This is a genomic window from Planktotalea frisia (assembly GCF_001890925.1).
Classification (GTDB): Bacteria; Pseudomonadota; Alphaproteobacteria; order Rhodobacterales; family Rhodobacteraceae; genus Planktotalea; species Planktotalea frisia.
In genome coordinates, this window is the sequence record NZ_MLCB01000129.1 from 1 (window position 1) to 42949 (window position 42949).

Annotated in this window: 41 protein-coding genes; 20 read left to right on the forward strand and 21 right to left on the reverse strand. The window is 54.5% G+C overall.

What is annotated here, in order from left to right:
- Positions 1-115: 115 nt before the first annotated feature.
- The 17 genes from PFRI_RS09475 to PFRI_RS09555 form a co-directional block, all read right to left on the reverse strand.
- Positions 116-1183, reverse strand: a complete 1068-nt coding sequence (locus PFRI_RS09475; protein ID WP_072630464.1) for a 2Fe-2S iron-sulfur cluster-binding protein — start codon at positions 1181-1183, stop codon at positions 116-118.
- 13 nt (positions 1184-1196) lie between these two features.
- Positions 1197-1655 (reverse strand): 1,2-phenylacetyl-CoA epoxidase subunit PaaD, encoded by a 459-nt coding sequence (gene paaD, locus PFRI_RS09480; RefSeq protein ID WP_072630465.1) that lies wholly within the window; start codon positions 1653-1655, stop codon positions 1197-1199.
- A gap of 1 nt (position 1656) precedes the next feature.
- A complete protein-coding gene (gene paaC / locus PFRI_RS09485; RefSeq protein ID WP_072630466.1) occupies positions 1657-2409 on the reverse strand; it encodes a 1,2-phenylacetyl-CoA epoxidase subunit PaaC in 753 nt (250 codons plus the stop codon).
- Positions 2409-2693 (reverse strand): 1,2-phenylacetyl-CoA epoxidase subunit PaaB, encoded by a 285-nt coding sequence (paaB, locus tag PFRI_RS09490; RefSeq protein WP_072630467.1) that lies wholly within the window; start codon positions 2691-2693, stop codon positions 2409-2411. The genes paaC and paaB overlap by 1 nt, the downstream gene beginning before the upstream one ends.
- A 4-nt stretch (positions 2694-2697) precedes the next feature.
- Positions 2698-3162: a DUF3291 domain-containing protein gene (locus tag PFRI_RS09495; RefSeq protein WP_072630468.1), complete on the reverse strand. Its 465-nt coding sequence runs from the start codon at positions 3160-3162 to the stop codon at positions 2698-2700.
- The gene (paaA, locus tag PFRI_RS09500; protein WP_072630469.1) at positions 3163-4140 is read right to left on the reverse strand and encodes a 1,2-phenylacetyl-CoA epoxidase subunit PaaA; all 978 of its coding nucleotides are present in this window, start codon (positions 4138-4140) and stop codon (positions 3163-3165) included.
- Between the two features lie 3 nt (positions 4141-4143).
- Positions 4144-5346, reverse strand: a complete 1203-nt coding sequence (gene pcaF / locus PFRI_RS09505; RefSeq protein ID WP_072630470.1) for a 3-oxoadipyl-CoA thiolase — start codon at positions 5344-5346, stop codon at positions 4144-4146.
- 133 nt (positions 5347-5479) lie between these two features.
- On the reverse strand, positions 5480-6205 hold the full coding sequence (locus PFRI_RS09510; protein ID WP_072630471.1) for an SDR family NAD(P)-dependent oxidoreductase: 726 nt from the start codon (positions 6203-6205) through the stop codon (positions 5480-5482).
- Complete coding sequence (locus PFRI_RS09515) at positions 6202-6675, reverse strand: aromatic-ring-hydroxylating dioxygenase subunit beta (RefSeq protein ID WP_072630472.1); 474 nt, start codon at positions 6673-6675, stop codon at positions 6202-6204. Before PFRI_RS09515 ends, PFRI_RS09510 begins: the two co-directional genes overlap by 4 nt.
- A complete protein-coding gene (locus PFRI_RS09520) occupies positions 6672-8012 on the reverse strand; it encodes an aromatic ring-hydroxylating dioxygenase subunit alpha (RefSeq protein ID WP_111445495.1) in 1341 nt (446 codons plus the stop codon). Before PFRI_RS09520 ends, PFRI_RS09515 begins: the two co-directional genes overlap by 4 nt.
- 1 nt (position 8013) lies before the next feature.
- A complete protein-coding gene (locus PFRI_RS09525) occupies positions 8014-8955 on the reverse strand; it encodes a PDR/VanB family oxidoreductase (protein ID WP_072630474.1) in 942 nt (313 codons plus the stop codon).
- A gap of 8 nt (positions 8956-8963) precedes the next feature.
- Positions 8964-9737, reverse strand: a complete 774-nt coding sequence (locus PFRI_RS09530) for a cyclase family protein (protein ID WP_072630475.1) — start codon at positions 9735-9737, stop codon at positions 8964-8966.
- A complete protein-coding gene (locus PFRI_RS09535) occupies positions 9734-10990 on the reverse strand; it encodes an SDR family NAD(P)-dependent oxidoreductase (protein WP_072630476.1) in 1257 nt (418 codons plus the stop codon). Before PFRI_RS09535 ends, PFRI_RS09530 begins: the two co-directional genes overlap by 4 nt.
- Complete coding sequence (locus PFRI_RS09540; protein ID WP_072630477.1) at positions 10983-12167, reverse strand: thiolase family protein; 1185 nt, start codon at positions 12165-12167, stop codon at positions 10983-10985. The genes PFRI_RS09535 and PFRI_RS09540 overlap by 8 nt, the downstream gene beginning before the upstream one ends.
- Positions 12167-13765 carry an AMP-binding protein gene (locus tag PFRI_RS09545; protein ID WP_072630478.1) on the reverse strand — a complete coding sequence of 533 codons (1599 nt, stop codon included), beginning with the start codon at positions 13763-13765 and terminating at the stop codon, positions 12167-12169. Before PFRI_RS09545 ends, PFRI_RS09540 begins: the two co-directional genes overlap by 1 nt.
- A complete protein-coding gene (locus PFRI_RS09550) occupies positions 13762-15222 on the reverse strand; it encodes an indolepyruvate oxidoreductase subunit beta family protein (protein ID WP_072630479.1) in 1461 nt (486 codons plus the stop codon). Before PFRI_RS09550 ends, PFRI_RS09545 begins: the two co-directional genes overlap by 4 nt.
- Positions 15219-17375, reverse strand: a complete 2157-nt coding sequence (locus PFRI_RS09555) for a thiamine pyrophosphate-dependent enzyme (protein WP_072630480.1) — start codon at positions 17373-17375, stop codon at positions 15219-15221. The genes PFRI_RS09550 and PFRI_RS09555 overlap by 4 nt, the downstream gene beginning before the upstream one ends.
- Positions 17376-17574: 199 nt before the next feature.
- On the opposite strand from PFRI_RS09555, the gene PFRI_RS09560 reads away from it, so the two are divergent.
- Together PFRI_RS09560 and PFRI_RS09565 are read left to right on the forward strand one after the other, a co-directional pair.
- Positions 17575-18180, forward strand: coding sequence for a response regulator transcription factor (locus PFRI_RS09560; protein WP_072630503.1), 606 nt, complete (start codon positions 17575-17577; stop codon positions 18178-18180).
- Between the two features lie 374 nt (positions 18181-18554).
- Positions 18555-19400: a cobalamin B12-binding domain-containing protein gene (locus PFRI_RS09565; RefSeq protein WP_084649659.1), complete on the forward strand. Its 846-nt coding sequence runs from the start codon at positions 18555-18557 to the stop codon at positions 19398-19400.
- Here the strand turns inward: PFRI_RS09565 and ppsR are convergent.
- Together ppsR and PFRI_RS09575 are read right to left on the reverse strand one after the other, a co-directional pair.
- Positions 19397-20809 carry a transcriptional regulator PpsR gene (gene ppsR / locus PFRI_RS09570; protein WP_072630481.1) on the reverse strand — a complete coding sequence of 471 codons (1413 nt, stop codon included), beginning with the start codon at positions 20807-20809 and terminating at the stop codon, positions 19397-19399. The genes PFRI_RS09565 and ppsR overlap by 4 nt on opposite strands.
- A gap of 59 nt (positions 20810-20868) precedes the next feature.
- Complete coding sequence (locus tag PFRI_RS09575) at positions 20869-21675, reverse strand: cobalamin B12-binding domain-containing protein (protein ID WP_072630482.1); 807 nt, start codon at positions 21673-21675, stop codon at positions 20869-20871.
- A gap of 274 nt (positions 21676-21949) precedes the next feature.
- Between PFRI_RS09575 and bchF the strand changes: the two genes are divergently transcribed.
- From bchF to hemA, 14 genes are read left to right on the forward strand one after another with little or no spacing between them, the layout of a single operon-like run.
- Complete coding sequence (bchF, locus tag PFRI_RS09580) at positions 21950-22438, forward strand: 2-vinyl bacteriochlorophyllide hydratase (RefSeq protein WP_072630483.1); 489 nt, start codon at positions 21950-21952, stop codon at positions 22436-22438.
- Positions 22435-23718, forward strand: a complete 1284-nt coding sequence (locus PFRI_RS09585) for a ferredoxin:protochlorophyllide reductase (ATP-dependent) subunit N (protein ID WP_072630484.1) — start codon at positions 22435-22437, stop codon at positions 23716-23718. Before bchF ends, PFRI_RS09585 begins: the two co-directional genes overlap by 4 nt.
- Complete coding sequence (gene bchB / locus PFRI_RS09590; protein WP_072630485.1) at positions 23715-25238, forward strand: ferredoxin:protochlorophyllide reductase (ATP-dependent) subunit B; 1524 nt, start codon at positions 23715-23717, stop codon at positions 25236-25238. Before PFRI_RS09585 ends, bchB begins: the two co-directional genes overlap by 4 nt.
- 1 nt (position 25239) lies before the next feature.
- The gene (locus PFRI_RS09595; RefSeq protein WP_111445497.1) at positions 25240-28773 is read left to right on the forward strand and encodes a cobaltochelatase subunit CobN; all 3534 of its coding nucleotides are present in this window, start codon (positions 25240-25242) and stop codon (positions 28771-28773) included.
- A gap of 28 nt (positions 28774-28801) precedes the next feature.
- Complete coding sequence (bchL, locus tag PFRI_RS09600) at positions 28802-29698, forward strand: ferredoxin:protochlorophyllide reductase (ATP-dependent) iron-sulfur ATP-binding protein (protein WP_072630487.1); 897 nt, start codon at positions 28802-28804, stop codon at positions 29696-29698.
- On the forward strand, positions 29699-30364 hold the full coding sequence (bchM, locus tag PFRI_RS09605; RefSeq protein WP_072630488.1) for a magnesium protoporphyrin IX methyltransferase: 666 nt from the start codon (positions 29699-29701) through the stop codon (positions 30362-30364).
- Complete coding sequence (locus PFRI_RS09610) at positions 30361-31791, forward strand: PucC family protein (protein ID WP_072630489.1); 1431 nt, start codon at positions 30361-30363, stop codon at positions 31789-31791. The genes bchM and PFRI_RS09610 overlap by 4 nt, the downstream gene beginning before the upstream one ends.
- 17 nt (positions 31792-31808) lie before the next feature.
- Positions 31809-32582 (forward strand): photosynthetic reaction center subunit H, encoded by a 774-nt coding sequence (gene puhA / locus PFRI_RS09615; protein WP_072630490.1) that lies wholly within the window; start codon positions 31809-31811, stop codon positions 32580-32582.
- 57 nt (positions 32583-32639) lie between these two features.
- Positions 32640-33284, forward strand: a complete 645-nt coding sequence (puhB, locus tag PFRI_RS09620) for a photosynthetic complex putative assembly protein PuhB (RefSeq protein ID WP_072630491.1) — start codon at positions 32640-32642, stop codon at positions 33282-33284.
- A gap of 5 nt (positions 33285-33289) precedes the next feature.
- Positions 33290-33757, forward strand: a complete 468-nt coding sequence (gene puhC / locus PFRI_RS09625; RefSeq protein WP_072630492.1) for a photosynthetic complex assembly protein PuhC — start codon at positions 33290-33292, stop codon at positions 33755-33757.
- A gap of 26 nt (positions 33758-33783) precedes the next feature.
- A complete protein-coding gene (locus tag PFRI_RS09630; RefSeq protein WP_072630493.1) occupies positions 33784-34080 on the forward strand; it encodes an O2-dependent cyclase accessory protein in 297 nt (98 codons plus the stop codon).
- A complete protein-coding gene (acsF, locus tag PFRI_RS09635) occupies positions 34077-35201 on the forward strand; it encodes a magnesium-protoporphyrin IX monomethyl ester (oxidative) cyclase (RefSeq protein WP_072630494.1) in 1125 nt (374 codons plus the stop codon). The genes PFRI_RS09630 and acsF overlap by 4 nt, the downstream gene beginning before the upstream one ends.
- Positions 35201-36007, forward strand: coding sequence for a putative photosynthetic complex assembly protein PuhE (puhE, locus tag PFRI_RS09640; protein WP_072630495.1), 807 nt, complete (start codon positions 35201-35203; stop codon positions 36005-36007). Before acsF ends, puhE begins: the two co-directional genes overlap by 1 nt.
- Positions 35997-37214, forward strand: a complete 1218-nt coding sequence (gene hemA / locus PFRI_RS09645; protein WP_072630496.1) for a 5-aminolevulinate synthase — start codon at positions 35997-35999, stop codon at positions 37212-37214. The genes puhE and hemA overlap by 11 nt, the downstream gene beginning before the upstream one ends.
- Positions 37215-37226: 12 nt before the next feature.
- Here the strand turns inward: hemA and PFRI_RS09650 are convergent, their stop codons facing one another.
- Together PFRI_RS09650 and PFRI_RS09655 are read right to left on the reverse strand one after the other, a co-directional pair.
- Positions 37227-38195 carry an NAD(P)H-binding protein gene (locus PFRI_RS09650; protein WP_072630497.1) on the reverse strand — a complete coding sequence of 323 codons (969 nt, stop codon included), beginning with the start codon at positions 38193-38195 and terminating at the stop codon, positions 37227-37229.
- A gap of 85 nt (positions 38196-38280) precedes the next feature.
- Positions 38281-38715 (reverse strand): c-type cytochrome, encoded by a 435-nt coding sequence (locus PFRI_RS09655; RefSeq protein WP_072630498.1) that lies wholly within the window; start codon positions 38713-38715, stop codon positions 38281-38283.
- Positions 38716-38934: 219 nt separating this feature from the next.
- Here PFRI_RS09655 and chlG point away from each other — a divergent pair, with 219 nt between their 5' ends.
- The 4 genes from chlG to idi are packed head-to-tail and all read left to right on the forward strand — an operon-like array spanning position 38935 to position 42831.
- Entirely contained in the window at positions 38935-39831 is an 897-nt protein-coding gene (gene chlG / locus PFRI_RS09660; RefSeq protein ID WP_072630499.1) for a chlorophyll synthase ChlG, read from the forward strand.
- A 1-nt stretch (position 39832) separates the two neighbouring features.
- Positions 39833-41119 (forward strand): BCD family MFS transporter, encoded by a 1287-nt coding sequence (locus PFRI_RS09665; RefSeq protein ID WP_072630500.1) that lies wholly within the window; start codon positions 39833-39835, stop codon positions 41117-41119.
- A 3-nt stretch (positions 41120-41122) separates the two neighbouring features.
- Positions 41123-42301: a geranylgeranyl diphosphate reductase gene (locus tag PFRI_RS09670; protein ID WP_072630501.1), complete on the forward strand. Its 1179-nt coding sequence runs from the start codon at positions 41123-41125 to the stop codon at positions 42299-42301.
- A gap of 8 nt (positions 42302-42309) precedes the next feature.
- On the forward strand, positions 42310-42831 hold the full coding sequence (gene idi / locus PFRI_RS09675; protein ID WP_420541321.1) for an isopentenyl-diphosphate Delta-isomerase: 522 nt from the start codon (positions 42310-42312) through the stop codon (positions 42829-42831).
- Positions 42832-42949 lie beyond the last annotated feature (118 nt).

The window sequence follows — 42949 nt, forward strand, 5'->3', positions numbered from 1 at the left end:
CGGATCATGCGGTTAGCTGAATCGTTCTACGGTCAGACGTCAACCCGTCAAAAGTCGGGTGCTCGAGGACTCTGTGTATATATTAAAGATATTGTCGCAAAGTCAATCGAGGTGGCTAGTGCTGATCGTAATCCACAACAACCTTGTTTGTCAGCGCGAAGGATTGGCAGCTTAGGATAAAGCCTTGCTCGACCTCGTAATCTTCCAAAGCGTGGTTGGCGACCATTTCGACTTCGCCCTCTAGGACTTTGCATTTGCAGGTGGAGCAGACGCCGGCTTTGCACGCGAATGGTGCATCGAGACCACCAGCGAGGGCGGCTTCTAGGACGGTTTGGTCTTTCTCCATCACGACGGTGCGCCCTGTGCCATCGATGATCACGACGGCTTCGCCGGGTTTGGTTTGCGTGTCCGCAGCAGCAGTAGCTTTACGTTTCAAGCGGCCCGGTTGGGTGGAGGCGAAGAACTCGAATTTGATTTGCTTCTCTGCCAGCCCGTTCTCTTTGAGCGCTTTTGCGATGCCGAGCATCATAGGTTCGGGGCCGCAGATGAACGCGGTGTTGACCGAAGCGATGTCGATCCAATGCTCGAAAAGGGCTGCGCATTTTGCTTCGTCCACGCGGCCTGTGAAGAGGTCGATATCCTGGGCATCGGACTCGAGAATGTGGATGATGTTCAAGCGGCCCATATGTTCGTTTTTGAGGTCTTCGAGTTCCTCGCGAAACATAATCGTGTTCACGCCGCGGTTGGCATAGACCAGCGTGAAGCGGCTCTGGGGTTCGCGTATGAGCGTGGTTTTGATGATCGACAGAACAGGGGTGATGCCAGAGCCACCTGCGAAACCGAGGTAGGTTTTGGCCGTGTTCGGCTCGATTGCAGTGTGGAAATTGCCCATAGGCGGCATGGCTTGCAGCGTCATACCGGGGGCGAGGTTTTCGTTGGCCCAAGTCGAAAACGCGCCACCATTGACCTTTTTGATGCCTACCTGAAGAATGCCATCATCTTTACCTGCGCAGATCGAATAAGAGCGGCGAATTTCGGTGCCCTCAATATCTTGCTTGAAGGTCAGATATTGCCCTTGGATAAAGTCGAACTCGTGCGCGTGCGTAGGCATGAGCGAGACGACAACAGCGTCGCGAATGGTCTTGCGAACGTCTGTGACTTTGAGCGGATGAAAGCGTGCCATCATTTGGCTCCCTTCAGATACATTTGAAATAATCGAACGGCTCAAGGCAGTCCGTGCAACGCCATTGTGCCTTGCAGGGGGTTGAGCCGAATTGAGAGATGCGGCTGACGTTTTGCGATTTGCAACGCGGGCAACGCGCGGGGCCGCCAGCGGGGCGGGGGGGTGCGATGCCGTAATCCTCCAGCTTGGCTTTGCCTTTGTCAGACAGCCAATCGGTGGTCCAAGGCGGGGAAAGCTGCGTTTTGATGCGTGTTTTCGCGACGCCGCGATCGATCATCGCAGTTTCGATATCGAGCGAGATGATCGATGTCGCAGGGCAGCCGGAATACGTTGGGGTGACGGCAACTTCGAGCGTGTCACCGTTCCACTCAACACCGCGCACGATGCCTAGATCGACAACAGAGATCACAGGGATCTCAGGGTCTGGCACTTGATCGAGCCAGTCCCAAATTTGCGCGATGTCTGGTTGCATCCTACCAAGTCGCTCCGGGGTAGGCGCGTTGGAGCCATTGCATCTGCGTCAGAATGTGACCCAAGTGTTCGGAATGCTGAAAGCCGCTTTTGCCACCCTTATGCGCGAAACGGCTGTCTGGGATTGTGAGGGTCGCCTCTGCCATGACGCTCTCAATATGTGTGTCGTAGGCGGTGCGGATTGTGGTGAGATCGGGTGCGATGCCTTTGGCGTGCATGGCGTCGTCCACAGCGTCGGGCGTGCAAAGTTCACCAGCGAAGGGCCAGAGCAGATTGAGCGCGGCTTGCATTTTGTCGTGGCTCACTTCGGTGCCATCACCAAGGCCGATCACGGTCTCGCTAGAGCGTTCCACATGATATTGTACTTCTTTGACGGCTTTCGCAGCGATTTCAGCCACACGGGGTTCGCAGGATTGCGTCAATCCTTTGAGCATTTCCAAGTGCCACGCATCAAACAGGAACTGACGCATCAACGTTTGACCGAAATCGCCATTGGGTTGTTCAACGAGCAGGGCAGAGCGGAAATCCCAAGCATCTCGCAGCATGGCGAGGTCGTCAGCAGTGCGACCCTTGCCCTCGACCTCAGCAGCGAGGCCAAGCCACATTTGCGTCTGACCGATCAAATCAAGTGCTGTGTTGGCGAGTGCGATATCCTCTTCGATCACGGGGGCATGGCCGCACCATTCAGAGACGCGGTGGCCAAGGATCAGAGTGTTGTCGCCCATGCGGCAGAGGAATTCGAAATACGGGTCCATTACATCGCGCCTACGTCATCGGGAATGTCGAAGAAAGTTGGGTGGCGGTAGACTTTGCTTTCCGATGGCTCATACATTGGACCTTTTTCAGAGGGCGAGGAGGCTGTGATGTTGCGCGCCTCGACCACCCAGATGCTAACGCCTTCATTGCGGCGGGTGTAAACGTCGCGCGCGTTTTTGATTGCGCCTGCTTCATCAGCGGCATGGAGGCTGCCGACGTGACGATGGCTCATCCCGTGTTGCCCACGGATGAAGATTTCCCAGAGTGGCCATTCGTTGCTCATGTTCTTACTCCGCTGCAATTTCGCATTGACGGTAGGCTGTCATATCGACGGCGTCCCAGCCAAAGGCATGATCACTTGATCCATGTTCTTGTAGATGCGCGAGGCGCTGCATCGCTTCCTCGAGCGTTGGGATGTGATCATCCTCAATCCACCACATCACAAAATGATGGCGCGTCATGTTCTCGAACCACGCGGGGCGCTTTTCGTAGAATTTCGCGTGAATTGTGTTGAAGACGTAATCCCCAAGGCTTTCGACATCTTCCCAGACGGACATGTTCGAGATCAGCTCTTCATCGCCGGGCACAGCCAGATCCGTAGCGTTGCCGCTGTCGGATTTCATCCGCCAGATGTAGCCTTTGGACAGTTCCGCAAGCGCGTTCAGCTTGTCGAGGTTGTCCATGAAGCCTGCCATACGTGGATCATCGAGCGGGTAGCGCGCGTAACCTACGTTGAGTTCAGCGAGCCGCATCTATTCTGCCGCCATCTTGGCCGAGCGCTTTTTCGCGGCGTGCGCCATCAGACCTTCGCGCACCCATGCGCCATCGTCCCACGCTTTGTTGCGCGCAGCGAGGCGTTCGGTATTGCAAGGGCCGTTGCCTTTGAGCACCTCAAAGAACTCGTCCCAATCGGGGCCCGTGAAGTCATAACCACCCTTAGTTTCGTTCCATTTAAGGTCGGGGTCAGGCACAGTGAGGCCGAGATATTCGGCTTGCGGCACGGTCTGATCGACGAACTTTTGGCGTAGCTCGTCATTGCCATTCATCTTGATTTTCCACGACATGCTCTGTTCAGAATGCACAGATTCAGCATCAGACGGACCGAACATCATCAAGGACGGAAACCACATACGGTTCAGCGCATCTTGCGCCATGCGCTTTTGCGCCTCTGTGCCGTTGGCCATCTTCATCATGATGTCATAGCCTTGGCGTTGATGAAAGCTTTCTTCCTTGCAGATCCGCACCATCGCGCGGGCGTAAGGACCAAAGGAGGTCCGCTGAAGCGGTACCTGGTTCATGATCGCAGCGCCATCGACGAGCCAACCAACAGCGCCCATATCGGCCCAAGTCAGGGTTGGATAGTTGAAGATGGAGGAGTATTTCATCCGGCCATCGAGCAGCATTTCCGTCAGCTCATCGCGGGTCACACCCAGCGTTTCAGCGGCGCAATAGAGGTAGAGACCATGGCCTGCCTCATCCTGAACCTTGGCAAGCAGAATCGCTTTGCGCTCTAGGGTAGGCGCGCGGGTGATCCAGTTGCCTTCTGGCAGTTGGCCGACGATTTCAGAGTGCGCGTGCTGGCCGATCTGACGGATTAGCGTTTTGCGATAGCCCTCTGGCATCCAGTCTTTGGGCTCGATCTTGTCGCCCGCATCTATGCGCGCTTGAAACGTTGCCAGCTTTTCAGGATCGTCTTTCGTGGCTTCGGATTTGATCATCTGTGCGTACATAGCTTAAATCCTTTCGATAATGATTGCCGTGCCTTGGCCAACGCCAACACACATGGTGCAAAGCGCATAGCGCCCGCCTGTTCGTTTAAGTTGATGTGCCGCTGTCAGAACCAAACGTGCGCCGGACATGCCCAGCGGATGACCCATCGCGATCGCACCGCCTTGCGGGTTCACGCGACGATCGTCATCAGCCACACCAAGTTCGCGCAGGGTGGCGATGCCTTGACTGGCGAACGCTTCGTTGAGTTCGATGATGTCCATTTGATCAATGGTAAGGCCCGCACGTTTGAGGACCTTTTCAGACGCGGGGACAGGGCCGATACCCATCACGCGCGGTGCGACGCCGGCGGAGGACATGCCGACAATGCGTGCAATCGGGGTGAGCGATTGTTTGTAGAGCGCTTTGTCAGATGCGATGAGCAAAGCGGCGGCACCATCATTCACGCCAGATGCGTTGCCAGCGGTGACGGTTTTGTCTGGGCCGTTGATGCCTTTGAGAGTGCTGAGCTTTTCAGCGCTTGTGCCGGGGCGAGGGTGCTCGTCTGTGTCAAAGATGAGTGGCTCGCCCTTGCGCTGTGGGATCTCGACAGGGGTGATTTCATCCGCAAAGAGGCCCGCGTCATTCGCGGCGGCCCATTTGGCTTGGGAATTTGCGGCGAACGCGTCTTGATCCGCGCGGTTCACGTTATAAGCGTCGGCGACATTGTCAGCGGTTTCAGGCATGGAATCGACGCCATAAGCGTCCTTCATTTTGCGGTTAATGAAGCGCCAGCCGATGGTTGTATCAAAGACCTGATTGGCGCGGGAAAACGCGCTGGTCGCTTTGGGCATAACGAAGGGTGCGCGGCTCATGCTTTCTACACCACCAGCGATGCACAGGTCCTGATCGCCCGCTTTGATCGCGCGCGCAGCCATGCCGACAGCGTCCATACCAGAGGCGCAAAGACGGTTAACAGTTGCGCCCGGAACATCGGTGGGAAGGCCGGCTAAGAGCGCGGCCATGCGCGCGACATTGCGGTTGTCTTCACCTGCCTGATTGGCGCTGCCATAGATCACATCATCGACGGCTGACCAATCGACTTGCGGGTTGCGCTGCATCAGCGCTGCAATAGGCAAAGCGGCCAGATCATCAGTGCGCACGGAAGACAAACTGCCACCGTAGCGTCCAATCGGAGTGCGAACCCCATCGCAGATAAATGCGTCCATGTTTCGTGGTCTCCCAATGTCTTGAGGAATGATATGCGATATTTGTGGATTCTCGCAAGATAAAGTTACGAAAATTTACGATGGTTCATTTTTTGGTAACGTATTAAAGATTACATAATCCTCATTATCCCGCTTATAGAGCAAGATTCCCAACGCTCGCGCCACCGCAGACATAGAGCGTTTGACCTGTGACAAAGCTGTTCTCGGGATCGCAAAAGAACATGAACGCGTTTGAGATATCGCGCACAGTGCCGAGACGGCCAACGGGGATACGCTTGGCGAGTTCTGCTTCACGCGCGCTTCCTTTAGGGATGATGTCCCAGAAATTGTCAGTTTGCACAGGACCGGGCGCGACGACGTTAACTGTGATTCCATGAGGCGCGAGTTCCAAAGCCCATGTGCGCGCCATGCCGATGATGCCTGCTTTCGTGGCGGAATACGCGGTGCGCGTAGGCACGCCCAAAGCGGCGCGAGACCCGTTGAATAAGACGCGCCCGAAGTGGTTGGCTTTCATGTTTGGCAGGCATGCTTGCAACAGGGTTAATGGCGCGCCGAGGTGGATTTGGGTGAGCCCTGCGAGATCTTCGGGTGTCGCGTCTTCGAGCAAGTTGGGCCAAATGATGCCGGCGTTGTGGATGAGATGCGTAATTTTGTGCGCGGCGGCGATTTGTTTCGCGGCTTGTTTGGTTGCCTCTGTGTCGAGCAAGTCGACTTCGACGTGGTGTAATGCGGCGTTCGACCATTCGGGTTTGCCGCGTGAGAGGGAAACGACTTGGTAGCCTTTTTCGACTAAGCGCTGGCCGAGGTCCGCACCGATGCCTTTGCTGCCGCCTGTGATGAGTGCTGTGTATTGCGTCATGGCAGCAACTGAATATTACGGAACGCGGCGTCGCAATTAAGTATATCGATACGTTTGTTTGCAATACGAAGCTGGCCATCGACGAGTGTCAAATCGTGACGCGCGGTGAGCGCGAGGAGTTGTTGCTCATCCAGCCGCGTTTCGACGTAGTGCATGGACGTGTTGGTCACAAAAGTATCGCCGTTCATTTCATCGATAAATGGACGTTGGATAACGTGGTGACAGCGGCTTTTGGGTTTTTGGCTAAACGTGCGCGCGCCATTGAGGCGCTCGACACGCAGTTTGAGCATGAACATGTCTTCATAGAGCAAAGAGGTTTCGTTAATCGGATCGCTTTGCTTGTAATCCAGCGGCATCCAGTAGTGTCCATCTGTCAGCCAAAGCGCGAGCCACTCATCGTGGCGACCCTCATCCAACATGCGGGCTTCTTCGTAGATGAAGTCGATGATTTGATCTTTGGAAACGCTCATTTTGCCGCCTCCTGCTGATCCTGATCATAGGTCATAAACTTGCGCCACGCATCGAACTGATTGCGCATTTGCCGCTCGGTTGTGCCGTTTAGCACGGCTTCTCCTTCGTGGTTTTCATCGTCTTCCAAAAGGCGCGAAATATTAACCCATTCGAGGCCATTCACATGCAACCCCTCTTGCGCGCGTTCATACATTTCCAGATCGTCGTGCCCGACAATCGAGGTGGGTGCGTTAATCATGCGGTTGTACATCGCGGTGCGCGCGGTCAGCTCATCAGGCGCGCCGACAAGACGGTAAATGTAACTCTCGACAATGGTTTTGTCGGCGGCGAGCGGGATGAAAGTGCGCAGTTGTTGGATCGGTCCTTTGATCATGATGTTTGGGAAGTAGACGGTGTTATGGCGGTTTTCGTCCAAAATCGTTTTGGCCTTTTCCTCACCATAGGTTTCGACCATCGCCTCGAAATAACCGGGGATCGCGGAGTAATCGGAGTGGATCGAGTGATGCACGCCCGTGTGGCCATGTCCGTTTGGCCAAGTGCGGATACCCATGCCCTCGAAAAACTCATAAGGGCTCATGAAAGGCGCAATAATCTGCATCGCAGCGGGTTTTGGCGCGCCTTTTGGGAGATTGAGTTCTTCATAAAGCTTAACAGCGATGCCCGCGCTACTTTCATGCGCGACCATGGGATGACAGGTGTCTGTTTGGTTTTCTACCAGCATTTTCCAGTTGCAATAATGCATGTAGCGCAGCGGTGGGCCGACAACTTCGAGCCGCCCTTCGGGCGAGCGATCCACCATGTTATCGAGCGAACTGAGGCTGTCACCAAAGAACTCTTCAAAGCTGATGCCTTCGTCGGCGAGACGCGCGAAAATGAAGCCGCGATAGTTTTTCACAGCACCGACGGCTTTCATGCCTTTGCCGTTTTGAGTCTTTTCTAAGCCAGTTCCCTCGTACCCCTTTTTCAGCGGAATCGCGAGGAGGCAGCCGTCTGTTTTGAACGACCACGCATGATAGGGACAGCGGAAAAATTTGCCTGTGTTGCCTTGACGATCAATGACGATCTTGGTGCCTTTGTGCGGACAGCGATTGAGCAGGACATGGATGTCATCGGGTTTGTGACGGACCTGAATGACGGGTTGGTTGCCGATCTGGGTGGCAAAGTAATCGCCCTTTTTCGGGGTCTGACTTTCGTGGCCGACAAACACCCAAGCGTTGGCAAAAACATGTTTCATCTCAAGCGCATACACATCGGGTGAGATATAGACGTCGCGGTGCACTTGATGCGCTTGCACAAGGTCTGCTGCGCTCTTTGGATTGCCAACATGAAAGCCCATTTTATTCTCCATCTATATCCAGTACCAAACGCGCGGATTTCGCGCGGCTGACACAGATTTGCATGACATCCCCTGCGGCGCGCTCTGCCTCTGACAGGACAACATCACGGTGATCCGGGACGCCCTCGAGGACGTCACACTGGCAGATGCCGCAATCGCCACGCTGGCAGTCGTACATCACGTCGATGTCGTTTTCTTCGAGGACTTCGATGATGGTTTTACCAACAGGGATTTTGAAAACGGATCCATCGTTGATTTGCACCTCAAAGGGTGTGTCGCCTGTTTGTGGGCTGGCTGTTTCGAACAGCTCAAAATGGATGCGCTCTGGATTGACGCCTGCGGTTGCAGCAACTTTGCGTGTCGCGTCGAGCATGGGGCGTGGGCCACACACATAAAGATGCGCATTTGTATCGAGCGCATTAACGACTTCGTTAAGATCGAGGCGCCCATGTTTATCGTCAAAGTGCATGCGGAGTTGATCGCTCAAAGCCTGTTGTAGCTCTGAAATATAAGCCATTTCTTGCCGCGAACGCCCTGCATATATCATCGAGACGCTTCGATTTTCATCCTTCAAAGCAATTGCCATAGAAACCAAAGGTGTTACGCCAATACCGCCAGCCAGTAAAACAGCGGGAGCGTTTTTGTCTAAAGGGAAGTCGTTCTTTGGGGCGCTAAAGCTAATTCCATCACCAGTGGTAAGCGTGTGCATGTAGGTCGAACCGCCCTGCCCGTCGTGGTCGCGTTGCACGGCGATCTTGTAGTGCTCGAGAGTGTCGGAAGGGATTAAGGAATATGCGCGTTTTCCATTAGGTGTGTTGAATTCGACATGCGCGCCCGCGGTCCATTCGGGGAAAACTGCGCCATCAGTGCTTGCGATTGTTAACTGTGAAATGCGGTTTGTTAACTTTGTGACGTCTGTGATGATACCTTGGATTTCACCCATATCTTAACCTAATTCTCTATCATCGCGAGTACGCGGAGCGGACTGCCTGTGCCGTTTTTGATCTTCAAAGGAGCGGCGAGCAGGATTGCGCCAGTTGGCGGAAGTTGGTCGAGATTGGCAAGACATTGCAGGCCATATTTACCAGCGCCGTGTAGAAAATAATGCGCAGGATAGGGCGGCACATAGTGCGAGCCTTGGCCCGCATCGGTGCCAACGGTTTCCGTGCCAAAGCCGCGAATGTCACGTTGATCGATCAAAAACTTGATCCCATCAGGGGTTGGGCCGGGTGAGTGTGGTCCGTCCTCGCGCATGTTGAGATATTCAGCACCAGAGCGTTTGGACCAATCCGTGCGCATCAAAACCCAAGCGCCAGAGGGGATGATGCCGTGCTCTGCTTCCCATTTTTGGATCACTTCTGGCGTTAGTTCAAAATCGTCATTCTTCTCAGCACCCTCAGAACAGTCGATCACAACAACAGGTCCGACAAAAGCATCGAGTGGGATTTCATCAACTGAGCCATTGGGCACGTCGCGGCCAGAAATCCAGTGAGAGGGCGCGTCAAAATGAGTGCCTGTGTGCTCGGAGAGCGTTAGATTGTGCCACTTCCACGCAGGGCCACGATGATCGTAGGCGCTGATTTCTTCCATCCGAAAGCGCGCGCATTGGCCGAATTCAGGGGGTAGAATGATCACGGGAAAGTCGGGATCAAGCGTGTGGGTCAGATCGACGATCTTAACCTTTCCTAACGCAATGTCCGTCGCGAGGGATTGAAGAGTGCTCATGCGCTGTCGCTCCCGAATGTCATTTCGCGTTCTAGAACTTTTGCATTTTGTTGCCAGCGGTCGCGGATATCTTTGGCGATGTCACCGCAAAAGACGTCTTCTAGTCCATCGATTAAGCCTGCGACGACAGACCGGGCGAGGCCTTGAGGCAAGACTTTTGGTGGCGGCAGCGGTGCGTGCCAGTCGTCATCCGTTGGGCCGACGAAGACGTTCATCACACGTAAGCCAGAGCTGCGAAATTCGCCGCGCAAGGATTGGCTGAGCGAATATGCGGCGGCGTTGGAGGCGGAGAAGCAGCCGTAGTCAGGGGTGTTTGAGAGCGCGTAAGCAGAGAGGATATTGACCCAAGCGGCGGCGGAATTCACGCCATCAGCGGTGCGCGCGCACATGCCCGGACCGAAAGCTTGAGCGAGTCGCATAAGGCCAAGATAGTTAACTTCCATCTCGTCTCGGGCGAACCCAGTGTCGCCGCGAGAGAGCACACCGCCGGGCCGTAAGAAGCGCGCATTGTTGATGAGGATATCAGTTTTTCCACCAATCTCCCCCGCGAGTTTTTGGACGGAAGACGTGTCGGTCACATCAAGCGGGAGGACTTCGACATTTGCCATCTTTGCGAGGATGTCGCGGTTTGGATGGGGTCGCCAGCTCTCGGCTTCGCCGACGAAAACAGTCGCGGCACCTGCATCAAGAAGTGCTTGCGCTAGCGCGGGCGTGTTGGGGTTCCACGCGTCGGTGATCAGGATGCGGCGGTGTTTGGGATGTGCAGACAGCGCGCGCAGTTGCGGGTCGTCCTCCATATGGTCACTCCTCTCTAAGGGAGTGGCGATAAGCACCCCCTGCCCTGATTTATCCAACCGGTTCAATAGCTTCACAGCACCGCCGCGGACGCAATCGCCGTGGATATGGCAAAGAACTACCGGGCCGACGTCGAGTTTTACCGATCCCATGCGCCACGGAGCGCGCTCGCGAAAGAACAGTTTGGTCGAAGTTCGCACCGTCGTTTCAGCGAGTAAGTGACCCTTTGGTGAGACATCTGTCCAGCGTAAATCGGTCCCGATGCAAGAGACACATGCGTCACGCGGGGGGTATTGGACGGTTTGGCATTCGTCGCAAACCTGAAGCGCAAAGCGTCCTTCAGCAGCGGCAGCACTCAGTGCGAGTGAGGCGCGAGAGCGTGCTTCGGGGGGGCGCGTTGGCGTGGTGGAACGTTTTTGCGGGTCTTTCTTTGGTGGAAATGCGAGTGGCTCAGTCATGCACGCGCACCCCTGTTTTCAGGATCGACGCACTGGTGCAAACGCCACGATCATAGTTAATCATGCCAAAGCCCGAAACCATCGCGGTACTTGCATTTTTCACCTGTGTGCCGCCCGCTGTTCCTGTGACTTGGCGGATCGCTTCGACCATGCCTATGTAGCCACCAGCCGCACCTGCTTGTCCGGCAGAGAGTTGGCCGCCCGAGGTGTTGTGTGGGAAGTCGCCGTCGATTGTTAAGTCGTGATTGCGCACAAACTCAGGGCCATCCCCTTTGGCGCAAAATCCAAGATCTTCGATCTGCATCATCGAAATGACGGGGTAGTCGTCGTAGGTTTGGAGCAGGTCAATGTCGTTGGGGGTGCAGTCGGACATGGTGTAGAGTTCATCTATGTCCATGGTCCAACCGCCGCGCAATTGGATGTCGTCAGTGCTATGTGCGTTGTGTCGCTCGATCGCCCCGCCAAGGGTGGCGTAGGGCAGATTACGGTTAATCGCTTCGTCTTCAGACATTAACAAAAAACACTCTGATCCCGCGCAGGGCATCACGCAATCAAACAGCGCGATAGGGTCCGCGATAGGACGTGCGCTGATGTAGTGTTCAAGCGTTAAAGGTTTCTTCATAATAGCATTTGGGTAGCGCAAAGCATTCTCGCGTTGAGCGACGCAGATGCGCCCGAAATCTTCGCGTGCGGCACCGAATTCTTGCATGTAGCGATCTGTGAGTAGTGCGAAATTGGCGTTGGGGCCGCCGTAGCCATAGGGGTAGGATGCGTCCTGCGCGAAGCGGGAAAAGCTGGACAGCATGTTGCGAAAACTGTCGATGTGATTGGTATCGCCTGCCACACAAGCGACGATATTTGCGTCCCCTGCTTGTATCGCACGCGCGGCGCGGCGGATGGCGACCGAGGCGCTCGCCCCGCCCATTGGGATGTGGTCAAGCCAGCGCGGACAAAGGCCAAGATGCTGGGTGAGCCCCACGGCGGAGTCGGGAAAAAGCGTAAAACTTGCAACGGAAAAACCATCAAGGTCGTTGGGTTTGAGACCTGCCGCATCAAGTGATCCACGCAACGCTTTGGCGATCCACCAATGGGCTGTGTCGATGGAATAGCGCTGATAGGGCATCGAGAAGGGCGCGGTGATTGCGACGCCTTCGTAGCTTTGACGAGGTTTGGCCATTAGCTCGGGTGTCGCTTTTTAAGGTGTGCGGTTTTGATGGTGCTTGGGTCGCTCATTAACTCTTTCGCACGGGATTTTAAGGATGCTCTTTGGATTTTCTGTGTAGAGGTTAACGGCAGTTCTTCGACAAAGGCAATGTAGCCCGGTGCTTTGTAGTAGGCCATTTGATCTAGACACCATCGGATAATCTCATGGGCGCGCTCAACGCTGGGATCAGTGACTTTGAGACAAGCGAAAACCTCATCGCCGCGCACCGGGTCCGGTACAGGTGCAACGCCCGCAGCGAGGATTTCGGGGTGGCGCATGAGCACGGATTCAACTTCGACAGCGGCGATGTTTTCGCCAGAGCGACGGATCACATTTTTTTTGCGATCTACAAAGAAGTAGTTGCCGCTGAGGTCTTTGCGCACGATGTCGCCTGTGTGAAACCAGCCGTTTTGCCACGCTTCTTGAGTGGCTTTGGGGTCTTTGTAGTATTCCGAGAAGAAGCCATAACGCGGGTCATCGCCTGCGCGGCGCACGAGAAGTTCGCCTTGGGTTGCTTCATTTTCTGCGTCATCGAGGAGTTTGCACTCAACAGCTGCTTCAGGTTTGCCGATGCTGGATTTGCCGACAAGGCGGTCTTTGCTGGCGGAAGCGATGACGGCACCTGCGCCTGTTTCGGTCATCGCCCATGCCTCGATCAAGGGAAAGCCGAAGCGGTTTTCGAAGTCCGCTTGCAGGTTCGGGTCGACGCCTGCGCCAAAGCCAAACCGGATCGAATGCGCGCGGTCTTGAGGGGCTGGCTCGAACCCCATGAGCATCGTTGGCATGACGCCAAGATAATGCAGGCAGGTCGCGTTCGAGGCGCTCACATCTTGCCACCATGTGCTGGGGTGAAAGCGATCCAGAATGGTGAGGCAGCCCCCAACAGTGATCATCGCCATGAAGGAATAGGTCATCGCGTTCATGTGGAAAATCGGCAGCGGGGTGATCATCCGCTCACCTGTTTGATCAAGCGTGCCAATGCCGCCAAGGTCGGCGTACCACTGCCCCGCGAGCAGGAAATACGTGTTGGAAAGCACGCATCCTTTGGGATTTCCAGTGGTGCCAGAGGTGTAAAGGATCGCGGCCTCAAGCGCATTGCCTGCTTGATCGCGCGCGACGGTAGCGTTTTGGCGAGGCGTTGTAATAGGATCGTTTGGGGCGATGACTTGGAGCGTGATTTTTGCTTCGTTCGCTGCCTTTTTGAGTTCCGCATGACGCGTAGGGAGCGCGATGATGAGGGCAGGTTCCGAATGGCCGATGAGGTATTCAAGCTCGCTTGCGCGCAGGTCGGGATTAATGGGGACAACGGAGAGGCCGAGCTTGTTCAGCGCGAGCCAGATGATGAAAAACGCGGGGCGGTTTTCGAGCAAGAGCGCGATGCGCATACCAGATTTGTAGCCTGCGGTTTTGAGATTTTCAGCGGTTTCGTCGATTTTACTGAGCGCAGAGCCGTAGGTGATTTCACCACTTTCAATGGCGTATATTTCAGCGACACGCGGCAGAATATTAAGGACTGGACGCTCAGGTGTGCGCTTGGCCGTGGCGGCGAAAAGGTCATAGACGGTGCTCATGTGAAAGAGCGAACCGTTGCGAGCGCGCCGTCTAATGCGTCGCCTTTTTCATCCTCTAAGGCTGCGGTGCGCAAGCGTTTGATCCACTCGGCTGCGTCCTCTCGCCCTTCCAATGCGTCAAGCACTGAGAGCACTTTGTCGAACTTAGATTGACCGCGCAGATGTGTGTCGGAGTAGCCTTTGATCAGGCGCTGACACGCAAGAATTTCGATGGCGAGTTGTGGGTCTTTTGATGCGGATTGTTGGGTGATTTTGAGCAAGCGATCGAGATGGGCGCTCTCGTATCGGTGGCGCAGCAGTTGGCGGCGGTAAGGTTTTAGCGCGCTGACGATCCACAATGCTCCGAAGCCAATGATGCCGTCGGTTCTGATGCGACGACCTTTGTTTGTGAGCTTATCGAGAAGTTGGAACATCTTGGGGCGTGCTTCGATCCATGCGCCAAGTCGTGCGGGAAGCGTGCCGCAGATTTCTTCGGCGCGCGGGTGGAAGTATTCGGTGACGTGGACGATCTCGCCTTCTGGGATGTCTTGCTCTGTGCGCAGGCGGGTCTGGCGGGAGGCGCGGGTTTTGAGGTCAGCAACACGCAAAATGTCATCGTAGCACATGGCGTTGGCGATGTATTTGGCGGCTGTTTGGGTGAGCTCTGGGGATAGGGTTTGCAGGTGTGAGAGGTAGGTTTTACCGTATGCGATGTCTTGGTAATCGACGGTTTTTTGTAAGCCTGCTTTGATCATGTCTTGCGCGTCACTTGGGAAGTTTTTGACTTGATCTGAGAGGGCGTGCCAGTCGCTCAGAAGGTTTTTCGGGCCATTGACCGTTTCATTGTGTTTCTTAACGAAGGTGTCAGCCGTGGGTTCGTAGTTCAGAGCCGCACGAAACGCCGCGAGACTTTGGGCGACACCGCGACCAGAGGCTTCGATCACGGCTTCGAATTGCGCGGTTTCAAAAGGCAAAGCCCCACTGCGCGCGAGACCGCCAAAGAGACTGGCGGAAATCATGCTGCCCGCGTTCGTGGCGAGCGTGTCCATGTCGAAGCAGACAGAGCGCAGGGCCGCTTTGGTGATTTCACTCTCGACCAACGCATCTTTGGCGCGGCCATCGCCGGGGACCATTTTCTCGGATGTGGCAAGGATGCGATGGGTAGAAGCGATCAGAGTGGTACGGTCTGGGGTGACGAACCCGCGCAAGACCGCGCGTCCCGCTTCCATCAACTCCGCAGCGATCAGAATATCGAGATCACCGGGGCTTGGACTAAGCGCGAAGACGGGTTGGCGGTCGGTCTTGGGGGCCATTTCGACGTAATAAATCGTTGCCCCCGTGCGCTGCGCGACGCCAGCGACAGACGTCATTTGCACGGCATAATCACAACGCGTGGCGAGGTCGGCGATCCAGTTGGTGAGCACGCCGCCCCCCTGCCCGCCGACTGCGAGTACGGCGAGTTTGATGATGTCGCTCATGACAGATCTTTCGAGAAGACGAGACGACGTGCATCGCGGCGTTTTTGCAATTTGGTGATGATTTTTGTGCGCCACTCGCTGAGTGTGCGGTCTATTTTGGACGGGTTCTGAATGAGGTCAGCTTGATAAAACGAGGGGCAAAGCACAGCCGCATCGGCGACTTCACCGCAGTTTCCACAGCCGACGCAATTTTGATCAATGCTCGCCACAGGATCATCGCGCAGGGGATCATCGAGGGTTTTGAGCGAGAGAGATGGACAGCCAGAGAGACGAATGCAGGCGTGATCGCCGGTGCACACATCCTCATCCACGCCGAAGCGGGTACGGGTCATGCGTTTGCCCTCTGACACAGCATTTTTGGCCAAAGGTTTCTCGCGGCGTTGCTTGTTGAGCATACACTCGGACGACGCGATGATGACCTTTGGGCCTGTTTCGGGCGTTTCCAAAGCCTCTTTCAACGTCGCTTGCATCTTGCCCACGTCATAGGTGCGATCAATCTGGCGCACCCATTTTACGCCCATGCCCTCAACCGCTTTTTTAATCGGATGTTGCGTAGATTTCGAGACGTTATCAGCGCGCGAAGAGAGGATATCCTGCCCACCTGTCGCGGCGGAATAGTAGTTGTCGACGATGATGATGACGCCGTCATTCTCATTAAACACAGCGTTGCCAATCGAAGAGGTCAGGCCGTTGTGCCAAAATCCCCCATCTCCGAGAAAAGAGATCGAGCGTCGATTGGCTGACTTGTCGTTGAACGCAGAAGCGGACGCAGGGCCAAGACCATACCCCATCGTTGTGGAGCCTAAATCAAAGGGCGCGTTGATGGAAAAGAGGTGGCAGCCGATGTCGCTGGCTATGTGATGGGGGCCGAGTTCTTCCTCAACCAGCTTTGTCGCGGCAAAGATCGGACGTTCGGGGCAACCGATGCAAAAGCTGGGCGGTCGCGCGGGGACAGTGTCGGCGAGTTCGGGCATCTTGAGTTGCGGTGGTGCGTTGGGTGCGCGCGCGACGGAGGGCATGAGGTCGGGGGCGGCGTTGGAGAAATAAGACGAGAGGCCATCGAGCAGGATTTGACCTGTGAGTTCGCCCGCTTCTGGCAGCGGTCCTTTGCCCTCGACGGCGCAGCGCGCACCCGCTTTGTGTAGGATGGCGCGGATGTTTTGTTCGATGTAGGCTGGATGGCCCTCTTCGATGACAAACAGGCTGTCTTTGTCTTTTGCGAAGGCAATGATCTTGTCATCGAGCAAAGGATAAGTAACGTTGAGCACATGCAAAGGTACGTCGCAATCGCCGTACATATTCGCCAGACCCAAGCGTTGCAGCGCGCGGATGACGCCGTTGTAATGACCGCCCTGACAGATGATGCCGACCTTGCCTTGCTTTGGGCCGAAGTGCTCGTTGAGCTTGTTGGCGCGGATATATTCAATCGCGGCAGGCAGGCGTTTGGTGACTTTTTCCTGCTCGTGCAGATAAGAGGCGGGGGGCAGAACGATGCGTTCGACGTCGCGTTTGGGGTTCTCTAATGCGTCTTTCACGGTCGTCGATGGGCGGACGTTTTCGCGCGCTTCGAACTCACCGAGCAAGTGACACGACTTGATCCTGAGTTGCAGCATCACAGGGCTGTTTGACGCTTCAGAAAGTGCGAAACCATCGCCTACCGCTTTCACCATTGAGGGCAAGTTGGGGCGTGGATCTAACAGCCAGATCTGGCTTTTCATTGCAAACGCATGGCTGCGCTCTTGCATGATCGACGAGCCCTCGCCGTAGTCTTCGCCGACGATCACCAGTGCGCCGCCTGTCACACCGCCGGATGCAAGATTGGCCAAAGCGTCGGACGCGACATTGGTGCCGACGGTGGATTTGAACGTGACAGCGCCGCGAATGGGGTAGTGCACGGAGGCGGCTAAAGTGGCGGCGGCGGTTGCCTCTGACGCGCTCGCCTCAAAGTGCACACCCATGTCTGAGAGGATATCTTGCGCGTCGGCCAAAACGTCCATGAGGTGCGAAATGGGCGAGCCTTGATAGCCTGCAACGTAGCCAACGCCATTTTCTAATAGCGCCTTGGTGATGGCCAAAATGCCTTCGCCGCGAAAGGTTTCACCTGCACCGATTTTCAAATGCTGGACTTCTTTCGCGAAGGAACGTTCGGCCACGGCTCAACCCTTTGAGAAAACGAGATGTATTTTCATACGATGAGAGAAGAGTCTGAGGAAGGCTTAATATTTGCAAGCCTTGGTTTGGCGCACTGCATTTTGGGTGCGACGTATTGCGCCAACTTTATTGTACGAGCGAGTTGAAGCCGACCGCACGCGTTCTAATTGGTTGTACGACACTCAATTTTGGAGGCGTGCGATGGATGGACAGACAGAGACACTCTCGATTTATGTTGTCGAGCCGGACGAGGTAGCGTGTGAGCGCTATCGCGTTTTGTTTGCCGCGCAGGGTTTTGAGTGCGTGTCTTTCCAGAACGCAGAGGATTTCCTGACGCAATACGAGCCGCAGCAAAGCGCACTAATGGTTCTTGATCTATCGCTTCCTGAGATGAGTGGTGCCGAGCTACAGAGCTACATGGCCGAGAATGGCATGCGCTTGCCGGTGATTGTTACGGCGTCTCAGGCGAGCGTGCCTGATGCGGTTGCTGCGATGCGCGCTGGCGCATTCGATTTCATCGAAAAACCCATGGCCGAAGAGCGTTTGATGGGGGCTGTAAATGCTGCCACTGAAATGTTGTTTAAAAAGCAGCCTGCGACGGTCTCCAAGAAGATCGTTGCAGATCGTTTGGCGAAATTGACGGATCGCGAGCGCGAAGTTTTGCAGCATCTTTTGCAAGGTAAACTGAACAAAGAAATCGCGAGCGAGCTTGATGTGAGCCAACGCACTGTGGAGGGTCATCGCTCTCGCATTCGCGAAAAAATGAATGCGCGCGGTGTCGCGGATCTAATTCGGATGGTTGGTTGAATGCACGTATTAATACGCAGTGGTATATCCGAAGTACTTGAAGTTGTTTCTTGCAACGTACTCTAACCCATAGCGGGATAGTCGAGTCCTGTCATAAGTCTTACCGTCAGTTTGGGTTTGTTTGCATAGCTGCGCAAATAGATTTCGGTAACGTAGAAAAATGTGTTGATGAAATTGGGACCTTCGACACAGGTACTCTGATGGTTTTGCGGCTCTAATCTAGACAAGATTGGAACGTAGGCACCGCAGAACCGAACGAATTTCCCTGGAAGGTCCATGTATTCAGCGATTGCTGAAAGCTTGGAAGGCGTTGTTGAAGCGGAGGTCAGGGGCGTCGCGAAGGTATTGTAGTATGGTTTTGGGGGACATTTTGAATGGCAGGCGAGAAAAGAGCGTTGATGGGCAACGCGGGTTTTGGCGCCCTGGAAATCGATGTCTACGAGCGCAACAAGTCCAATATTCATCGTCTAAGAGACCATCTGCCAGAGGATTTGGTTGCAAATCTCGCGCGCGAGGTGATCCGCCGCGTTGTGTCCAAAGCGGACACGATCGAAGCTGAGATCGAAGCGCCCAATGCGGAAGATCTAGAGCAGCTTGCGCATGCTCTTATCGATACTGACGATACAATTGCCCCGCAGCTAATTCTTGGCCTACGCACTGGAGGGAAAGGGGCGGAAGCAATTTATATTGCGCATCTCGCCGCTGCTGCGCGTTTGCTTGGCGATTGGTGGGAAGAAGACCGCGTTAGATTTTCGCAAGTGACCCTCGCGACCGGCCGAATTTTTGCGATCATGCGCGGAATGAAACACATGTTTGAACCTGTCGCGCTGGTAGAGGGCAAATCAGCGCTTTTCGCTTCGGTTCCTGGTGAGGATCATACGCTGGGTATTCGTATGGCGGCGGATCTTTTTCGCAAAGAAGGCTGGGATATTACTGTTAAGACAGGGTTGGATCACGACGCTTTGGTTGAACAGATCGAGCAAACGCCTGCGCGCATTTTGGGTCTGTCGATGAGTGGGAAGCACTCGTTTGAAGCTTTATCGCGTCTCGTTTTGGCCGTCCGTATAAGCGCGCCGCATCTGTCAATTTTCCTGAGCGGTCAAAGCGTTGACGAGAACATGCATCTGCTAGAGCTTATGGAATTTGACGGAATCAGCAGCGATGTCGAGGATGCAAAGGAGCGTCTGAGCGAGCTTTGGGCTGACAGTATTTCGCGTTAGGACTTGTTGACCAGGTTGTACTTGCGCAGTTTGACGTAGAGCGATTGACGTGACAGCCCTAGCATTTCAGCCGCAGCAACGCGATTGTTTGACGTCATCTCTACGGCGGTTTCGATGCACATTTTCTCAATCACATCAGTTGATTGCGCGACAATGTCTTTCAAAGAATGTCCGCCGATCAACTCGATTACAGAGCGCATATCAACTTCGGTGATTTGCTGCATCGGTGTGCGCACGGTTTCAACGCGGCGGCTGTCGCGGATAATCATCGCGAATACGCTCGCCTTGCCCGCTTTGAGCTGGGTCGTTGAGATTTCAACGGCGCGTTCGCCACCATGCTCGCTCAGAACTTTGGTCGCATAGAGTCGCATGCTACCAGTGCGGCGCGCGTTTTCGAGCATCACGTTTAGATCAATGGACCCACGGTTGAAAAACTCAACCATCGAGCGCCCTTTGAGATTTTGCGGGTGAGTCACGTCAGTGAAGTTCAAAAACGCATCGTTGGCGCTTAGGATGAGACCTGTGCCATCAAGGAACACGATAGAATCACTGCCACGATGATAAAGATCGATAAGCTGAGACTGTAGCTGGCCACTGGACGCGCCTTCTTCTTCATCAATGCTCATTTTACACAAAAGCATCGGCCCATCGGCCCCGCGATAAAGCGTGGGTTTGAGCGTCAGGTCTTGTCCGGTCTTTACGCTTTTTACGATGATCGAGGTTCTGACCTGTTCGGACGCGGCGGCGACAAGTTGATCCACCAGATCGCCCCTGCCCTGCACTCGAAACTCAAGCGCGAAGGATGCGCCAATAAGAGCGTCGCGCGTTTTGCCGAAGAGCGATTCAGCCGCGCTGTTACAAGCTTCTAACTTGCCAGTCTTGACCGAAATGAATGCGGTTGAGGTCTCGGAAGATTCCAGCAGCACGCGGAAGCGTAGATCATGTTCGCGCTGTGTCTCGTAATCATTTTCAAGCGCAATATGTGCGGCAACCAACTGCTGCTGCATTTCTGCGGTCGACGTCAGATCGTTGCCGAGCATAAGGATGCTGTCTTCGGCACCTGTGCGATGAAAACTGTATTGGATCGGAAATTCAGGGACATCCTTGTGCGCGGCGTGGTTCACCTGAACGGGCTGCACATCGGACTTATGATCTTTGAATTGAGCAAGCCGTGTTTCGAACTTCGGAATCGATTCGACAGTGAGGAAATCCTGAACTGGTCGATCAAGCCACATTTGGAGTTCTGGCGCCAAATTAAAATTTGGGTTCGCCTGAGCACTTCTGATCACGCCATCTTCGGAGATAACCAAGGCAAGATCAGAGATCCGCGACACTATGCTGGCCACAACTTCGGGTTTGATCGCGGGGATCATGCCTTCAGTCCAGCTCATTTCACCGTGCGGCGCCATTCATCGTCTTCCTTTGAACGCGTCCTTAGGCGAAGCGCGCACGTAGTTATACTTGCTTATTAGGGCTTTGCTTCGGCATTCTGCAAGCCCGAAGTGCCCAAATTTACGGCAGTGTGCCAATCGGAAGTTACGTCATCCGAAAGGGTTGCCTTTTTCAGGTTCTTTTCACTGCTTATCAAACTGCCACCAATGATGACTTTTGAGCGGTCATCTTTTCTGCGGGCAGCACTCACAAGTGCTCGAAGTGTTTCGATATTTTGCCCAAGAGCGGCGGAAATCATTACCACATCGAAATGCTCATCGTTTACAAGGCGCGCCATTTTCTCTGGGCTCACATCCAGCGCGAGTTGCGCATGGGGTCCGGCCTGACGCAATTCTGCGGCCAAAACGACCGCGCCAAGCGTATGCTGTGCACCTTGAGGGACGACAACCAAACAGTTGGTTTCATGAGCGCGGTCTTTCAAGGGACGTTCCGCGAAATTGCGTTCAAGATGATGCACACAAGCTTGCAAGCGCGCGCATCCAATCGTGACGGCCCCGAACGAGGCGGTGTCATTAATCCAGTCCTGCCCAAGTTTACGTGCAGCGGCTGGCACAAGAATAGAAATGATGTCTGAAACGCTCGCTTCTGCGATTTGCATTTCTTTGATTGCAGACATGACATTTTGCCGGTCCGCACTGAACGATGCTAGATAAAGGCGCTGTGTGAGTAATTTCGTTAGCTCGGGATGATCAGCCAAGCTTTTGAACGAGCTACTGGGCGCTTTGCTTCCTGTGTTTGCAGCAAGCAAGCCAAGCGCGCGCACAGCAACGCTATCCACCTCGTTGGAGGGGCGGGTCGAAAAAGTGATTTCGTCGAAAACCAAGTGACTCTTCCCCCTCGTTTTGAAAACCGCCGAGTTTGAGAATAACAAACCAAGCAAAGCGCGCGTTATATTCGTTGGCTGCTATCGTCACGTATTCGGCGGGATATGTCAATAAATCATGACACTTTTGCCGAAATACCTTAAAAACGGGGTGTTAGCGCGAAAAACTTTGAAAGCTGGTGTTGAAAATGATCGAAATGTGTAAATCAAAGTTGACATATTGCGCTGATACTGCCAAATTTTATTTACACCGAATGTGCCTTAGGGGGGCAAAATGGCGAACGCATCACGGACATCACAAGAGCAGGTCGGGCTATACACACCCGAACAGCGCGTGCGTCGTGACACGAGCGTTTGGACCACGGTTCAAGCGATCTTGGCGCCGCTGCAATTTGCTGTTTTCCTCGTCTCTTTAGTGTTGGTTCTGCGCTACCTAACGAGCGGTTCTGGCTACGAGGTTGCGACCGTTTCAATCATCGCGAAAACGTTCCTTTTGTACCTCATTATGGTGACCGGCGCGATTTGGGAAAAGGTTGTCTTTGGACAGTGGCTTTTCGCCCCTGCGTTCTTTTGGGAAGACGTGTTCAGCTTTGTCGTGATCGCGCTTCATACCCTTTATCTTTATGGCCTTTTGACGGGCAGCATTTCACCTGATGCGCTGATCGTTATCGTACTTGCAGCTTATGCAACCTACGTCGTCAACGCAGGCCAATTCTTATGGAAATTGCGCGCCGCGCGCCTTCAGTCGGAGCTAGCCGCATGACCGATCAATCCCGTCCCCCAATCGCAGGTGGTTGCCGCTCTGCGCCTATCCTGAAGCAACGCGGTCAGCGCGAAGTGTTCTGTGGTCTCACAGGTATCATCTGGCTGCACCGCAAGATGCAGGATGCGTTCTTTCTAGTGGTCGGGTCGCGCACATGTGCGCACCTTTTGCAAAGCGCTGCTGGCGTGATGATTTTCGCGGAACCGCGATTCGGAACAGCGATTCTCGAAGAATCAGACCTCGCGGGTCTCAACGACGCACATGCCGAGTTGGACCGCGAAGTTGAGACACTGCTGTCGCGTCGCCCTGATATTCGCCAGCTCTTCCTTGTTGGGTCCTGCCCGTCTGAAGTGATCAAGCTTGACCTGAACCGCGCGGCGGAGCGTTTGACACAAGCCTATGCACCGAAAGTGCGCGTTCTTGAGTATTCCGGTTCGGGTATCGAGACGACCTTCACCCAAGGTGAAGACGCATGTCTCGCCGCGATGGTACCTGTGCTTCCTAAAACGGAAGAGCGCAATCTGGTCGTTGTCGGTGCTTTGCCTGACGTGGTCGAAGATCAGATGTTGGGTCTGCTTGACGGTCTTGGGATTGAGAACGTTCAAGTCCTGCCTGCGCGCACGATCGATGCAGATGTGCAGATTGGTCCGAACACAGTCTTCGCACTGACACAGCCATTCCTTGGGGAAACCCACGCGGCCATGTTGCGTCGTGGCGCGCGTCATTTGGCAGCGCCTTTCCCATTGGGCGAAGAAGGCACGACTGCTTGGCTTTCCGTGATTGCCAAAGAGTTTGGTGTGTCTGATGAGCTTTTTGAGAAGACGACAGATGCGCCCCGTCGTCGCGCCCGCCAAGCGGTTGCGCAAGCGGCAGAAGCTTTGGATGGCAAGTCCGTTTTCTTCTTCCCTGACAGCCAGCTTGAAATTCCTCTCGCACGCTTTTTGACCCGTGAATGCGGAATGAGCGCGATCGAAGTGGGCATGCCCTATATTCACGACGCCATTCATGGCCCCGATCTCGATCTTCTCCCCGCAGGTCCACAGATTTCCGAAGGGCAAGATGTGGACTTGCAACTTGATCGCTGCCGCGAGGCGCGTCCTGACCTGACGGTTTGTGGTCTTGGACTTGCGAACCCGTTAGAAGCCGAAGGTCTCAGCACCAAATGGGCGATTGAGCTGGTCTTCACCCCTGTGCATTTTTACGAGCAAGCTGGCGATCTCGCCTCTCTCTTCGCGCGTCCACTGCGTCGCAAAGCGATCTTGGGGGTAGCTGCGGAATGAAATTAACCGTCTGGACATATGAGGGCCCGCCCCACGTTGGTGCAATGCGCGTTGCGACTGGGATGAAGGGTTTGCACTACGTTCTGCATGCCCCTCAAGGCGATACATATGCGGATCTGTTGTTCACGATGATCGAACGCCGTGATCACCGTCCGCCTGTGACTTATACGACGTTCCAAGCGCGTGATCTGGGTGCGGATACTGCCGGTCTGTTCAAAGACGCGTGCCAAGACGCTTATGACCGTTTCCTCCCAGAGGCGATTATCGTCGGCGCGTCTTGCACAGCTGAGTTGATCCAGGATGATCCCGGTGGCTTGGCTGAAACGATGGGTCTGCCAATTCCTGTGATCCCACTGGAACTGCCAAGCTATCAACGTAAAGAGAACTTCGGCGCGGATGAGACGTTCTTTCAGATCGTCAAACACCTCGCCAAGCCGATGGAAAAGACCGAGCGCGTCAGCTGCAATATCATCGGTCCAACGGCTCTCGGTTTCCGTCACCGCGACGATGTGGCTGAGATTACCAACTTGCTTTATGAACTTGGTATTGAGGTTAACGTGACTGCACCGATGGGTGCGACACCTGCTGACATCGCCAAGATGGGCCAAGCGCATTTCAACGTGTTGCTCTACCCAGAGACTGGCGAAACCGCTGCGCGTCATTGCGAGCGCACGTTTGATCAACCTTATACAAAAACCATCCCAATCGGCGCTGGTGCGACGTGGGACTTCATCGAAGAAATCCGTCAGCTCAGCGGTTCTACCAACGAGATTGATAGCGACCGTCTGCGCCAGACGTGGTGGTCGCGCTCTGTTGACAGCACTTACCTCACTGGCAAGCGCGTGTTCCTCTTTGGCGATGGTACACATGTCAAAGCGGCCGCGCGTGTTGCACGCGATGAGATGGGTTTCGAAGTTGTCGGCATGGGTTGTTACAACCGCGAATATGCGCGTGATGTGCGAGCCCTCGCCAAAGAGTATGGCGTCGAGGCGTTGATCACGGACGACTACCTGCTCGTTGAAAAGACGATTGAAGAGCTGCAGCCAGAGATGATCCTTGGCACGCAGATGGAGCGTCATATTGGCAAGCGCCTTGGCATTCCTTGCGCTGTGATTTCCGCGCCTGTGCACGTGCAAGACTTCCCTGCGCGCTACTCCCCGCAGATGGGGTTTGAGGGTGCGAACGTGTTGTTTGATACATGGATCCATCCGCTGGTCATGGGTCTCGAAGAACATTTGCTCCACATGTTCCGCGAAGATTTCGAATTCAATGATGCCGCTGGTCCAAGCCATCATGGCGGTCACTCGCCCAAAAAAGCAGCCAGCGCGCCGGTGATCGAAGAAGCGCCCGTAAATGACAACGTCATCTGGCTGTCTGATGCGGAACGCGAACTCAAAAAAATCCCGTTCTTTGTGCGCGGCAAAGCCCGCCGCAATACGGAAAGCTACGCGAACGAGCGCGGTCTCAATCAAATCTCTGTCGACACTTTATACGAGGCCAAAGCACACTTTGCGCGATGATATGATCCATAAGCCCTACAACGTCGTTTTGTTGACGTTGGATCGCCACGCGGCGGGTCCTGCTGCGCGGGTTGCGCCTGCCTTGGCGATGGATTTCCCGGGTTTGCAGCTCAAGATTCATGCGGCAGCGGAGTGGGCGAAAGATCCGCAGACTTTGGCGGATGCGAAAGCAGATGTTGCCAGCGCGGACATCGTCGTGACCTCGGTGATCTTCCTTGAAGAGCATATCCAAGCGATTCAGCCTGACTTGCTTGCACGTCGTGACGCCTGCGATGCGATGGTCGGTGTGATCGCGGATCAAGAGATTGTTCAGCTCACCAAAATGGGTGATCTCGACATGATGCGCCCTGCGACGGGCGCGATTGCTTTGCTGAAAAAGCTCAAGCCATCGAAGAAGTCCGGCGGCTCTGGCGCGGGTCAGATGAAGATGCTGCGCCGCTTGCCCAAAATTTTGCGTCTGATCCCTGGCAAAAGCCAGGATTTGCGCGCTTGGTTCTTAACCATGCAATACTGGCTTGGTGGCTCTGACGAGAACATCGAGAGCCTCGTGCGTTTTCTGATTTCGCGCTATGCATCGCGGACTGAATGGCGCGGTACGTTGGTCGATGCACCGATTGAATATCCAGAGACGGGTCTCTATCACCCTGATCTGCCTGATCATCATATTACGACAGACGTCGCTGATTTACCGATCAAAGGCACTGGTCCAAACATCGGTCTGTTGATGTTGCGCAGCTACGTTCTTGCGGGCGATACGGCGCATTATGATCATGTGATCCGCACGTTTGAAGCACGCGGCATGCGCGTTATTCCTGCGTTCGCGGGTGGTCTTGATGGACGGCCTGCGATTGACGCTTACTATCTTGGCAAGATCGACGCGCTTGTGTCTTTGACGGGTTTCTCCCTTGTGGGTGGCCCTGCTTATAACGACAGCACTGGCGCGGTTGATGCGCTTAGCGCGCTTGATGTCCCCTATGTCGCCGCCCAGCCGTTAGAGTTCCAAACTCTTGCCCAGTGGGCAGGCGGCGAACAAGGGCTTAGCCCGATTGAAGCGACGATGCTCGTGGCTTTGCCAGAGATAGACGGCGCGACGAACCCGACTGTTTTCGCAGGCCGTCACGCGCCTGAAGGCTGCACTGGCTGCGCGCATAAATGTGCTGCGATTGGCAATGTGAAGGCGATGGCACCCTGTGTTGAGCGGGTTGATGCGCTGGTTGAAAAGGCTGAACGCCTTGCCCTGCTGCGCCGTAAGAAGAACGCTGAAAAGACCGTCGGCATCGTGCTGTTTGGCTTCCCGCCGAACGCTGGCGCCGTTGGAACTGCCGCTTATTTGTCTGTGTTCGAGAGCCTGTTCAACACGCTGCATGAGATGAAAGCGCAAGGGTATGACCTTACGCCGCCAGATACAGTGGATGCGCTTCGTGAAACTGTCCTTAAGGGCAACGCGCAGGCGTATGGCCAAGACGCCAATGTTGCGGCGTGCATCAGTGCAGATCAGATTGTGCAACAAACCCCTTGGCTCTCCGAGATCGAAGCCACTTGGGGTGCAGCACCCGGTCGTATCCAGTCCAACGGTCGCGAGGTTTTCGTGCTTGGCGCGCAGTTCGGCAATGTCTTTGTCGGCGTTCAGCCTACGTTCGGATACGAGGGCGATCCTATGCGCCTGTTGTTCGAACGCGGCTTTGCTCCGACCCATGCGTTCAGCGCGTTTTATCAATACCTCAAGCATGATCTGAAAGCCGATGTTGTTCTGCACTTTGGTATGCATGGCGCGCTTGAGTTTATGCCCGGTAAGCAAAACGGGTGTGGCGGCAATGATTGGCCTGATCGTTTGATGGGCAATATGCCGAATGTTTACTTGTACGCGGCCAATAACCCGTCCGAGGCAACACTTGCCAAACGCCGCACGAACGCTGTGACGATCACGCATCTTACGCCACCTTTGCAGGCGTCTGGTCTCTATCGTGGCTTGGCAGATCTCAAGGACAGCCTGACGAAATGGCGCAGTATGAACCCTGCGGATGAAGGTGTTGAGACGCTCGAGCGGCTGATCCGTGCGCAAGCAGAGACAGTGCATTTGGAATGTGATGATCTCGGTACGCTCTGGCTGAAACTGCTGGAGACGGAAGAGGCGCTGATCCCTGATGGTTTGCACATCGTTGGGCGGGAACTGTCTGAGGAGTCGGTGCAAAACACGCTGGATCAGATGAGCTTTGACACGACTGCTTCTCGCGAAACAGCGCGCGGTCATCTGTCCAAATCCGTCGAGCTCGACGCGCTCATGCGTGCGATGAACGGTGAATTCATCAAGCCTGTTGCAGGTGGCGACGTGATCCGTGCACCTGATATTCTGCCCACAGGCCGCAATATTCACGCGTTTGATCCGTTCCGCATGCCCACCGCTTACGCGATGGAAGATGGCGCATTGCAAGCGGCTGAATTGCTCAGAACGCATGAGGTTTTGCCAAAGACTGTCGCGCTGGTGCTTTGGGGGTCCGACAACATTAAATCCAATGGCGGACCAATCGCGCAGGCGCTCGCGCTGATGGGTGCAACGCCGCGCTTTGACACGCACGGTCGCTTATGTGGCGCTGATCTCGTGCCGCTCGAAACCCTTGGTCGTGCGCGCATTGATGTGGTGATGACGCTTTCGGGTATCTTCCGCGATTTGCTGCCTTTGCAGACCAAACTTCTTGCCGATGCGGCGCTGAAATGTGCGCAAGCAGATGAGCCATTAGACATGAACCCGATCCGCGCACATGCGCTCAAGTTCATGCAAAGCAACGGCTGCGATATGCAGACGGCTGCGCTTCGCGTGTTCTCGAATGCTGAGGGCGCGTATGGGTCCAACGTCAATCAGCTCGTTGATAGTTCTGCGTTTGAGGATGACGGCGATCTGGCCGATGCCTACCAGTCGCGCAAAAGCTTTGCATATGGTGTTGATGGTGAAGCATCCAAGCAAGCGGATCTTTTGCAAGACACGCTGTCCAACGTTGAACTCGCCTATCAAAACCTTGAATCGGTTGAGCTGGGTGTGACGTCGGTGGATCACTATTTCGACACGCTCGGTGGTATTGCCGCTGCGGTAAAGCGCGCCAAGAACGGTGTTGAGACGCCCGTTTATATCGGTGATCAAACACGCGGCGGCGCAAAGGTGCGCAGCTTGCAAGAGCAGGTTTCGCTGGAAACACGCGCGCGCAGTTTGAACCCGAAATTCTACGAACCTCTCTTGAAGCACGGCCATGAAGGTGTGCGCCAGATCGAAGCACACATCACGAATACCGTGGGTTGGTCTGCGACAACGGGCAAAGTGGACCCTTGGATCTACCAAGAACTCTCCGAGACCTTTGTGCTTGATGATGTGATGCGCAAACGTCTTGCCGACCTTAACCCTCAAGCGTCGATGCGCATGGCGAACCGCCTGCTCGAAGCATCGGACCGCGCTTATTGGACACCAGACTCCGACACGTTGGAGGCGCTGCAAAACGCCGCCGACGCCATTGAAGACAGATTAGAGGGCATTGCAGCCGAATGACCTACATTTTTAGAAAGGGACTAACCTCATGAGCCCACTTGATAGAAGCATTCCGAACCTTGGTGGGGACGGCGAAGGATCCGTTCAGGTCCATCAGGACGAAAGTTCAAAGATCGAAGGCGCGAAGGTTTTCAGCGTCTACGGCAAAGGCGGCATCGGCAAATCGACGACGTCGTCGAACCTGTCTGCGGCGTTTTCCAAGCTGGGCCACCGCGTTCTGCAAATCGGTTGTGATCCAAAGCACGACAGCACGTTTACGCTGACAGGTCGCTTGCAGCCAACTGTCATCGACATCCTGAAAAGCGTCGATTTCCACGCGGAAGAACTGCGCCCCGAGGATTACGTGGCCGAAGGTTACAACGGCGTTAAATGCGTTGAAGCTGGCGGCCCTCCTGCGGGAACGGGTTGTGGTGGGTATGTGGTTGGTCAGACGGTTAAATTGCTCAAGCAGCACCATATGCTAGAAGACACGGATGTCGTGATTTTTGATGTTCTCGGTGACGTTGTGTGCGGTGGCTTTGCGGCCCCCTTGCAGCACGCTGATCGCGCGTTGATCGTGACGGCGAATGATTTCGACAGCATTTATGCGATGAACCGGATTATTGCGGCCGTGCAAGCCAAGTCCAAGAACTACAAAGTGCGTCTGGCAGGTTGCGTTGCCAACCGTTCCAAGGACACGGACGAAGTGGATCGCTACTGCGAAACTGTCGGCTTCAACCGTATCGCGCATATGCCTGATCTGGATGCGATCCGTCGCTCACGTCTGAAGAAGAAGACGTTGTTCGAAATGCCCGATGAAGAAGACATCGTGCAGGTGCGTAAAGAATACATGCGCCTCGCGGAGACGCTTTATAATGGCACGCTTCCTCTTGCGCCCGATCCCCTTCCTGATCGCGAGATCTTTGAATTGTTGGGTTTCGATTAAATGAACTATGAGGCCACACGCACACGGGTCGAGACCTATTTCGACAAGACCGCGACCAAGACATGGGAGCAGCTGACATCAGATGCGCCTGTGTCGGGTATTCGCGCGACTGTGCGTGCGGGACGTGACCGGATGCGCGATTTGCTGATCGCGCAGCTGCCCGCTGACTTGCGCGGTGCGCGCGTTCTTGATGCAGGGTGTGGTACTGGTGCTTTGGCGTTTGAACTTGCCAAGCGTGGGGCGGATGTTGTCGGCGTTGATATTTCACCACAACTCATCGACATCGCGAACAAGCGTCGTCCTGATCGCGTTGCTGGATCTCTGGCGTTTTCCGCAGGTGACATGCTGGATAAGCGTCTGGGTCACTTTGATCATATCGTCGCGATGGACAGCCTGATTTACTATACTGCGGACGATATTGGCAAAATCCTCGATGGTATTGCGCCGCGCTTGGGCGGCAATATGGCATTCACCGTGGCCCCACGTACACCGCTTTTGATGATGATGTGGCGTGCTGGCAAACTGTTCCCGCGGTCTGATCGCTCGCCGACGATGATCCCGCATCAATCTTACAAAATCGCGGCTGCCACGCGCGGCAAAATTCGCGAGATCGAGCGTGTTTCTTCAGGCTTTTATATCAGCCAAGCGCTGGAGTTTCGCGCATGATCGTCAGCAAAAACATCGTCAAGAACATGACGCTGAAGATGTTGCCATTCGCGGATGCCGCGAGTGAGGGCTTGCCCCTTTCCCAACTGCTGCGCTTGTCGCTTTTCCAGATTTCTGTCGGCATGGCGGCTGTTATGCTGCTTGGGACGTTAAACCGCGTGATGATCGTGGAACTGTCTGTTCCTGCGATGATTGTTGCTTTGATGATTGCGATCCCTGTTTTGATTGCGCCGTTCCGTGCATTGCTGGGTTTCAAGTCTGACAACTACCGCTCTGCGATTGGTTGGAAGCGTGTTCCCTACCTTTGGTTTGGCACGATTTGGCAGTTCGGTGGTCTTGCGATTATGCCGATGGCTTTGCTGGTGCTTGCGGGCGATACCGCTTTGGATGCTGGCATGTTTGGTCAGGTCGCGGCGGCGCTTGCGTTTTTGCTCACAGGACTTGGCATGCATATGACGCAAACCGCAGGTCTTGCTTTGGCGGCGGATCGCGCGAGTGAAGAAACGCGCGCTAAGGTCGTTTCACTCCTTTACGTGATGTATCTGCTCGGCATGGGCTTTTCGGCGCTGATCATTGGCACGCTGTTGCGCGACTATTCGGCGCTTCTATTAGTGCAAGTCGTTCAAGGTGCCGCTGTCATGACGCTGGTGTTGAATGTGATCGCGCTTTGGAAGCAAGAGAAACTCTCGCCCATGAGTAACGCAGAGCGCAGCGCGCCAAAACCTGCGTTTCGTGCGGCTTGGTCCGACTTCACCAAAGATAATAATGTGGTGCGCCTGATTGTGACGATCTTTCTGGGCACCATGGCATTCAATATGCAGGATGTTTTACTTGAGCCATATGGCGGCGAAATTCTGGGCCTTTCCGTTTCGTCCACCACGCTGCTTACCGCGATGTGGGCAGGCGGCGCTTTGCTTGGTTTTGGTCTGGCTGCGCGCTGGCTCTCGCATGGGATTGACCCGTTTCGCATGGGGGGTCGCGGTTTGATTATCGGGATTATAGCGTTTAGCGCTGTGCTTCTTTCGGCGCCTCTGTCCTCTCCTGTACTGTTTTTCATTGGTGCGGCTCTGATCGGGCTTGGCGGCGGACTTTTCGCGGTCTCCACTCTTACGGCTGCGATGACTGTCGAGGTCAAAGGTGCCGCTGGTCGCGGACTTGCTCTTGGCGTCTGGGGCGCGGCGCAAGCAACCGGCGCAGGTCTTTCGATCTTCATCGGTGGCGCGATCCGCGATCTGGTGAACACCGCTGGTCAAAGCGGTGCTCTGGGCAGCGCGCTCACGTCTCCATCCGTTGGATATTCCGTCGTTTATCAGCTCGAAATCGGGCTGCTTTTCATCACTCTCATTGCTCTTGGTCCACTCGTTCGGGCCAAGAGACTTCACGCATCAGAAACACGCAGCTTGGAGCTGTCTGATTTTCCCACATGACCGCATAGGAGGCGACTATGGTTGGCACTGAATTTTTTGGAAACTTTGATCTCGCGAGCGCCGCGATTTGGATGTTTTGGATCTTTTTCGCTCTGTTGGTGTTCTACCTTCAGACTGAGAACATGCGCGAAGGGTATCCTTTGCAAGACGAAGAGGGCAACGCTGCCCCAAACCAAGGTCCGTTTCCGGTTCCTAAGGACAAGACGTTCATTCTGCCCGATGGTCGCGGTGAATTGACGGTTCCATCCGGTCAGCGCGGCGATCGTGACAACCTCGCGTTAGAGCAATCTTCGGTTGCTGCTGGGTCACCTTACATTCCAACAGGTAACCCGATGACCGACGGCGTTGGCCCTGCATCTTGGGCGCCGCGTCATGATCACCCAGAGCTTGATGCGCATGGTCACGTGAAGATCAAGCCGCTCTCAAAGCTTCCTGATTTTGCGTTCTCCGCAGGTCGCGACCCGCGTGGTTTGATCGTGATGGCTGGTGACGGTGAAGTCATCGGACGCTGCATTGATATGTGGGTTGATGTGCCTGAGCAGTTGGTACGTTTCTTGACGATTGATCTGAACCCTGAGGGTTCCGGTGAAACGCGTCTTTTGCCGATCAACTTCTGCCGCATCAAAGGGGACCACGTCAAAGTGCGTGCACTTTATGGTGCCCATTTCGCAGATATACCTGGCATCAAAAGCGATGAGCAAGTCACGCTTTTGGAAGAGGAAAAAATCATGGCCTATTACGGTGGCGGTACGCTTTATGCTGACCCAAGCCGCTCTGAGCCACTACTTTAAAAACGATTTGCCGGGCTTTTCGCCAGAGTCCGGCAGCTACTTTCGAGGGACAGACAAATGCACCAAGATGACTTTAATTTCGAACCGGTTCGGGGCCTTCCCGAAGACTTGCCAAAGGATGAACAGATCCTCTGGCAAGGAAGCCCCAATGCTCTGCGTCTTGCAAAAGACGCATGGGCGCTCAACTGGGTGATTGGCTATTTCGTCTTTTTGACGATCTGGCGTGTGGGCGTATCCTCTGCGGATGTGCCTTTCACCACAGCCCTTTTGCACGGCGTACCTTTCGTGCTTGCAGGCATTGTTGTGACGCTTTTGATCTATGTGATTGCCATGGTTCAAGCGCGCAGCACTGTTTACACACTGACTAACAAGCGCGTTTGCATGCGCATCGGCGCAGCTTTGACGATGACGTTGAACCTGCCTTATGTATGCATCGGAAATGCGCAAGTCGCCGCGCGGTCAAATGGTATGGGCACCATCACGCTCGAGCTGATTGGCGATACGCGTCTGTCCTACCTCATGACTTGGCCGCATGTGCGTCCTTGGCATATGCGCCGCACGCAACCTGCGTTGCGCGCTATTCCCGAGGTTGCCAAAGTTGCCACCATTTTCGCAGAAGCCGCTGAAACGCGCGTTTCCCAACCACAAGTCACACGCACCAAGAGCTTTGATCTTGGCGCGGATGGCATTGCAGCGGAGTAAGTCACATGGCCTCTTTCAATGCACTTTCCAATCAAATGAAACACCGCGACCGCGAAATGGTTCCAAAGTTTCTTGTTGTCGCAATGTTCGCCCTCATGGGCGCAAGCCTTTTGATGGTCGCCACTGCACGCTTTACAGGTCGCGAGGCGACGTCGGTTGTTGCACATAGCGACATCCAAAAAGAGCTCAGCGTCACACTAAAAGGCTCGCGTAGTGAAGGGGTTGGCGTTTATGATGTCTCAGGGACTCAGCTTGCGCATTCCACTGATCACAAGAAGGGTTTTATCGATGTGATCTGGGTCGCGGTAACGCGCGAGCGTTTGGTGCAAGATGTACCGTCCGATGCACCTGTGCGCGTTGTACTGCGCGAAAACGGAAATGTCGGGATACTAGATGATACCACCGGTTGGAAGATCGAACTGATCGGATACGGAAAAGACAATGTCGCAGCTTTCGCCAAGCTGCTTGATTGAACGCATTAGCCAAAGGGACGTAAACCATGGGACTTTTTACAAGATCGAAGGAAACCGCGCCTTGCACGGTGACCATCTCGCACCGCTTTGAAGAGCTTTCTGCGCATGTGAAATTCAATAACGGGGCTGTCGTGAACCCTGGTGATAGCGTGCAAGTTGAAGGGCCTGAAATCATGGCCGCTTACGGTGAATTGGTGGAAGAAGATCGCATCGCGACGATCACACGCGCCTCTAAGCTGGAGCAACTCTGGACCCGCGCCACAGGTGATTTCGAGTTCATGGAACTGTGCGAATTTTCCTTTTCTGAAGAGGTGCTGTCATGAACGCTCCTGTCCATTCCGCTTTTGCCAACACGGCTGAAGAAGCGATTGCCGCGCAAGACGCACTTGATGGTCCCATGACGTCAGAGATGGCGACGGAAGTTGCGATGCAAAATACGCTTTTGACGCCGCGCTTTTACACCACTGATTTCGAAGAGATGGACGCGATTGACGTCACCCCTGTTCGTGCAGAGTGGGACGTTTTGATCGATCAGATGAAGTCCGATCCGAACAAAGGCCACTTCAAAAAGACCGATGAGTGGGAAGCAGATTGGGACGGTATGGAGCCTGCGTTGAAAGCAGAGTTCATCGATTTTCTGATCTCGTCGTGTACCGCTGAATTTTCTGGCTGCGTGCTTTATAAAGAGATGAAGCGCCGTGGTTCTAACGAGGACATCACCACGCTGTTCCAACTGATGGCGCGCGACGAAGCACGCCACGCGGGTTTCATCAACGATGCTCTGCGTGAAGCTGGTATTCGTGTGAACCTCGGGTTCCTGACCCAACAGAAGAAGTACACCTACTTCCGCCCAAAGTTTATCTATTACGCGACATATCTCTCTGAAAAGATTGGCTATGCGCGCTATATCACGATCTATCGTCACCTTGAGAAGCATCCAGAGCTGATGTTCCACCCTATCTTCAAGTGGTTCCGCGAATGGTGCAACGATGAGTTTTCGCATGGTGAAGCTTTTGCGCTTTTGCTCAAGACGGATCCAAAGTTGACGACCACACCAATGAATAAATTCTGGATCAAGTTCTTCCTCACGGCGGTGTATTCCACCATGTGGGTGCGCGATCACCAGCGTCCTTTGTTTCACGAAGCACTTGGCGTGGATGTGACGTGGTACGGCCAAGAAGTGTTCCGCAAAACGTCCGAGATCACCAAGCAGGTGTTCCCGATGACGTTGAACATTGATCACCCGCGCTGGCGTCCGAACTTGGACCGCATGGAAGCGGCGTCTCGCCAAGTTGCTGCTGCCAAAGCACGCGGTGGTGTTCTTGGGTTTGCAAGCCGGATTGCGGGCATGACCAAAGCGGCCGTTGCGTTCGTTTCGGTCTTCACGATCCCCGCAATCAAGAACGAAGTTCCTGACAGCCCACGTCTGGAGCCCGCGTATTAATGTTTAGCTCGCCCTGGATAGCAGCGTTTCTAGCGATATTTTCCTGGTGGTTCTTCACCGGGATCATATTGCTGGTTGTGCGCAGGGCGGACAAACAAGGCGGCGCAGCGCATGGCAGAAATGTTGTGCTTTCTGTGCCGTTGTTTGCGCTTGGCACGGCAGGATTGGTCCTTTCTGCGAGCACATTGAGCGTTGTGAATGTCTACGTGTCGTTCTTGTCGGTTTTGCTCGTTTGGGGCTGGATCGAACTCGCGTTCCTCTCTGGTATCATCACCGGACCACAGCGCGCGCCCTGCCCTGACCACCTGAAAGGCTGGGCACGTTTTGTGCGCGCTTGGCATACGCTTTCTCATCACGAGTTGCTACTGCTCATGGGTTTGCTCATTGTTACGGTTGCAACAAGTGGCTCTGAAAACACCTTTGGGTTCTGGACTTACCTCACGCTTTTTGCGGCACGTATTTCCGCCAAACTGAACCTGTTCTTCGGGGTGCCACGGATCAATACGGAATTCGTACCCAAACCGCTCGAACACCTCAAAAGCTACTTTCGCCAAGGCAATATCACGATTGCATTCGTGCTTGGCGTTACCTTCCTCAGCTTTGCCACTGCATGCTTTGCTGAACGCCTCTTCACCGCTGAAACGACACCTGCGCTCGTGGGCTTTGCCCTGCTGCTCGCGCTATCTGCTTTGGCTACTTTAGAGCATTGGTTAATGGTCATTCCCTTGCCCGATGCGAAACTATGGCGCTGGATGCTTCCTTCGCTGCCTACGACCTCTAAGACAGGACAGTCCCATGAACTTTGATGCACTTTTCCAGAACCAGCTCGACACACTCAAAGAAGAAGGCAACTACCGCTATTTTGCGGAGCTCGAACGTAAATGTGGTAAATTCCCTCACGCTGCCAATCACCAAGAAGACGGCGAAGTGCGCGACGTGACGGTTTGGTGTTCCAACGATTATTTGGGGATGGGTCAAAATCCTTTGGTCATCGATGCGATGTGCGAAGCAGTTCAGCGCACGGGAACTGGCGCAGGTGGAACGCGCAACATTTCTGGCACGAACCACGATCACTTGCTCTTGGAGCGTGAGTTGGCGGATCTGCACAACAAAGAAGCAGCGCTATTGTTCACCTCTGGTTACGTGTCCAACTGGGCCGCGCTCAGCACGCTTGGAAGTCGCCTCAAGGACTGCATCATCCTAAGCGATTCCGGCAATCACGCGTCTATGATCGAAGGTATTCGTCACTCTCGTGCGCAAAAGGTGATTTGGGAACATAACAATGTCGCCGATTTGGAAGAGAAACTTCAGGCTTTGCCTGCGAACGCGCCCAAGATTATCGCATTTGAATCGGTTTATTCCATGGATGGTGACATCGCGCCAATCCGCGAGATCGTTGAAGTTGCCGAAAAATACGGCGCGATGACCTATCTTGATGAGGTGCACGCTGTTGGTCTTTATGGTCCACGCGGTGGCGGCGTTGCCGAGCAAGAAGGTCTGATGGACCGCATTACATTGCTCGAAGGCACGCTTGGCAAAGCTTACGGCGTCGTCGGTGGTTTCATCACAGGCTCTGCCGCGCTTTGCGATTTCATTCGCAGCTTTGCGTCTGGTTTCATCTTTACCACCGCCCTGCCCCCTGCGGTTGCCGCTGCCGCGCGCGCGTCGATCCGCCATCTCAAGGAATCTGACACAGAACGCACTCAGCACCGCGCGCAAGTCGCGAAGCTTCGCGCAGGTCTGGACCGTGCTGGCATTCCGCATTTGATGAACAAGAGCCACATCATTCCAGTGATGATCAAAGATCCAGTAAAAACGAAAATGCTGGCAGATTATCTCATGGACGAGTGGGGCATTTACGTGCAGCCAATCAACTACCCAACGGTTCCAAAAGGCACCGAGCGTCTGCGCTTTACGCCCTCACCGCTTCATTCTGATGCGGATATTGATCACTTGGTCGCGGCACTTAGCTCGCTCTGGAAGCAATGTGCGATTGCGCACGCTGTCGCTTAAACGCTCAGGTTTTTAGAAAACAGAATGATCACCGCGCTCTTGGGCGCGGTTTTCTTTTATCAGTTGTTCATAGTGTTGAAACAGCGTTTCTGTCCCTGTTGAGGGCGTCAGATCGCGGTCATACTTGCCCGTCTCAGGGTTCCAAACCAACATAGATTCAGTCGCGTAATAGCGTCCGATCTGTGCAAGTTCTGCTTTTTCGGCAAGCTTGCGGCTGAGCAACCCGCCAATCCTGAGCACCCAATAAATTACATCGAGCAAAGCGACAGGGATGCGCTTTATCTTAACGGGTTTCTTGAGAATCCGCGCGAGCGCTTCGCCCTGTTCATTCGGAGTAATCGCAGGACCGGGTCCCCCGATGGGGAGAATTTGGTTGTGCTTGGTTTCGTCCGTGATGCACTGCGCTATGAAACGCCCAAGATCATCATCGCTGAGCGGGGTGCAGGCGGTTAAAGTGCCGTCCCCAAAAACAAGAAAGCCCTTGTCGTTTCTCACGCGTTCAATTTGACCTGAAAGCGATTTGAAAAACGCTGTAGGGCGCACGATGGAATAGGTAAGGCCGGAGGCGATGAGTTCCTTTTCGAACGCTAGCTTGGCATGCTGAAAAGCGAGTTTTGGTCTTTGCACACAAATCGCCGAGAGCAGGATGAACTGCGTAGCATCGGCAGTTTTGGCGATAGCAAGAGCGTTGAATTGTGCCGCGTGATCAATCGCCCAAGCATCCTTGGGCGCGCCCGTCCGTGAGGCGAGACAAGAGACAACAACATCGAATTTTTTGTCATGCAAAGCGTTATTCAGGCCAGCGTTGGGGTCGGTCACGCTGCCCAAAATTTCTTCGACACCTGTCGGCATCTCATCAAGACTTTTGCGATCGCGCAAGACACATGTAACAGCGTAATCACTAGCAAGCAGAGCGCGCACAACGCCGCGCCCAGCCGTGCCAGTGCCGCCAAAAACCAAAACGCGTTTCTTTAAAGTCATGCCAAGTGTCTAACGGTTAATGCGTCAACGAAAAAGGGCCCGCTGATGAAAGCGAGCCCTCTAACTACTTTGAAAGTAGCTAATCTTACTCAGCTGCAGCGGAAACGATGAACGCCCACACGTTTGCTGCTTCTTCTTCTTTACGCAGTTTGAAAGACATCTTGGACTTGGCTTTTTTGTCGTCAAGCTTGGTCTGAAGGTATTTCTTCGGATCTGCGACGTACTCAACAAACTCTGCTTCGTTCCAGACAACGCCGGTTTCGCCGAGTTCAACGATGGACTTGCCGTATTTGAAGCCTTCGACGGAACCCAACTGACGCTCGTTCAGACCGTACAAGTTTGGGCCTGTCTTGTTGCCTTTCACGATCACATCACCCGCATCGGAGACGATCATGTGGCAAGCTTTGCATTTGTTAAATATTTTTTCGCCGGCTTCCGCGTCGCCTGACGCGTGGCCATCTGCCAAAAGAGGCGCTGCCGCGAGGCCAAGACCAAGAGTGAGGATACTAAAAAGTTTCATGCTGTGTTTCCCTGTAGTTACGACCGTGTAGGTAGTGCGCGGGCTCTCAAAGTGAAGAGCCGCCGTGCGATTAAGTGTGTATTATTTGTAGTAAACATAAATCAAAGTGAAAACGAAACCCGTTTTCCCATGTAATTTTGTATATCACTCGAAGTTGAATAAAATGTAAACTATACTTTACACTTGTAGACTCGGCATGTGTAAGCTTAAAGTTACACTATGACAGATCTAGCCAATCTTCCGACAAGGGACTTCCCTGAACCAGCAGCAATGCTGCGTCTTATCAAACCGATCACGTGGTTTCCACCGATGTGGGCCTACTTGTGCGGGGTGATCGCCTCTGGCGTGGCACCGAGTTCGCAGTTGGGTCTGGTAATTCTTGGGGTTATTTTAGCGGGTCCTATCGTTTGCGGGATGAGCCAAGCCGCCAATGATTGGTGCGACCGCCACGTCGATGCGATCAATGAACCAGACCGCCCTATCCCGTCAGGTCGCATTCCGGGTCGTTGGGGTTTGTGGATTGCTTTGGCCATGTCCGCACTGTCGCTCTTTGTGGGCTGGTTTCTTGGGCCTTGGGGCTTTGGCGCTACGATTTTAGGTGTGATTGCTGCTTGGGCCTATTCCGCTGAACCTGTTCGTATGAAGCGTTCTGGTTGGTGGGGGCCGGGCCTAGTAGGTCTGAGTTATGAGAGCTTGCCATGGTTCACAGGTGCCGCCGTTCTAAGTGCGGGTGCTCCGAGTTGGCAGATTGTCGTGATCGCGTTGCTCTACGGTATTGGCGCGCATGGCATAATGACGCTGAATGATTTCAAAGCGCTTGAGGGCGACCGTCAAATGGGTGTCAATTCATTGCCTGTCACGCTTGGCCCTGAACGCGCCGCAAAAGCTGCGTGCTGGATAATGGCTGTGCCACAAGTTGTGGTTATCGCTCTTCTCGTTCTTTGGGACAAACCCATTTTCGCCCTCGCTATTTCTGCTGCCCTTGCGCTGCAAATTTGGGCCATGACCGTGCTGCTCAGCGATCCGAAAGGACGCGCGCCTTGGTATAATGGCACGGGCGTCACGCTTTATGTCAGCGGCATGATGATCGCCGCCTTTGCGCTAAGGAGCCTTTAAGATGACCTTGTCTTGGCTACAAATCTTCCGTCTCGGCCTGGTTCAAATGGCGCTTGGTGCCATCGTAGTTCTAACCACTTCGACGCTGAACCGTTTGATGGTTGTTGAATTTTCGCTTCCCGCGATCTTGCCCGGAATGCTGGTTGGCTTGCACTACGGCATTCAGATGTCTCGCCCGCGTTGGGGATTCACCTCTGACACGGGTGGCAATCGCACGAAATGGATCATCGGCGGAATGGTCACGCTCGCGATGGGTGGTTTCGGTGCTGCATATGCCGTCACGCTCTTCGCGCAAAGCTATGCGCTGGCCTTGACGCTATCTATCATTGCCTACGCGCTAATAGGCATCGGTGTCGGTGCTTCTGGTACATCCCTGCTTGCGCTTATGGCCACCGCAACCGCTCCGCATCGACGTGCTGCGGCTGCGACAATCACTTGGCTGATGATGATTTTTGGCATCGCTTTGACCGCGGGTCTTGCTGGCTCTTTCCTTGATCCATACTCGCCACAACGTTTGTTGACGGTTGTCGGTGTGATCGTCATTGCAGCGATCATCCTCACGACATTCGCGATCTATGGGATCGAGCGCCGCGTGACAGCTGCAAAGCCAGAACCACACACACCTTTCATGGAAGGTCTGCGGGATGTTTGGGCCGAGCGCAAAACACGCAATTTCACACTGTTCATCTTTCTCTCCATGAATGCCTATTTCATGCAAGAACTCATCTTAGAGCCCTACGCAGGTCTCGTCTTTGGCTTCACGCCCGGCCAGTCCACATCGCTCAGTGGTATGCAAAATGGTGGCGTTTTCGTCGGAATGCTGACCGTAGGTATTGTCGCGACGGGTCTCAAGATTGGCTCTTTGCGTGCTTGGGTTATGGCCGGATGCCTTGGCTCTGCGGGTGTGCTGATCATGCTCGCCCTCTCTGGTTTTGCGCAAACGCAAATCAGCTTGCAGTCCCTCGTCATCGCGCTTGGTTTCTTTAACGGCATGTTCGCAGTCGCTGCGATTGGCTCGATGATGGCGCTTGCCTCTGAAGGGCGCGAACAACGCGAAGGCACGCGCATGGGTCTTTGGGGCGCATCGCAAGCGATTGCCGCTGGATTTGGCGGCCTGACTGGCGCCGCTTTGGTTGATATTTCACGTGGCTTCATCGCCGACGGACCTGCATTTGGCTCCGTCTTTGCGTTTGAAGCTTTATTATTTCTAGCCGCTGCCCTGATGGCCGCGCGCGTTATGGAAGTCAGATCGGCCGCTCCGGCCGCATCAATGGTCCCGGGAGAATAAGCAATGTTTGATGTTGTTGTTATTGGTGGAGGCCCGTCGGGCGCAACCGCCGCAGAAGATCTCGCGCGCTCTGGCCGCAAAGTTGCGATGATTGACCGAGATGGTCGCATCAAACCTTGTGGCGGTGCAATTCCTCCGCGTTTGATCGAAGATTTCTTCATTCCTGACAGCCAGATTATCGCGCGCATCAATACGGCACGCATGGTGTCACCGACCCAGCGCAAAGTAGATATCCCGATTGAAGACGGCTTTGTGGGCATGGTTGATCGCAAAGATTTCGACCCCTTCCTGCGCAACCGCGCGAAAGAAGCGGGCGCTGAGTGTATGACAGGCACGTTCCTTCGTATTGAGCGCGACGCTAAGGGCACGCATGTTGTCTACCGCGATAAAGAAAGCGGCGAAGAGGTTTCGCTCGCGACCAAGCTGATCATCGGTGCCGATGGCGCACGTTCCAAAGTCGCAAAGGCCGAAGTGCCCGGCGGCGACAAAATTCCATATGTGATCGCTTATCACGAAATTATCGAAGCACCTGCTGCGGGACTAAACTACGATCCCAAGCGCTGCGATGTCATCTATGACGGCGCGATCTCGCCTGATTTTTACGGCTGGGTCTTCCCGCATGGAACGTCGTGTAGCGTTGGTATGGGCACAGGCGTTGACGGCGTTGACCTCAAGAAAGCGACGGCAGATTTGCGCGTTTCTGCAGGCCTAGAGAACTGCAAAACCCTGCGCCGCGAAGGCGCGCCAATTCCGTTAAAGCCGATGGATCGTTGGGACAATGGCCGTGATGTTGTGCTTTCGGGTGATGCAGCTGGCGTCGTTGCGCCCTCTTCGGGTGAGGGCATTTATTACGCGATGCTTGGTGGTCGTGTCGCAGCGACTGCGGCGAGTGCCTGCCTCGAGACAGGTCGCGTGAAAGATCTGCAACTCGCGCGCAAACTGTTCATGCGCGAGCACAAGAGCGTGTTCAAAGTATTGGGTGCGATGCAAAACGCATACTATCGCAGTGACGAACGCCGCGAGCGTTTCGTTTCGCTGTGTCATGATGTAGATGTTCAAAAACTCACGTTCGAGGCCTATATGAACAAACGTTTGATCAAAGCACGCCCTATGGCGCATCTGAAAATCGGGTTGAAAAACCTCGCGCATTTGACGCGTTTGGTTTCCGAAACACGCGTATGACGCAGATCATGATCCCTGCTTGGGTTGAGGGCACGCTTCAACCCGTGGAAAAACTTGCCGCGCATGAACGAGGGCTCAAGCACAAAGCCGTGTCCGTGTTCGTTATCTCAGGCGAGCATATCCTGATCCAGCAACGTGCCATGTGCAAATATCACACGCCCGGTCTTTGGGCGAACACTTGCTGCACGCATCCCGAATGGGACGAGGCGCCAAATATTTGCGCGGATCGACGCGTGGAGGAAGAGCTGGGGATCACAGGTCTGCACATGCAGTATCGCGGCGAAGTTGAATATCGCGCGGATGTGGGGGACGGCTTGATCGAGCATGAAGTCGTACAAGTTTACCTGGCGCACGCATCGCGCGAAATGGCGTTTGAGGTGAACCCAGAAGAAGTCATGGCGACCCGTTGGATCGCGCATGACACGCTTTTGCAAGAGCTGCACGACACTCCTTCGAAATTCACCCCCTGGCTGCGCATCTATATGGCGCAGCACGCGGATTTGATTTTTGGGGAAGCTGTGAGCGCCTAAGTTGCGCTCTTTGGCATTGCTTAGAAATGGGAGCTTTCTTTAGGAACGGCTAAGGTCGACTCTGCGGACATGGACGAAGCCGCTGGCGCGGCAATGGCGCTTGTAGCGGGTGTTGTGC

Bases quoted from the DNA above. Each gene is read 5' to 3' on its own strand.
- PFRI_RS09475 (WP_072630464.1), bottom strand. From the start codon at position 1,183: ATGGCACGCTTTCATCCGCTCAAAGTCACAGACGTTCGCAAGACCATT.
- paaD (WP_072630465.1), bottom strand. From the start codon at position 1,655: ATGCAACCAGACATCGCGCAAATTTGGGACTGGCTCGATCAAGTGCCA.
- paaC (WP_072630466.1), bottom strand. From the start codon at position 2,409: ATGGACCCGTATTTCGAATTCCTCTGCCGCATGGGCGACAACACTCTG.
- paaB (WP_072630467.1), bottom strand. From the start codon at position 2,693: ATGAGCAACGAATGGCCACTCTGGGAAATCTTCATCCGTGGGCAACAC.
- PFRI_RS09495 (WP_072630468.1), bottom strand. From the start codon at position 3,162: ATGCGGCTCGCTGAACTCAACGTAGGTTACGCGCGCTACCCGCTCGAT.
- paaA (WP_072630469.1), bottom strand. From the start codon at position 4,140: ATGTACGCACAGATGATCAAATCCGAAGCCACGAAAGACGATCCTGAA.
- pcaF (WP_072630470.1), bottom strand. From the start codon at position 5,346: ATGGACGCATTTATCTGCGATGGGGTTCGCACTCCGATTGGACGCTAC.
- PFRI_RS09510 (WP_072630471.1), bottom strand. From the start codon at position 6,205: ATGACGCAATACACAGCACTCATCACAGGCGGCAGCAAAGGCATCGGT.
- PFRI_RS09515 (WP_072630472.1), bottom strand. From the start codon at position 6,675: ATGAGCGTTTCCAAAGATCAAATCATCGACTTCATCTACGAAGAAGCC.
- PFRI_RS09520 (WP_111445495.1), bottom strand. From the start codon at position 8,012: ATGGGCTTTCATGTTGGCAATCCAAAGAGCGCAGCAGACCTTGTGCAA.
- PFRI_RS09525 (WP_072630474.1), bottom strand. From the start codon at position 8,955: ATGGGTGAAATCCAAGGTATCATCACAGACGTCACAAAGTTAACAAAC.
- PFRI_RS09530 (WP_072630475.1), bottom strand. From the start codon at position 9,737: ATGAGCACTCTTCAATCCCTCGCGACGGACATTGCGTTAGGAAAGGTT.
- PFRI_RS09535 (WP_072630476.1), bottom strand. From the start codon at position 10,990: ATGACTGAGCCACTCGCATTTCCACCAAAGAAAGACCCGCAAAAACGT.
- PFRI_RS09540 (WP_072630477.1), bottom strand. From the start codon at position 12,167: ATGGCCAAACCTCGTCAAAGCTACGAAGGCGTCGCAATCACCGCGCCC.
- PFRI_RS09545 (WP_072630478.1), bottom strand. From the start codon at position 13,765: ATGAGCACCGTCTATGACCTTTTCGCCGCCACGGCCAAGCGCACACCT.
- PFRI_RS09550 (WP_072630479.1), bottom strand. From the start codon at position 15,222: ATGAGCGACATCATCAAACTCGCCGTACTCGCAGTCGGCGGGCAGGGG.
- PFRI_RS09560 (WP_072630503.1), top strand. From the start codon at position 17,575: ATGGATGGACAGACAGAGACACTCTCGATTTATGTTGTCGAGCCGGAC.
- PFRI_RS09565 (WP_084649659.1), top strand. From the start codon at position 18,555: ATGGCAGGCGAGAAAAGAGCGTTGATGGGCAACGCGGGTTTTGGCGCC.
- ppsR (WP_072630481.1), bottom strand. From the start codon at position 20,809: ATGGCGCCGCACGGTGAAATGAGCTGGACTGAAGGCATGATCCCCGCG.
- bchF (WP_072630483.1), top strand. From the start codon at position 21,950: ATGGCGAACGCATCACGGACATCACAAGAGCAGGTCGGGCTATACACA.
- PFRI_RS09585 (WP_072630484.1), top strand. From the start codon at position 22,435: ATGACCGATCAATCCCGTCCCCCAATCGCAGGTGGTTGCCGCTCTGCG.
- bchB (WP_072630485.1), top strand. From the start codon at position 23,715: ATGAAATTAACCGTCTGGACATATGAGGGCCCGCCCCACGTTGGTGCA.
- PFRI_RS09595 (WP_111445497.1), top strand. From the start codon at position 25,240: ATGATCCATAAGCCCTACAACGTCGTTTTGTTGACGTTGGATCGCCAC.
- bchL (WP_072630487.1), top strand. From the start codon at position 28,802: ATGAGCCCACTTGATAGAAGCATTCCGAACCTTGGTGGGGACGGCGAA.
- bchM (WP_072630488.1), top strand. From the start codon at position 29,699: ATGAACTATGAGGCCACACGCACACGGGTCGAGACCTATTTCGACAAG.
- PFRI_RS09610 (WP_072630489.1), top strand. From the start codon at position 30,361: ATGATCGTCAGCAAAAACATCGTCAAGAACATGACGCTGAAGATGTTG.
- puhA (WP_072630490.1), top strand. From the start codon at position 31,809: ATGGTTGGCACTGAATTTTTTGGAAACTTTGATCTCGCGAGCGCCGCG.
- puhB (WP_072630491.1), top strand. From the start codon at position 32,640: ATGCACCAAGATGACTTTAATTTCGAACCGGTTCGGGGCCTTCCCGAA.
- puhC (WP_072630492.1), top strand. From the start codon at position 33,290: ATGGCCTCTTTCAATGCACTTTCCAATCAAATGAAACACCGCGACCGC.
- PFRI_RS09630 (WP_072630493.1), top strand. From the start codon at position 33,784: ATGGGACTTTTTACAAGATCGAAGGAAACCGCGCCTTGCACGGTGACC.
- acsF (WP_072630494.1), top strand. From the start codon at position 34,077: ATGAACGCTCCTGTCCATTCCGCTTTTGCCAACACGGCTGAAGAAGCG.
- puhE (WP_072630495.1), top strand. From the start codon at position 35,201: ATGTTTAGCTCGCCCTGGATAGCAGCGTTTCTAGCGATATTTTCCTGG.
- hemA (WP_072630496.1), top strand. From the start codon at position 35,997: ATGAACTTTGATGCACTTTTCCAGAACCAGCTCGACACACTCAAAGAA.
- PFRI_RS09650 (WP_072630497.1), bottom strand. From the start codon at position 38,195: ATGACTTTAAAGAAACGCGTTTTGGTTTTTGGCGGCACTGGCACGGCT.
- PFRI_RS09655 (WP_072630498.1), bottom strand. From the start codon at position 38,715: ATGAAACTTTTTAGTATCCTCACTCTTGGTCTTGGCCTCGCGGCAGCG.
- chlG (WP_072630499.1), top strand. From the start codon at position 38,935: ATGACAGATCTAGCCAATCTTCCGACAAGGGACTTCCCTGAACCAGCA.
- PFRI_RS09665 (WP_072630500.1), top strand. From the start codon at position 39,833: ATGACCTTGTCTTGGCTACAAATCTTCCGTCTCGGCCTGGTTCAAATG.
- PFRI_RS09670 (WP_072630501.1), top strand. From the start codon at position 41,123: ATGTTTGATGTTGTTGTTATTGGTGGAGGCCCGTCGGGCGCAACCGCC.
- idi (WP_420541321.1), top strand. From the start codon at position 42,310: ATGATCCCTGCTTGGGTTGAGGGCACGCTTCAACCCGTGGAAAAACTT.